The following is a 57,671-nucleotide window of genomic DNA, read 5'->3' on the forward strand; positions in this document are numbered from 1 at the left end:
CGGCCCGTGGCTGGTGACGAAGGATGAGGTCCCGGTCGAACGCGGCCTTCGCATGCGCGCCTGGATTAATGGCGACCTGGTGACCGACGGCAATAGCGGCGCGATGATGCACAGTTTCCCCGAGATTATCGCCTATGCATCGCAGGACGAGACGCGGCAGCCGGGCGAGTTCATCGGATCGGGCACGGTCGGGGGCGGATGCAGCCTGGAGCATGGCCGCTTCCTGAAACATGGCGATGTGCTGGAACTGGAGGTCGAAGGGCTGGGACGTCAGCGCAGCCGCATCGTGTTTCAGGACGGCGGCGCATGACCGAGCTGCAAGGGCGTATCGCGATCGTGACCGGCGCCAGCCGTGGGATCGGCGAAGCGACGGCGGAGCGGTTCGCTGCGGCGGGGGCGATGGTCATCGCAGCCGCGCGGACCATTGGCGACGAGACAAATCCCGAGCCTGATACGCTTTCCCATACGGTGGCTCAGATTCGTGCGCGTGGCAGCGAGGCGCATGCGCTGGCCGTCGATCTCGCCCGTCCGGAATCGCGCGCGGCGTTCATCGATGCGGTACTCAAGCGTTTCGGCCGGGTCGACATATTGATCAACAATGCCGGAATCGCGGGGCTTGGCGCGCGCAGCTGGGACATGCCCGACAAGCATTTTCGCCGCGTCTTCGAAGTCGATGTCTTCGCACCGCGCGATCTGATGATGCGCGTGATTCCGGGGATGATCGAACGCGGCTATGGCCGGATCGTCAATGTATCGTCGACCGTGGCCGATCGTGCCGCGCCCAATCCGGAAGGGCCGCCCTTTTTCGATTTCCATCGCAGGGCCGGTGTGTCGGCGTATTGCTCGGCCAAGAGCGCGCTCAATCTGTTCACCCGCGCTGTCGCGGCGGAGCTGCAGGGCAGCGGCGTATCGGCGAATATCGTGTCGCCGGTCAATTCGGTGATGACGCGCGGTACGCGCGAATTGATGGCAAAGGGCGTGGTCAAGGCCGAACGCGTGCGGACACCGGAGGATCCGGAGACGATGGCCGAGGCGATCCTGGCGCTTTGTGCCGCCGATCCGGCGACGACCAACGGGCTGACGACCTATAGCGGCCAGTATCTCGCCGCGATCGGCCGTGCGGTGCGGGGTCGCGATGGGGGAGTGTTCGACGCGGGCATCGCCACGGAATCGGTGCGGTACTGACGTGGCGATTCTCGATCATCTGACCATCGCCTCGGCGACGCCGCTCGAACTGATCGCCGCGGCCGCCGGGGCCGGCTTCGATGGTATCGGGCTGTTCCTGCATGGCATGCCCGAAATTGCGGGCATGGCTGATTTCGACCTGATCCACGACTTGAACGCGCGTCGTGCCTGTCGCGATGCGGCGGTAGGTACCGGGTGCGGCATTGCGATTGCCTATCCCTTCACCGTGTCCCGTACATCGCTGCCGGAGCATTTTCGGCAGTCGCTGGATGCCGCCGCCGAACTCGGCGCCCGTGCGGTCAATTTGCTGATCTTCGACCGCGAACCGGCGCGGCGCGGCGAAACCGTGGCCGGGATTTACCATGAGGCTCAAGTTCGCGGGCTGCAGGTCGGCGTCGAATTCTTCCCCGTGTCGGCGATCGCAAATTTCGCTGCGGCGGTCGCCCTGTGCGACGCGGTGCCTGGCCTCAAGGTCACCGTCGATCTGCTGCATCTGCATCGCGCCGGGGATAGCCCGACGAACGTCAATGCACATCGCGATCGCGTATTGATGGCGCAGATTTGCGATGCACCGCGAACCGCCCCTGCCGACCTGTTCGCCGAGGCAAGCTACGACCGGTTGCTTCCCGGCGATGGCGATCTGCAACCGGCGGCCCTGTTGGATGTGCTCGGCCCCGGCATGGAGTTCAGCATCGAGGCGCCCGTTCTGGATACGGCGCATTTACCGCATATCGAATGCGCACGACGAGCAAAGCAGGCGGCGGATCGGCTGCTCGAAGCCGCCGCGCTACGCCGGACCGAACCATGACCAAGACACCGGAGAGCCCAATGAGCGACCTTGTCGACCCCCATCCGCAAACTCATGTCTATGAAACCGAAGAGCCGGTTCGCTACGAGGTCGACGGCGCGGTCGCCCATATCGTCATGAACCGACCGACCTATCACAACGCCCAGAACAACCAGATGACTTACGCACTGGACGACGCGTTCCGGCGCGCGGTGGACGACGATGCGATCCGCGCGATCGTGCTGCGCGGCGAGGGCAAGCATTTCTCTGCCGGACACGATATCGGCACACCCGGCCGCGACCTCGGCGCGTCATGGGACCGACGGCATCTGGTGGCCGATCATGTCAACAAGCCGGCGGCGGAACTGCTCTACACGCGCGAGCATGAGGTTTATCTCGGGATGTGCCGACGCTGGCGCGACATCTCCAAACCGACCATCGCCGCGGTGCAGGGCGCATGCATTGCCGGCGGGCTGATGCTTGCCTGGGTGTGCGACCTGATCGTCGCGACCGATGACGCGTTTTTTCAGGATCCGGTCGGGCGGATGGGCATTCCAGGCGTGGAATATTTCGCGCACGGTTTCGAACTGCCACCGCGCGTCGCGAAGGAATTCATCCTGCTCGGGGAGCGCATGCCGGCGGCGCGCGCGTATAATTTCGGCATGGTCAATCGCCTGTCGACGCGCGACACACTGCTGGCGGACGTGAAGGCGATCGCCGACGAGCTCGCCGGCCGCGATCGGCTGGGTAACTGGCTGACCAAGCAGGCGCTCAATCATGTCGAGGATCTGCGCGGCAAGCGGACCGCGATGGACGCGGTGTTCCACATGCATCATTTCGCCCATGCGCAGAGCAATTTGGTCAACACCAATAATCTCGGCGGGATGGACGCGAAATCCATGGCCGCCGCCAACAAGCAGCAGGCAGAGAAGCCGTGAGCGATGCGCTCGCCACCCTGCTGACCGAGCGCCTGGGCTGCCACGCGCCGATCATCCAGACCGCGATGGGATGGGTGGCGGAGCCGCAATTGGTGATCGCCAGCTCCAACGCGGGGGCGTTTGGTTTTCTCGGGTGCGCGGTGATGACGCCGGACGAGGCGGCGACGAAGATCGCTGCGGTGCGCGGCGGCACTGACAAGGCATTCGGGGTCAATTTCCACAGCTTCCAACCAGGCGCGGACCGCATCGTCGATCTGATCCTGGCCAATAAGGATCAGGTTCGCGCGGTGAGTTTCGGGCGCGGACCGAATGCGAAGATGATCGGACGCTTCCGGGATGCCGGTATCCTGTGCATCCCGACGGTCGGCGCGGTGAAGCATGCGGTTAAGATGGCCGAACTCGGCGTCGATATGGTGACGGTGCAGGGTGGCGAAGGCGGCGGACATACCGGGTCGGTGCCGACCACGGTGCTGTTGCCGCAAGTGCTCGACGCGGTGCAGGTGCCGGTGATCGCGGCGGGTGGCTTTGCCGACGGGCGCGGGCTGGCGGCGGCGCTTGCCTATGGCGCGGTTGGGATCGCAATGGGCACGCGTTTCCTGCTGACTCGCGAAAGCCCGGTGCCGGAGGTAAGCAAGGGCGTGTATCTGAAGGCGGCGACCGACGATATCTATGTCACGACGCGCCTCGACGGCGTGCCGCAACGCATGGTCCGCACCGCGCTGATGGATCGGATCGAGCGGTCCGGCGGACTCGGCATGTGGCTGCGTGCATTCGAGGCCGGGCTGGCGATGAAGAGACAGACCGGCGCGTCATGGCGCGATATGCTTGCCTCGGCGCGCGGCATGACCGCGCATGGCGCGATGCCGCTACGTCAGGCGATGATGGCAGCGACGATGCCGACACTGATCCGCAAAGCGGTGGTCGAGGGCGATATCGCCAATGGTGTGATGGCGACCGGCGTGGTCGCCGGGCGGATCGATAACTTGCCGAGCTGCCAGGAACTGGTCGACGAAATCCTGCGCGACGCGCGCCAGCGCATCGCCGCGCTGGCCGGCAGCGCTTAAGACATTAGCGGAACGAAGGACCATCATGCGCGAAGCAGCTATCATCTCCACCGCCCGTACCGGTGTCGGCAAGGCCTATCGTGGCGCATTCAACGACACCGAGGCGCCGATGCTGTCGGCGCATGTCGTCAATGCCGCGATCGATCGCGCGGGGGTCGATCCGGCGCGGATCGACGATGTCTATCTCGGTGTCGGCAATCACTGGAACACGCAAAGCTATAATCTCGGCCGGCTGACGGTGCATGCGTCAGTGCTGCCCGACACGACCAGCGGCTTTACGATGGACCGCAAATGTTCGTCCGGACTGAACGCGGTCGCCTTTGCCGCACGCGCGATCATGACCGATGAGATCGACGTGGCGATCGCCGGGGGTATGGAAAGCATCTCGCTGACGCTCAACAAGCATGCGCCGGCATGGCGCAACCGCGCCGAATTGGTGAAACAGCATGACCCCCACGCCTATATGGCGATGATCGAGACGGCCGAAATCGTCGCCGAGCGCTATGGCGTGAGCCGCGAGGATCAGGACCGTTTCGCGGCACTCAGCCAGCAACGCGCCGCTGCGGCGCAGAGCGCCGGGCGGTTCGACGCGGAGATCGCCCCGATCACGGTCGATAAGGCGCTGTTCGACAAGGAAGGTAATGAAACCGGCAAGGAAGCGGTGACGCTGGCCCATGACGAGGGCGTGCGCGCGGGCACGACCTATGAGGCGCTGGCCGGGCTCAAGCCGGTGTTCAGGGATGGGCTGGTGGTCAAGGAAGGCCGCCACATCACCGCCGGCAATGCCAGTCAGCTGTCGGACGGCGCGTCGGCGCAGGTCGTGATGGACCTTGCCACCGCGCAGCGCGAAGGGTTGCCGGTGCTCGGCGTGTATCGCGGTTTCCAAGTGGCGGGCTGCGGGGCCGATGAAATGGGCATCGGTCCGGTCTTTGCCATCCCCAAGCTGCTGCGGCGCGCGGGTCTCAAGCTCGACGATATCGGCCTGTTCGAGATCAACGAGGCGTTCGCCAGCCAGGCGGTCTATTGCCAGCGCAAGCTCGGCATCGATCCCGACCGGCTTAACGTCGATGGCGGCGGTATCGCCATCGGCCATCCGTTCGGGATGACCGGAAGCCGGCTGGTCGGCCATGCGCTGATCGAGGGCAAGCGCCGCGGCGTCAAATATGTCGTGGTGTCGATGTGCGTTGCCGGGGGCATGGGTGCTGCCGGACTGTTCGAGGTCGCATGACCGAGGGCAATCATGACTGGCCGAAGACGATCGTGGCGGCGGCGGCGATCGCGGCCGAACGCTGGCCGTCGGCTCCGGCGCTGATCGAGCAGGGCCGCACGCTCAGCTTCGCCGAATTATGGGATGCAGCGCGCGCCGCGGCGTCGGCATTGCTCGCCCGCGGGATCATGCCGGGCGATCGCGTCGCGGTGTGGGCGCCCAACGTCGGCGAATGGATCTTCGCGGCACTCGGCGCGCATATCTGTGGCGCGGTGCTGATCCCGCTCAACACGCGTTACAAGGGCGAAGAGGCAGGCGAAATCCTGCGCCGCACACGCGCCGTGATGCTGTTCACCATGCGCGATTTTATCGGCACCGACTATCGCGCTTTACTCACCGGTCAGGTGCTGCCCAATCTGCGCGAGACGGTGACGCTCGAGGATTGGGATGCTTTCATCGCCTCGGGCCAGGGCGCCGCCGATCCGGCGGTCGACGCGGCGGTGGCGGCGCGCCATGGCGACGAATTGTCGGATATCATCTTCACCTCCGGCACCACCGGAGCGCCCAAGGGCGTGATGACCGCGCATGCTCAGGTTACGCGTATCTTCGGCGATTGGGCCATCCGGGTCGATTTGCGCGAGGGCGACCGGCACCTGATCGTCAATCCTTTCTCGCATACGTTCGGCTACAAGGCGGGCTGGGTCGCATGCCTGTTGCGCGGCGCGGCGATCGTGCCGCAGCCGGTGTTCGACGAAGCCGAGACCGCACGGCTGATCATGGCGCACAAGGTAAGCTTCATTCCGGGACCGCCGGCGATCTATCAGTCGCTGCTGCTCGCGCAAAAGGCATCGGCGGCGGCGGATTTTTCCTCGCTGCGCGTGGCCGTGACCGGTGGCGCGCCGGTACCCTCGGTCCTGGTCGAGCGGATGCGCGACGAACTCGGCATGCGCAATGTCGTCAATGGCTATGGCATGACGGAGCATGGCGCGATCACCATGACTCGGCAGGGCGACTCGCCCGACGTGATCGCCAATAGCTGCGGTTATCCGCTGCCCGGCGTCGAATTGCGCGTCGTCGATGATGATGGGCGCGACGTGACCTCCGGCATGGCGGGCGAGATCCTCGTGCGCAGCCACGCGGTGATGCGCGGTTATCTCGACGATCCGGCCGCGACTCGCGAAGCGGTCGATCCGGCCGGCTGGCTGCATACCGGCGACATCGGAGCGCTCGACGACAAGGGTTATCTGCGCATCACGGATCGCAAGAAGGACATGTTCATCTCGGGCGGGTTCAATTGCTATCCGGCCGAGATCGAAGCGCTGCTGTCGCGGCATCCGGCGGTCGAGATGGTCGCGGTGATCGGCGTGGCCGACGAACGCATGGGTGAGGTGGGCAAGGCGTTCATCGTGCTACGCCCCGGGACCGGGGCGACGCCCGACGAGATCCGCGGCTGGGCGCGAGACTTCATGTCGAACTACAAGGTGCCGCGGTCGATCGTGCTGGTCCCAACGCTGCCGCGCAATGCGAGCGGCAAGGTGATGCGCGCGGTCTTGCGGGAAGGCGAAGCCGGCTGATCAGCCAGGTGCAAGCCGATCGTGGAAACCAGGCGAACTGTCGACGCGCAGCCGGCTGAGGCGGCGATGCGCGATCAGCCAGCGGCTGCCGACCTTGCGGTAACGCTCATGATAATGGCCATAGCCGTGGAGGAACTCCTCGCGCGCGCCATCCCGCCACCAGAGGTGATCCTCCATCGGCCAGATCCCGGTCGCCTCGCTATCCGACACAAAGTCGATTTCCGGGCAATGAGCGTGGTGGACCGATGTGACCCGCGCGATGCCCCCGGTCATATAATGCTCGATCGCCGCGGCGATCGCTGTCGAACCAACGATCGGCGCGCCTATCGCCTGTCCGTCTATCGAGACGCTCGAAAAGGTTTCCGACACCGCATCGTCGGTATGAAGCGCGGCATAGCGATGCCACTCCCCGGTATCCATGTAGCGCAGGCGTCGAGCGAACAGCGTCCTGATCTCCTCGATCGCGAGCAGCTTCTCGATGTCGGTCATCACGGCTCCTGCGGGGCGTAACGAAGGCGCAGCGCCTTCTTGTCCGGTTTGCCCAGCCCGGTGCGCGGGATTGTCTCGACGACATGCACCGTCTTCGGTGCATGCAGCGCGCCTTTGCGGTCGCGGACCAGGCCGATAAGTGCATTGGCGTTGACCGATGAGCCTGCTCGCGCCACGACGATGGCGGTCACCGCCTCGCCCCATTTGGCATGCGGCACGCCGATCACCGCCACGTCCGCGATGCTTGCGTCGGAGGCGATGACGTCCTCGATCTCGCGCGGATAGACGTTGAAGCCGCCAGTGACGATCATGTCCTTCTTGCGATCGACGATGTGCAGGAACCCGTGCGGATCGCGGACCGCGACATCGCCGGTATGAAGCCAGCCCTGTTCGAACGCGGCGGCGGTCTCGTCCGGTTTACCGAGATAACCGGCCATCACCATCGGTCCGCGCACGCAAATTTCACCCGGCTCTCCGTCGGGCACAGGCGTCATCCGATCATCGAGCAGCGCGACATGGTTCCATGGTGTTGGCCGCCCGCATGCCGAGAGTCGCCCCGGGATTGCCGGATCATGATCGGCACGGCGCAGCAGCGAGATCGACATCGGCGCTTCGGCCTGACCGTAGAATTGAAAGAAGACCGGCCCGAACGCCTTGATCGCTTCGGCCAGTCGCGGCGCGCTGATCGCGGAGGCGCCGTAATAGATCAGCTCGAGGCTGGAGGTGTCGCGCCGCTGCCGGTCCGGGTGATCGAGCAAGGCGTAGATCATCGCCGGCACCAGCAAGGTTGCGGTAATGCGGTACCGTTCGATCGCCTCGAGCACCGCACCCGGCTCGAAACCCGGCATCACGACGATCGTGCCGCCCCTCAGCAGCACCGGCATCAGCGCCGAACCACCGGCATGGCTCAGTGGCGAACAGACCAGCTGGCGCAGATGCGCCGGCCATTCCCATTCGATCAGCATCACCTGCAGCATCGTCATGGTATAGCGGAGCGACCCCATGATCGCCTTTGGCTTGCCGGTGGTCCCGCCCGAATAGGTCAGGCGGACGATCGTATCCGGATCTGCCACCGGCGCGATCAGCGGCGCGTCGCTGTGCCGGGTCGCGGCGGCGATGAGGTCGTCGCCCGGACCCGGGCCGAGCGGGAGCAAGCGAAGCGCGTCCGACCGCTCACGCAGCGTCTGAGCGATCGTGCCGAACGGCCCGGGATCGAACACCAGCGCCGACAGCCCGGCGTCCGTGGTGACATAGTCGAGGTCGTCGATCGCGGCCAGCGGATGCATTGCGACCAGGCATAGATCAGTGAAGGCGATTGCCGCCTGGATGTAGAGTACTTCAACGCGATTCTTCGCAAGCAGCCCGACCCGAGCGCCAGGCGACAGGCCAAGCGCGTTGAACGCGGCGGCATAGCCGGCGACCGCGGACCGGAACGAGCGCGCGGTGACTGGCGCGGCGCCATCGACGAATTCGACCACGTGGCGGTCGAGATCGTGCGACAAGGCGTGCAGGATCAAGTCCGCCGGACCAGTGAAGCGATGTGGCGACACGATCACGCCGCGCTCAGTTCCGGAACATGGTGCCCGAGTTGGCGAAGTTGCGGCACTACTTGCCGGGCAATCGCCGCCGGCACCGCGACCGGCATCGCCAGCAATCGCTGCGCCATGCCCTTGGCATTGGGATCGAAACGCATGCCGGCGGTCTGCCCGCCGCCGAGCGCGTTCTCGACCGTCAGGTTGATACAGTGAAAGCCCGGCGCATCGAAGCGGCGCACCGGTGGCGGCGTGCCGTCGCTGCTGGTGCTGCGATACCAGTCGGCCACGCGCTGCTCGGTCAGCGCGGCTGAGATATAGGGAAGATAGGCCGGATCGCGCGCGATGATGCCAACGTTGAACATATTGGCCTTGTCGCCGCTTCGCCCCCAGGCAAGCGCGATCAGTGGAACCGGTTCGCTGGCATCGGTCGGCTCTTCGACGGGAAAGCGCGAGCGGATCAGCGTCGTCGGATCGAACCCGCCTTGGGTCGCGATGGCGGCGGATTCGACCGGTCGATCATCGACCTGCACGAACACGGGCACCGCCGCTTTCTCGAGCAGCACGCTGTGCAGCGCGAGAACCGGCGCGACGGTGGCCGGGCCCAGGCCGGTCGACCCCTGCGCCATCGTCGTCATCACGCTGCGCCCTTCATCGGCGATCAGCTCGGCGCCCGCCTGGTCGGGATGGCGCGCGACGATTCTGCACACCAGTTCCTGCGGAAAAGTGTCGTGCGAGGCCGGCGCGCCGATCACTTCGATGCGCACGTCGGAGAAATCGGGCAGGTTGCGGTCGCGCAGCATTGTGCGGCAGCGCCGGATCAGCGCGTCGCCCATGCGCTGTGCGCGTTCGGCGGCGTCCATTCCCATCACGGCGAACAACGCGGTCGCGCGCCAGCCATCATGGAACGTCGCCGATACCTTGTAGGTCGACGTGGGCGCGCGGCCGGTGACGCCGCTGACCTCGACCCGATCCGATCCGACGGCGCTGACTCGTGCGGTCGAGAAATCGCAGACCACATCGGGCACGATATAGGCCTCGACGTCCTGGACTTCGTAGATCAGCTGCTCGCTTACCGTGCCGACACTGACCATGCCGCCGGTTGCGGCCGGCTTGGTCAGTACGAAGCTGCCGTCCGCACCGCATTCTGCGATCGGGAAACCCGGCGTCGCCCAATCGGGCACCAGCCGCCAGTCGGTGAAGGTGCCGCCGGTCGCTTGCGCACCGCATTCGAGCAGGTGTCCGGCGGCGGTACCGCCCGCCAGCTGGTCATGGTCCGACGGTGTCCAGCCGAATTCGTGAATCAACGGGCCGAGCGTCAGCGCACTGTCGACGTTGCGCCCGGTGATGACGATATCGGCGCCGGCCGCCAGCGCCTGCGCAATGGGGAAGGCGCCAAGATAGGCATTGATACTGGTGATCCCGTCGGGCAGCGGCGCCCCGGAATAGAATTCCTTGAGATCGAGAGCGCGGAGTTCGTCGAGCCGGGGCCGGAGATCGTCGCCGGAAACGACCGCGATGCGAGGGGATCGCCCGATCGCGGCCGCTGCGCGCCGGATCGCATCCGCCTGTCCGTGCGGGTTTAGACCACCTGCATTAGTGACGACGCGAATGCCGCGGTCGAGGATCGTCGCGAGATGCGGTCCGAGATGGATGTCGAGCAAATGTTTCGAGAAACCCGATCCGGGTTCACGCGCTTCGTCGGCGGCGAGCCAAGCCATGATCCCTTCGGCGAGATATTCGAAGATCACATAGTCGAGCGGGCTATCGTCGGCGAGCAGCTGGGCGATACCCAGTGCGGAATCGTTGACGAAGCCGGAGCCGCACCCAATCCGAACAGTTTTTTTCGTCATGAGTGCGGCGCCGGGATTCTGATCGGTCAGAATTTGAAACTGGCGGCGACGCCGTAGCTGCGCGGACGGGCGTAGGCGGCCGCGGTCGCTGCATTGGTGACCGATGTGCCCATCGAATAGAGCGTGTTGGTCAGGTTCCGGCCGAACACCGAAAGGCGGAAATGATCGCCGTCGGGCGACCAGCCAAGCTGCGCGTTGATCAGCGAATAGGGCCGCTGGCGATAATCATTGTCCAACGTCCAGACAAAGCCGGAATTATAATAATAGTCGGCGCTGGCATCGACCTTACCCGCCCCGATCGCGGTTTCGTAGCGTATGCCGGCATTGCCCGTGAATTCCGGCGCGCGGATCATCGTCTTGCCGCTGGCATCACCAAGATACGTCGTGTTCCCGCCAGCCGGAAGTTCCCTGAAGAAAGGCACGAGATAATCAAACTTTTTGTACTTGGCGTGAGTGTAGGCGCCGGCCAGCCGTACGCGCAGTCCCTGGGCCAGACGGATCGAAAAATCGGCATCGAGGCCGTAGATTTCGGCATTCGCCGCGTTGAGCAAGGTTTGCAATCCAGCGGGGTTGCGCGTCGTTATCTGCAGATCTTGATAGTCGTAATAGAATGCAGAAAGGTTCAAGCTCGTCGGACCAGCGGCGAGCTTGTAGCCCACCTCATACGAGGTGATCGTTTCGGGCTCGACCGGGGGCGCATTGAAGGTCGCGGCGGGGAACAGGCCGCTCTTGAAGCCCTTCGAATAGGTCGCGTAGACGTTCGAATTGTCGTTGAGCGCATAGATGACCGACACGCGCGGTGTCCAGGCGTCCACGTTCAGACTGCGGAACGCAGTGAGCGGCGTGCCAGCGTTGCGGCGGGATAAGAAGGTACGGTTCTCCGTGCTGTAACGCACACCGGCCGTGACCTTGAGCCTGTCTGTCAGTGCGTAGGTACCTTCGCCGAAGATCGCATAAGCATCGACCTGCATATGCGCATTGTTGAGCAGCGTCGTGACGTTGGAATAGGTCGGATTGTCGACCGTATCGCCGTAATAGAAGCCACCGACGATCCACTGGAACGGGCTGGCGTTCGAGCTCGATGCGGTGACTTCCTCGGTGAAGTAATTGTCCTTGATCAGCGTATCGATTCGACTAGACGCGGCGACCACCCGATCCTGGTCGGTGATCGAGAAATTCTCGGTCTTGCGATAAGCTGTCAGCGACTTGACGGTGACGGCGCCGAAATCATGCATAATCGATAGGCTCACGCCGCCGCCCTTGGTGATCGCATAGGGATCGAAGGTAAGCGCCAGCTCGCGCGGGTCTTTCGGAATCAACGCGCCCGGTGTCGCCGAGTTCGAGATTGGGCGCAGCGAAACGGACGTCTCGTCGCGAATGCGGCCATAATCGCCGATCAGCATCACCTCGGTGTCGCTGTCGGGCGAGAAGAGCAGCTTGCCGCGGATGCTCTTGTCTTCATATTCGGCCAGCCGCGTGTCGCGCAAAACGTCGCGGGCGTAGCCGTGATCCTTGTGGTAATTGCCGGCAATATCGAAGCTGAGATTCTCGGTGATCGGCCCGCTGATGAAGCCGCCGATGCGGAAATCGTCGAAATTGGCGTAGCTAGCGGTGACACTGCCGCTAAACACGTCGCTCGGCCGCGTGGTCGTGACGAGTATCGCGCCGCCGGTGGCGTTGCGGCCGAACAGCGTGCCCTGTGGGCCCTTGAGCACTTGCACGGATTCGATGTTCGCCAGGTCGAACACCGCGAAATACTGGCCCGAGATATAGACCCCGTCGATATAGATCGCGACCGGTGATTCCGAATTGCCGCCGACCACGGTGTTGCCGACGCCGCGCACGGTCGCCTGCGCCGCGGCGCCGGTCGTGTTGATCGTCAGACCTGGTGCGAGCAGTGCCAGATCGCGCGAGCCGGAAACGCCGCTTTGCGTCAGCTGTTCGCCGGTGACGGCGGTAATCGAGATCGGGACGTCCTTCAACTTCTCCTCGCGACGCTGCGCGGTAACGACGATGTCGCCTTCCGCCCGCTCTTCCGCCGGCTCCGCGACCGGTTCGGCTGACGTGCTTGGCACCTGACTGTCGGTTGCCTGGGCCTCAGGCGCTTGGGTCACGGGGTTAGAATCCGCAGCCTGCGCCTGCTCGGCACTGCTGAAAAACAAGGCGGCGGCAAGTGCCGTCGTCGCTGCCAGACGAAAATGCGTCGAACGATCCATAACCTCTCCCCTAGGCTCATTACGAGCGCCGGCTTCGCCACATTCATGGTGGCAAATTACCGGACTTGTTGTGATTACCGGCTCAGGCGGGCCTCCATCATCCCCATTTGAGGTTATCGGGCGGCCAATTCGCTCGAATTTTCGCGGTCGAGCCAGCTTGCGGCCAGGCCGCCGGCACGCCTCAACGCTTGGTCGGCGCGGTCCAGCAATCCGGCCTGCGAACAAAAGCCATGGATCATGTCGCCACGCTCATCGAGTTCGACCGGCACGCCCGCTTCACGAAGCTTTGCGGCATAGGCGACGCCCTCGTCGCGCAACACGTCCCAGCCGGCCACCGCGATATAGGCCGGCGGCAGATGATCGACGCGCAATGCGCGCAGTGGCGAAGCGATCGGATTGTCACGGTCCGCGATATCGGGCGCGTATTGATCCCAGAACCAGCGCATATCGGCGGTCGAGATGATCCGGCCGGGATCACCCGTTTCGCGATATGAACCGGTAGTCAGATCATGATCGAGCACCGGGTAAAGCAGGACCTGGCCGGCGATCATCGTATCGCCGCGATCGGCGAGGAGCAACGCGGCGGCGGCGGCGAGATTGCCGCCCGCGCTGTCGCCGGCCACCACGATAGTGCCGGGTCCCTCCGACAATGCCGCGACCGCCGCGGCGATATCATCGACCGGCCCCGGGAAGGGCGTTTCCGGCGCCAGGCGATAATCGATCGACACGACGGGGCGGCCGCTCGACACCGCAAGCCAGCTTGCCAGCGGATCGAACAGGTCGGGCGCGCCGAGTACCCAGCCACCACCATGCGCATAGACGATCGTGCCGGCGCCTGAGACCTGAAGCGGCGTATAGCGCCGCGTGGCGATTGGTCCGCCTGGCCCTGCGATGTTGCCGTTCTCGATCGTTGCAATGCCCGGGTGCGGCCGTGGCGGCAATGCACGCAGCCGTGCATCGACATCGGCACGTGCCTCCTGCGGTGTCCCGGCGTTATAGGGTTTCTGGCCCGACGCGGCGATCGCCGCCAGCGTCGCGACAGCGACCGGGTGAAGCGGCGTGTCAGGCATCGCCACGATCGTCGAAGATACGCGACGCCTCAGCGGTGTCCAGGTCCTCGGCATGCTGGACGCCCAGTGCGACCCGCGCATCGGCCGGGGAAAGGTCAAGCACGCCCTCGAACCGCGCCATGAAGATCGGGGTCGAGTCGAGCCCGATACGAATGGCGCGCTGCATGATGTCGAGGACGGTCAAATAGATTTGCGGATAATGCAGGCCGGCACGGACCGGAAAGCGATAGCCGCCGAGGATATAGAATTTGGTCAACTCGCCGGCCAGTTCCGGCGACAAATGGCGATGGACGTTCGATAGCCGCACGAAATAGGGCATCAGTTCGCCCAGCGTGTTGAAGCCGCCGCCGGTTATCAGATGCTCGAAATCATGGATTTGCCCCATGCGAAAACGAATGAATTCGTATGGCGATTTGGGCTCGAGCGACGCGCGGCCGAGATTCACCTGAAAGCCGCGATTGACCAGGCAATCATGATAAATCCCCCCGATCGTGCCGGGCGCATATTTCTCGAAGAACGCGACACTGTGCGGGCCGATATAAGCCTCGTCGATCCAATCGCGGAACAACGGGTTGATCTCGCGTTCGCGCGCGATCAGCCGCTCGACTTCGTCGACATCGGTGAGCTGCGCCATGGCGGTGATCAGGCCGTCGGCGGTGTCGCCCTCATTGCCGCGGTCCGGGCCGTTACGGCGCAGGAAATGTGTCGCGACCCAGTCTCGCAGGCCGGCATGGTTGAGATATTTGGACGTGCTGGTCAGCACGCTGCTGCCGACCGGCACCGTTCCGACACGCTGCAGCAGATAGTCGAGATTATCCATCACTCGCTCCTCATACGCGACCCGTCGCCGAACCAAGTTGCGTGGCGAGCGCGCTGGGTACGGCAATCGGGAAATCTAGTAATTGCTGGCCGTTCCCCTTGCCCGGGGAATCGAACCGGATGTTGGCCGCCAGCCCGCCGCCCATTGTGCCGCGAACGACGAAATTGAGCGCGGTGAGGCCCGGTGCATATTGGCGTTCGACCGCGCGGGCGTGTCCTTCGACCAGATGGGCGTAGCGCGTCGCGATCGCGTTCGGCGTCAGTGAGGCGGCGAGATAGGGCAGGTAGTTCGGCTCGCGCGCAATCACCGCGAGATTGAACAGGTCGCCCTTGTCGCCGCTGCGCACCCAGGCAAGTGCGACCAGCGGCACCAATTCGGTCAGCGCCTCCCCTGGCGCAGGTGCCGGTGGATTGATCTGCGCAACGGCACCGGGATCGAAACCGCCGTCCAGCGCGATCGGGATGGTGTCGGTCTGACCATCGATGGTGACGGTGACCGTTGCCGCACTCTTTTCAATCAAAGTGCTGCGCAGATGCTGTATTTTGATAACCTGCTGGGTGAGTGGCATGGTGGCGCCCGCGACGACCATCAGCGACGCGGCCGCCTCCGCCATAAACAGCTCGACCGCCTCGCGGCGCTCGTGTTCGACAGCGAACCGCGCCACCGCCTCGCGCGTCTCGCTATGGCCGTCCAGACCATAAGCGGCACCGCCACCGATCGCTTCGTTTGCCGTGCGGCGCCATTCGCCCCAGTTGCGCTGACGCAGCATCTCGCCGGTACGCTCGATCAGCGCACCGCCGAGCTGCCGCCCACGCGCTGCCGCATGAGGGCCGATGATCGGAATCGCGTACACGCCGCGCCAGCCGGACTCATAAGTGAGGCAGGTCTTGTAGGTTACCGGCCGCGAGCGGCCTTTGGCACCGGATACCGACACGCGGTTGGCACCGACCGTGGCCAGCGTCACATTGCTGAAGTCGCAGGCGACGTCGGGTACCAGATAGGCGGCGACCTGTTCGACCTCGTAAAGCAATTGTTCGGCGACCGATCCGACCGAGACGATGCCGCCAGTGCCCGGTGGCTTGGCGATCACCGCCGTCCCGTCGGCCCGGCATTCGGCGATCGGATAACCGATATTCGCCCAGTCGGGCACGTCGCGCCAGTCAGTAAAAGTGCCCCCCGTTACCTGAGTGCTGCATTCGATCAGATGCCCGACTAGCGTGCCCGCGGCAAGCAGGTCGAAATCGTCTATGCCCCAGCCAAATTCATGGATCAGCGCACCCAGCGTGGTCGCGCTGTCGACGATGCGGCCAGTGATCACGATGTCCGCACCGCGATCGAGCGCGGCGGCGATCGGGAAGGCGCCGAGATAAGCGGTGAAGGCGAGTATTGGGTCGGCTTCGGCCAGGGCGTCGGCGATCCAGCCAAGGCCAAACATCTCGGCGCGTGCGGCGAGTGCGGGAAGTGAGGCGGTCAGATCGGCGCCGTCGACCACCGCGATTCGCACCGGCACGCCGAGTTCGGCCGCCTTGCGTTCGAGTGCTCGGGCGCAGCCATGCGGATTGACGCCGCCAGCATTGGCGATCAGCCGAATGCCACGTTCGCGGATGCGCGCCAGATGCGGCCCGGCGAGCATGTCGACAAAGGATTTTACGAAACCGGCTTCCGGATCGTCGAGCCGCTGCCGTGCCAGCCGCCCGACCACGGACTCGGCGAGGAGGTCGAAGACCATATAGTCGATATCGACATCGTCGCGCAGGAACTGCGCCACGCCCATCGCACTGTCGTTGACCGCTGCCGTTGCGCCGCCAATGCGGACGACCCGCTCCATCCAAGCTCCTCTCGCGCACCCCTTTTTTTCGGGAAAATCCGCATCATGGCAGTCGCGCCGCATGCCGAAACCAGCAACCCCCGTTCGGTGGTTGCCGGGCGAACGCCGTGCCATAGAGTTTTGTGGATAATCGCCGCCGGTCGCGCGGGCAGGAGAGTGGAATGCTGGCACAACCGGGCCCCGGAACCGAAAAAACCTCTTCGGCGGTGCAGCCGGGGGCATGGTTCGCACTGGCGTTGCTGACCGCGATGACGACCTTCAACCAGATCGACCGCCGCGTGGCATCGCTCGTCATCGAACCGCTGAAGCACGAATTCCTGCTCACCGACGCGCAGCTCGGCATGCTGACCGGGCTCGCTTTCGGCATGATCTACGCGTTGACCTCGATCCCGCTCGGGCTGCTTGCGGACCGGGTAAATCGCAGCAAGCTGCTCGCACTCGTCGTGGCGGTGTGGAGCGCGATGACCGCATTCGCTGGTTTTGCGACAAGCTATGCGCATTTGCTGCTGACCCGGGTCGGCGTGGGTGCCGCTGAATCGGGCGCGTCGCCGACCGCCACATCGATCATCACCGACCTGTTCCCGCGCGACAAACGCGCGACCGCAGTCGCCATTTATCAGACCGGCATCCCGATTGGATCGTTCCTGTGCTTCATCGTCGGCGCCTGGATTGTCGCGCATTATGGCTGGCGAGCGGCGTTCATGGCGGCGGGCCTGCCCGGCATCCCGCTGGCGATCCTGATCTATGTGTTTCTGAAGGAGCCCAAGCGCGGCTTCTACGATCAGAACGGGCCGGCCTATGACGGCGCGTGGCGCCAGCGCCTGTCCGACGCGATCGGCTTTATCGGTCGCGACAAGCGCGTGCTGTTGCTCATGGTCGGCGCGGCATTGCTGTCTGCGGCGAACACCGGCGTCACCGGCTGGTTCGTGCCTTTCCTGATGCGCGAACAGGGCATGTCGATTCAGAGCGCGGGCATGGTGATCGCCTTCGCGTCCGGCATCTGCGGCGGCATCGGGCTGATCTTCACTGGTGCGCTGACCGACCGGATCGCGAAGGGCGATCCCAATCGCATGCTGATCATGTGCGGCGTGATCGCGTTGCTGACGATGGTGCTGGCGGCATGCGCATTGCTTGCGCCGAGCGTCGCGCTGACCGTTGTCGCGATCTCCGCTTACAGCCTGGTCTGCTATTCCTTTCTCGGGATCAGCTATGGCGCGCTGCTTAACCTGACTCCGTCGGGTTTCCGGGGAACGGTGATTTCGATCGAAATGGTCATGGCGAATCTGTTCGGTTATGGCGGCGGCCCATTCGTCGTCGGCGTGCTGAGCGACGCCTATGGCGGCCCGCATTCGCTGAAATGGGCGATGCTGACGCTTAACCTCCTCTATCTCGCCGGGGGCGGATGCTTCCTGATCGCCGGCCGGCTGAACCGGAAGCGGGAATTGGCCGCAGGCTGACCGACGCTAGCGGTCGGCGCGGGAGAGCAAGTCGTGCGCTTCCGGCGAGCCGTCCAGCACACGGTTGGTCCGCTCGACGATACGCCACCCGTCCGGGGTCCGGGCGAGCGTCCAGTGGTTGATCGATGCGCGCAGCAGCGTGAATTGCTCGCCGGCATTGAGCGCCAGCATTGAATAACCGACCGCCTCGGCATGATCGCCATGGATGCTGACCTGCGCCGGTGCGGTCATATGCATCGACCCGCGCCGAACAAGGCCCTGATGCCGCTCGCCATGATAGATCCGGATCAGCGCGTCGCGGCCTTCCGCTCGTGCGACGCCACCCGGATCATAGGCGCCATCCTCGGTCCACAAGGCTGCGGTTTGCGGGCCGAGGCCGGCGTCCGCCAAGGGGCCGTAACTGGCGAGTAGGCGCTGAATGGCGAGTTCGTCCTCGACCCGCGCGAGCCGCTGGTCGAGCTTCGCAAGCCGGTCGTTCGTCGCCATCAAGTCAGCCTTTTCAAGTTTGCCCGGTCGAAGGGCAGGAAGGGATGGCCGTCGCGCAGCCGGGATATCCAGCCCGGATCGTTGAGCAGGGCGCGACCGACCGCGATCAGGTCGAATTCAGCGGCTTCGAGCCGTGCCAGGACCGCGTCGAGATTGTCATCCGCTTCCATTGGCCGCTCCACGCCGAGCGAATCGCGCGGCGTGCCCATGCCAATGCCACCGACCGTCATCGACGCGACCCCAGTCAGCCGCTTGGCCCAGCCGGCGAGGTTGAGTGACGAATCGGCAAAGGCCGGCTGGTCGAAATAGCGCTGGCTGGCGTCGAACAGGTCGACCCCGGCTTCGGCCACCGGACACAACAACGCCGCCAGCGCATCCGGCGTATCGGCCAGGCGCGCCAGATAGTCCTGCATCTTGAATTGCGAGAAGCGGAACAGGATCGGCCGTTGGGGCCCGATCGCGTCACGTATAGTTCGCACCACCGCGACGGCGAAGGCAGTCCTGCGCGATGCGTCGCCGCCCCAGATATCGTCGCGCCGGTTGGTTTCGTGCCACAGGAAGCTGTCGATCAGATAGCCGTGCGCGGCATGGATCGCTATGCCATCGAAACCCAACTCGATCGCGGCGCGTGCGGCGCGAGCGTAGGACTCGATGATATCGGCGATCTCGCCATCGCTCGCCGGCCGCGTGTCCGGCAGCATCCGTTCGACATAAGCGGGATCGAGCGAGACTGACCCACCGATCCGCCCCCACACGCCGGAGGGGCGAATACCGACGATTTCGGGCTCGGTGCTCGATGCCGGGTCGCGCATCGGGCCCTGGTGCCAGAGCTGCGGGACGATCAGCCCCCCGGCGCCATGCACTTGATCGACGACCTTACGCCAGCCGGCTTGTGCCGCATCGCCATGAAGCTGGGGCACCTCGGGAAAGTCGACTGCGGCGGCATGGTCGATCGCCACGCCCTCGGTCACGATCAGACCGACCCCGGCCGCAGCGCGGCGAGCATAATAGGCGGCGACATCGGCGCCGGGCACGCGGCCCGGGCTGAACTGCCGCGTCATCGGCGACATCACGATCCGATTCGGTACGGTCAGGCCGCCTAGCCGGAATGGCGTGAACAAGGCAGCGACGTCGGCCCGTGCCATCACGCCGGCCGCGCTCACGCCAGCCAGCCCCCATCGACCGCGATCATCGATCCGGTAACGAACGATCCCGCATCGCTTGCCAGCATCAGCGCCGGGCCGATAATCTCCGATGGATCCGCTACGCGCTTCTGCAGCGTGCCGGCCGCGCTCTTTTCCATCAGCGCCTCGCCGCCCGACGTAACCATACGCGTCGCCATCGGCCCGGGCGCGATCGCGTTGACGCGGATGTGGTCGGCGGAGAGCGCATTGGCGAGCGATCGGGTTATCTGCCAGAGCGCCGCCTTGGATGAGCTGTAGCCGATCTGCGACGCGGTGCCGAAGAACGCGCCGACGGTCAGGATATTGATGATCGATGCTCCGCCTGCGCGCGCGGCCGGGGATGCGGCAAGCAGCGGCCTGAGCGCCTTTGTGAGGAACAACGGCCCGCGCGCGTTGACCGCATAACTCTTCTCGAATAGCGCGGGCGTCGCCTCGTCGATGCCATAGGGCAGGGCGGCGCCGGCATTGTTGACGAGGATGTCGAGCTGGCCGCAGCGTGCGGTAATGGCATCGACCAGCGCGGCGATCGCATCCATGTCGCCGACATGCGCGGGGATCGCCAGCGCATCGCCGCCCGCTTGCCGGATGGATTCGGCGGCGGCTTCGCAATCATCGGCCTTGCGGCTGGAAATGACCACGCGTGCACCGGCGGCGGCGAAGCCGCGCGCCATCTCATAGCCGAGCCCGCGTGACGATCCGGTCACCAGCGCGGTGCGGCCACTCAGGTCGAACAATGCCTTGAGGTCGGGAAGCGCGATCATGCCTGGTCCTTCATTTCGCGTAGGAAAGTGCCGCGATCGATCTTCATCGTCGGGGTTCGCGGCAGTGGCGTCACCCGCACTGCGATATCGCGCGGTACTTTGTATCCGGCGAGGCGGGAGCGCGCGTAGCCGCGCAATTCATCGATATCGATCAGCTGTGCGTGGCGCGGCACGACCGTGGCGGCGATCCGCTCGCCAAGCCGCTCGTCGGGCCGGCCATAGGCGACCACCTCCGCGACCATCGGGTGCTCGCCAAGGACTCGCTCGACCTCCGCGCAATAGATATTCTCACCGCCCGAGATGACCATGTTCTTGCGCCGGTCGGCGAGATACAGGCGCCCATCGGCGTCGACCCAGCCATTGTCGCCGGTGCGCAGCCAGCCATTGGTGATCGTCTCGGCGGTCGCCTGGTCGTCGCCGATATAGCAACGCATCATGCCGATGCCGCGCATGCAGATCTCGGCATGCTCGCCGATCACCGCGTCCGATCCATCGTCGCGCACGATCCGCACCTCGACCGTCGGCAGCACATAGCCGACCGATTCCGGATGCTCAATATAATCGGAGCCGCAGATCGAGGATATCCACGCGGCGGATTCGGTCTGGCCATAGGTGTTGGACACCATCACCGTCGGCACCACGTCGCGCATCCGCTCGACCAGTTTCAGGTCAAGCGCGGCGGCCCCGTTCGACAGCACCATCAATGTGCCGAGATTGTGCGGCCCGACCTTTGGCGAGGCGAGCATGTCCGACAACATCGTCGGCACGAAGCCGAGCCGGGTAAGTGGTTCGCGCTCCATCAGGTCAAGCGCGACCTCGGCATTCCATCGGGTGAAGACAAACAGCGGGGCGCCATAATAAAGCCCGCGCAGGAACGGCATAATGCCGGAAAAGTGGAAAACCGGCGCGGCGATGATCGTCGCCGCCTTGGCCGATCCGCGTTCCACCGGAATCTCGCGGCCGAATTCCATCGCGAAGCGGCGGTCCTGGATCGCCCCGACCAGGCCGGCGATCCCCACCACATGCGCCATCGCGCCATCGTCGAGCCGCACCGCTTTCGGCCGGCCAGTCGTGCCGGAGGTGAAGAGCACGATCGCGGCATCGTCGGGCGCGCGCTCGACCGGGTCGAATGGCGCGTCGGGACCGTTGGCCAGCAGATCGGCAAGATCGCGGTCGCGTGCATCGCGGACGAGACTCGGCGCGCCCGAGACAATCATCCGCCAGTCGGCCGACGCCGGCTCTGCTTGCAATGCTGCGGCGCGATCGGCGTCTGCGATCACCAGTCGCGCCTTCACCTGGCTGATCGCATGGACCATTTCCTCCGGCGCGCAGCGCGTGTTGACCATCACCGCCGCTGCGCCGACCGCATGCACCGCCATGAAGCAGGCCATCCATTCGACGCCCGACGTCATCGCCAGCGCGACATAGTCGCCGCGCGTCACCCCGAACTCGTCGGCGAATACGCGCGCCAGCCGCCCGGCGAGAGCGAAGATCGTGTCGTAGCTGTACGATTGCTGTTCGGTTTGCAGCATGCGCCGCGCGCCGTGATTCTGGCCGGCGCGATAAATGCCGCTCAGGCTGTGCGGGATATTACGGAACATCTCACCGCGCGGGCCGGCAATTGTTTCGAACATTTCGCCCGGCGCAGTCAGGGCAAGCGCGACGGGGTCGATACAGCGGTAAATCATGGATCCTCCCGCGTCGCTTGCGGACGCCTCCGCCGTATAGACAAGCAAGCGCGGAACATCGACGCGACCGCCATTTGGTGACACGCATTACCTCCACGAAGCGGTATGATGGGACAAAATAAGGAGGGGCCGATGCCGATACCCAAGGGCCTGCGTGCGATCGACACGCATGTGAACATTCCCTGGAGCCAGCACGATGATGCGCGTTACGGCGCCTTTCGCGGGTTGCAGCGCGACCGCGAGAGTCTCGATAGTTTCACGATGCCCGCCCAATATATGTTTCGCGCCATCCCCGATCTGGGGGACGACTCGAGCACCTATGTCGGTCGCGTACTCAAGGCGATGGACAAACATGATGTCGCCGTCGCGCTGATCCCGGCGGGCGATGCTATCACTTATCCCGAAATCGTGCGCGACCATGCCGACCGCTTCGTGTTCCAGGCCGCGGTCGACCCCAATAAGGGGATGGACGAAATCCGCCGAATCCGCGGGATTCACGCCGAATACGGCCTCAAGGGGCTGAGCTATTTCGCCTCGGGCTCGATGCCGCAGGTGGCGATCAACGGGAAGGAGATGTACCCGTTCTACGCGCTGGCGTGCGAACTCGAACTGCCCTTCTTCCTCAATGTCGGCGTGCCAGGGCCGCGTATCCCGCTGGCCACTCAGAAAGTCGAACTGCTCGATGAAATCTGCTGGTTCTTTCCGGAACTGACCGTGGTCATGCGCCATGGCGGTGAGCCCTGGGAAGATATGGCGGTCAAGCTGATGCTGAAATATCCGAACCTCTATTATTCGACCAGTGCGTTCGCGCCGCGCCATTATCCCAAGGCGATCATCGATTATGCGAACACACGTGGCGCGGACAAGATCATCTATGCCGGCTATTTCGCCGCCGGCCTGTCGCTCGACCGGATCTTCGCCGAACTGCAGGACGTGCCGTTCAAGGACGAGGTGTGGCCCAAATTCCTGTCGGGCAACGCGGCGAAGATATTGAAGCTGCCGGTGCCCTGAACGCCGGCGGGTCAGTGCATGTACGAGCCGCCATTCACAAACAGCGTCTGCCCGGTGATGAAACGGGCGCGGGGTGAGAGTAGGAAAACGATCGCCTCGGCCACTTCCTCGGGTTCGGCCATTCGTCCCATCGGGGCGTCGGCCATACCCGCCGGGCGTCCGCCCGTTATGGCGGCGCGAGCTCGGACCGCCGGCGAGGCCGTCGCACCAGGGGCGACGGTGTTGACTCGAACCGCCGGCGCACCTTCGGCGGCGAGTGCGCGGCTCAGCGCCGTCACGCCGCCCTTGCTCGCGCTATAGGCGCTGAAGCCGGACATGCCGCGAAACGCCGCGCCGGACGCGACATTGACGATCGCACCGCCATGCGCGGCCAGCAATGGCAGCGCCGCGCGGCAGGTGCGGAACGTACCCGCCAGATTGATCTCGAGCACGTCGCTGAACAGCGCATCGTCGGTCTCGCCGAGCGCCGCTTGCGGGAAAATCCCCGCAACATTGGCCAGCATGTGCAGCGCACCGAAGCGCTCGATCGTCGCACGTAATCCGGCCTCGACCTGCTCGGTGTTACGCACGTCCATGCGCAGGGCGATCGCCTGGCCGCCCGACTGGATGATCCCCTCCGCTACAGCGTCGGCCTTGGGTGAGCGGTCGGCCAGTGCCACCGTGGCGCCATGCGCGCTGAGCAGACGGGCGGTCGCTTCGCCGATACCGCTCCCCGCGCCGGTGACGAGCGCGACCTGGCCGGTAAGCTCGCTCACGCCCCTTCCGGAAAATAGCGGCTGATCGTATCGATCGTGCAGGCCGGGCGTTCCGTGCCGTCGCGTTCGAGTGTCACCCGGATCGTCGCCTGGACCGCGCCCTTGATCTCCTCGATCGCGATAATCTCACCGCGTCCGCGCAGCCGGCTGCCGGCGGGCACCGGCGAGAGGAAGCGCATCCGGTCGGCGCCGACATTGACGCCCATCGACACGCCGCGCACCTCGATCATCTCGGGCAGGAAATGATTGACCAGGCTCATCGTCAGATAGCCGTGCGCGATCGTGCCGCCGAACGGGCCAGTCTTCGCGCGCTCGACATCGACATGGATCCATTGATGATCGCCGGTTGCGCGGGCGAACAGATCGATCATCTCCTGTGTGACGGTCAGCCATTCCGTCGGGCCAAGCACCGCGCCCGCCGCGTCGAACAGGGCCGCGGGCGCTGCAAAGACCCGCGCTTTCATGCGTGCTGGCTCGATACGGCAAGGATTTCGCCGGTCATGTAACTCGACAGGTCCGATGCGAGGAACAGGATGACGTTCGCCACCTCCCAGGGTTCGGCATAGCGCCCCAATGCTTCCCGCTTGGTGAGCTCTTCGAGCAGGCCCGGCGGCGTGACCTTGCCAAGCGCGGCGTGCATTGCCAGGCTTGGCGCGACTGCGTTGATGCGCACGCCATGCTCCGCCGCCTCAACCGCCGCACACCGGGTAAAGGCCATCACCCCCGCCTTCGCCGCGGCATAATGCGCCTGCAGTTTTTGCGCGCGCCAGCCGAGCACCGACGCATTGTTGACGATTACCCCGCTACCGCGCGCGTAGAGATGCGGCAGGATCGCGCGGGTCATACGAAACACGCTGGTCAGGCTGACATCGATCACGCTCGACCATTGCTGGTCGGTCATTTCGACGATCGACGCTGCCCCGCCCAGGCCGGCATTATTGACCAGGATGTCGATATGGCCGAGCCGGTCGATCGCGCCGGCGACTATCGCCTGTACCTGCGCCTCGTCGGTCACGTCGCACACCGCCACATCGGGTCGGGCATGGCCGGCGGCAGCGATGGCGTCGGCGGTTTCGTTCAGCCGCCGCTCGTGCGTGTCTGACAGGAACAGCCGTGCGCCCTCCTCCGCCGCGCGGCGCGCGGTCGCGCCACCGATGCCGCTGCCGGCGGCGGCGGTGATCAGCATCGTCTTTCCGGCCATCATGCCCGACGGAATTGGATAGGCGGGGGCGGTCATGGGTTCAGCCTTTCAGGTCGCCGCGCAGTTCGCGCGGGAGGCCGAGACCGCGCTCGGCAATCAGGTTACGCTGGATCTGGTTGGTGCCGCCATAGATCGTGTCGGCGCGTGCGTTGAGGAACAGGTCCGTCAGGATCGGCATGGCATAATCGCCGTCGGGCAAGGCGGGGGCGACTTGACCCGCCTGGCCGAGTACATCCATCGCGAGTTCGCCCAGCGACCGCCGCCAGCTTGCCCATTGGATCTTGTAGGTGATCGCGGCGCCCGTCCCGGCACCGCCCTCCTGATCAAGCATGCGGAGCGCGCCGAAGCGCATCAGGCGCAGTCCGATCTCGGCCTGGGCCAGCCTTTGCCGGATCAGCGGATCCTGCGCCGACCCGTTGGCCCGCGCCGCCGCGATCACCGCGTCGAGTTCGTTACGGAACGCCATTTGCTGGCCGAGCGTCGAGACGCCACGCTCGAAACCGAGCAGCGCCATGGCCACGTCCCAGCCTTCGCCCGGCGCGCCGAGAATGTCGCCCTGATCGGTCCGGGCGCCGTCCAGGAACAGTTCATTGAATTCCGCATCGCCGGTGATCTGGCGGATCGGGCGGATCGAGACGCCCGCCTGGTCAAGCGGGACGAGCAGGAAGGTTAGACCGTTGCGGCCGACGCTGCCCGGCTCCGACCGGGCCAAGATGAATGCCCAGCCGGAAAATTGCGCCAGGCTGGTCCACACCTTCTGCCCGTCGATGATCCATTCGCCGTTGTCGAGTTGCGCCCGGGTACGGACCGCGCCGAGGTCCGATCCGGCGCCTGGTTCCGAATAACCCTGGCACCAGATCGACCCGCCGGTGGCGATCGGTGGCAGGAAACGGGCCTTTTGCGCGGCGGTGCCATAAGCGATCACAGTCGGGCCGAGCAGTTCGACGCCGACATGATTGATCCGTGGCGGCCCGCCGGCGCCGGCATATTCTTCAGCGAAGATGACGCGTTCGGCCATCGTCGCGTCGCGACCGCCATATTCGGCCGGCCAGCCAATCACGCTCCACCGCGCTTCGCCAAGGCGTTTTTCCCATTCCAGCCGGCGTTCCGGCGCGCCGACCCTGCTGGTCAAACCGCGCACATCCGCGAACTCGCCGCAAAGCTCGCTACGTAGCCAGTCCGCCGCCTCGGTGCGAAACGCGCGCTCGCTATCGGTATAGCTTAGTCGCATGCGACCTCCAGCGGCATCAGGCGGGCGATCTGCTCGCGATGCCAGACCGGCGCGCCCATCAGCGACATATTGCCGCGTGCGCGTTTGAAGAACAGATGCGCGTCATGTTCCCAGGTAAATCCGATTCCGCCATGGAGCTGGATCGCGTGTCCGGCACAATCGGCATAGGTGTCGCACGCAAAGCTCTTGGCGGCGTGGCTGGCGAGACGCGCATCCGGGCCGCCCGCATCGATCTCGCCCGCCGCCCAATAGACAGCGGAGCGCGCCTGCTCGATCGCGACGAGCATATCGGCGAGGCGGTGCTTGACCGCCTGGAAACTACCGATCGTGCGGCCGAACTGGATGCGTTCCTTCACATGCGCGACAGTGCGATCGAGACAGGCCTGAGCGCCACCCAGCGAATCGGCGGCAATCGCGGTCCAGGCCAGCGGCTCGATGTCACACCAGTCGAGTGCGGGCAGTGGCGCCGCCTCGACATCGCTCAGCGTCACCAGCGCGAGCGGCCGTGTCTGGTCCAGCGTTGTCTGCGCGGTGATCGTGCAGCCGACAGCATCCGTCGGCACAAGGAAAGTCTGGTCGTCGGCACAAGCGACGATCAGGTCTGCCACATTGCCATGTGGAACGAAGGGAGTGCTGCCGGTCAGGCGGCCGTTTCGAATCTCGAACCCCTCGGTTGCGAAGGTCGCGATGGCGCTGCCTTCCGCCAGGCGCGGCAGCCATTCCGCGCCCTGCGTGTCGCTGCCGCCCAATGAAATCGCCTTCGTGGCAATGACCGTACTCGCGAGCCAGGGCACCGCGCCGAGATGTGCGCCGAGCGTCTCGCTGATGATCGCAGTCTCGACCGCGCCGAGCTCGGATCCGCCGAACGCCTCGGGAACGGCGAGCCCGGTCAGTCCGAGATCGCGCGCCATCGCCCGCCATAGCGGCCAGTCAACGCCCGATCCGTCTGCCATCGCCGTGCGCGTGCTCTCGCTGCTCACCGCTTCGGCGAGGAAAGCCTGCACGGCGTCGCGGACAGCGACCTGATCGTCTGAGAAAGCGAGACGCACGCGATCAGCTTCCCCACACCGCGCGCGGCGGGCGCTGTTCGCTGAGCAGGTCACGCACGGCATCGCCGACCTCAGCCGGAGTCCAGCGCGCGCCGCGATCGATGGTCGCGCCAAGTTGCCAGCCATCCTCGATCGTGATTCGCCCACCCTCCAGCTCGAACACACGACCGGTTACCCCGGCTGAATCTGGCGATCCGAGCCAGACGACGGTGGCGGCGATATTGGCGGGATGCTGCACGTCGAAACCGTCTTCGGTCGTCGCCATCTTGTCCGCAAACGCCTGTTCGGTCATTCGCGTGCGTGCCGATGGAGCAAGCGCGTTGGCGGTGATGCCATAGCGCCCGAGTTCGGCCGCCTGCACCAATGTCAGCGCTGCGATGCCGCCCTTGGCGGTCGAATAGGCCGCCTGGGCGATCGACCCTTGCAGGCCGGCGCCGCTGGTCGTGTTGATGATCCGCGCATCGACGGTCTCGCCGGCCTTTTGACGTGCGCGCCAATGATCGACGGCGTGACGCGTGACGCAGAAATGGCCGCGCAAATGGACGCGCATCGTCGCGTCCCATTCCTCCAGCGTGGCCGAAACGAACATCCGGTCGCGCACGATGCCCGCATTGTTGACCACCACGTCAAGCCGCCCGAACGCCTCGATCGCAGCGGCAACGATGCGGCCAGCGCCGTCCCAATCGGCGACATCGTCGCCATTGGCGATCGCTTCACCGCCCGCCGCTCTGATCTCTTCCACCACCTGCTGCGCGGGCGAAGCGTCGGTGCCCTCGCCGCCCAGCGTGGTGCCGATATCGTTGACCACCAGTTTCGCGCCCTCGGCGGCGAAGGCCAACGCATATTCGCGGCCCAGCCCGCGTCCGGCGCCAGTGACGATGACGACCCGGTTGTCGCAGATGCCCGTCATCGTCTTACAGCCGCTCGATGATGGTGACGTTGGCCAGGCCGCCGCCTTCGCACATCGTTTGCAGGCCATAGCGCCCACCGCGCCGTTCCAGCTCGTAGAGCAGCGTCGTCATCAGCTTCGCCCCGGTCGCGCCGAGCGGATGGCCGAGCGCGATCGCGCCGCCATTGACGTTGACGCGCGACATGTCCGCATCGAGTTCCTTCGCCCAGGCGAGCACGACGCTGGCGAAAGCTTCGTTGATCTCGATCAGGTCAATGTCCGACAGCTGCAGCCCGGCCGTTTTTAGCGCATGGCGTGTCGCCGGAATTGGTGCCGTCAGCATCATGATCGGGCTGTCGCCACGCACCGTCAGGTGGTGGATGCGCGCGCGCGGTTTCAGGCCATGGTCCTTCACCGCCTGTTCGCTGGCGATCAGCACGGCCGCGGCGCCATCGGCGATCTGGCTGGAGACACCCGCCGTCACGATCCCGCCCTCGCGGACTGGTCGCAGGCCGGCAAGTCCTTCGAGTGTGGTGCCGCGGCGGACCGTTTCGTCCGTCGCGAAATCGCCGACCGGGACGATCTCGGCGGCGAACCGACCGCTGTCGATCGCCGCTTCGGCGCGGCGGTTGCTCTCCGCGCCGAAGCGCTCCATGTCGGCGCGGCTGATGTCCCAGGTCTGCGCGATCTTTTCGGCGGCGTAGATCTGATTGACCTCTTCGTCGCCATAGCGTGCAGCCCAGCCTGGCGAGGTCGAGAAGGGCGTGTCGAAGCCGTAGGCCTGGCCCGCGTACATCGCGGCCGAGATCGGGATGGCGTTCATATTCTGCACGCCGCCGGCGATCACCAGATCCTGGGTACCGGACATCACCCCTTGCGCGGCGAAATGGATCGCCTGTTGCGATGATCCGCACTGACGGTCGATGGTCACGCCCGGAACGCCTTCCGGATAACCCGCGACCAGCCAGCAGCTACGTCCCATATTGCCCGCCTGCGGCCCGACCGCATCGACACAGCCCCACACCACATCATCGACCGCGTTTGGATCGATGCCGGTCCGATCGACGATTGCAGTAATCGGAATCGCGCCGAGATCGGCGGGGTGCCAGCCGGCAAGGCTGCCCTTTTTTCGCCCGGTCGGGGTGCGGATCGCATCGATAATATAGGCTTCGGCCATGGTTCTATTCTGCCAGAAAGGTGGTGGACGGGCCGATGTCGAAGCGATCGTCCAGAACGGCCTCCGCGACGCGACGTTCGTGAAAGGCGCGGTCGCCCCACGCGCCGGAAAGCGCCCAGGCGCGCTTCATCCAGAAATGCAGGTCGACTTCATAGGTATAGCCCATCGCGCCATGGACTTGGATCGCGGTCTCGGCCGCGAGCATCGCGGCATCGGTTGCGGCGAGCTTGGCATGGCTGACGTGCAGCACTGCGCGGGCATGATTCTGTTGCAGCGCATGGGCTGCGCGCAACACAAGCGGACGTGCGAACTCGATCTTGACCGCCACGGACGCGAGATGATGCTTGATCGCCTGGAATTTTCCGATCGGCTGACCGAACTGGCTCCGCTGATTGGCATAATCGGTGGCGAGCCCGAGCATGCGTTCGCCACCGCCGATCAACTGTGCCGCGCCGATCAGCGCGGCACGGTCGAGCAGCCCCTCGGTCGCGATACACTCGCCGGGCCCGAACAGAAGGCGTAGCGGATCGACGCTGTCGAGTGCGGTCGGGGATGAAGTCATCTCTCCACCGATGACGAGCCCCGCCTGATTCAGGTCCGCCACCCAAGGATTGACCGGATGGGCAAGCGCGACTTTCAGGGTACCCGCCGCGATCTCGGCCTGCTGTGTCGCGCGCAACAACGGCGCTGCGACCAACGCGGTGTCGGCAAGCGGTTCGGAAACATTGGCTCGGCCCAGCTCGATCGCGACGAGCACCGCTTCGACCAGGCCGAGGCCAAGGCCACCCTGTTCTGCCGGTACGAGGATACCGGTCAGGCCCATCGCCACTAGTCCGTCCCAGACTGCGGGACCGCGGCGATTGCCCGCGTCGAGCCGGCGCAGCACTTCGGGGCCATGCTCGGCGGTCAGATAGTCGCGCACCGCGTCGCGCAGTTCGATCTGGTCGGGGTTAAGGCGGAAATCCATCTCGCCCCCTATCGCGGCAGGCCGAGCAGGCGCTCGGCGACGATGTTGCGCTGGATTTCGTTCGACCCGGCATAAATTGGGCCGGAGAGCGAGAAGATATAACCCTCCAGCCAGGCATTGGGCTCGCCATCGGGCAGCGTACGCAGTTCGGCGGCCGCGCCGAGCAGACTCATCGCGGCACGATGCTGCGCGCGATCCATTTCCGACCAGAAAATCTTGTTGAGACTCGCTTCGGCGCCGATCTTGCCGCCCGCCATCACCTGGGCGGCGACGGCATAGGTGTTGAGCGCATAGGCCTCCGCATCCATCCAGGCCTGCAGCACCGCAGCGCTTGCAGCGGGCGACGCGCTGTCGCGATGCTTGCGGTACAGCTCGACCAGACGCTTCGCGGTCGCCTGGAAGCGGGCGGGCGAGCGCAGCATCAAGCCGCGTTCGAACCCGGCCGTGGCCATCGCGACGTTCCAGCCTTCGCCTTCGCCGGCGATGCGGTTCGCCACCGGCACGCGGACATTGTCGAAGAATATTTCGGCAAAGCCGGTCTCCCCGTGCAGCTGGCGGATCGGGCGCACCGTCACGCCAGGGGTGTCGAGCGGCAGCAGGATGAAGGACAGGCCATGGTGGCGGCTGCTGTCCGGATCGGTCCGGAACAGGCCGAAGCACCAGTCGGCAAAGGCGGCGCGGCTCGACCAGGTCTTCTGTCCGTTGACGACATAATCGTCGCCGTCGCGGATCGCGCGCGATCGGATCGCCGCCATGTCGGATCCGGCATCGGGTTCGGACCATGCTTGCGCCCAGATGACCTCGCCGCGCGCCATCGGCGTCAGGAAACGCGCCTTTTGTTCGTCGCTACCATATTCCATGATCGTCGGGCCGAGCAGGAAAATGCCATTCTGGTTGGCCCGCCCCGGTGCTCCGGCCGCCCAATATTCCTCCTCGAAGATCAGCCAGCGGATCAGGTCGAGACCGCGCCCGCCATAGGCTTCCGGCCAGGTGACCATGCCCCAGTTGCCCGATGCTAGCGCACGTTCCCAGGCGACATGCTGGTCGAAGCCCTTGCGCCCTTCGAGCGTCTCGAGCGGCGCCCGGGGCACATGCGCCGCCATCCACTCGCGCACCTCGGTGCGGAAGGATTGTTGTTCGGGCGTGTAGTCGAGGTTCATCAGAACTCGGCGGTCTTGCCGGTCTCCACAAAGGCGTCGCGCGCCTTTTGGGAATCGGCATGCATGTACATTTCCAGGGTGAAGCCCTGTTCCCAGCGGTAACCGCGATCGACGTCGCGCGGCTCAAGCCCGTTGAGCGCTTCCTTGGCCAGGACCAGCGCCTTGCGGCTCTTGGCGGCAATAATCGCGCAAAAGACACGCGCCTCTTCGACCAGTGCTTCGCGCGGGACGACCGTCTCGATCGCGCCGAGGCGATAGGCTTCGGCGGCGGATATCTTACCGCCGGTGAAGAAGGCCGCACGAACCTTGTGCAAGGGCAGCATGCGCGACAAATGGCTTGCCCCGCCCATCGCGCCGCGATCGACCTCGGGAAGCGAGAAATAGGCGTCCTCGCTGGCGATGATCGTGTCCGATGCGCCGCAAATGCCGATGCCACCGCCGATGACGAAACCATGCACGGCGGCGACCACGGGGATTTCACAGTCGCGGATCGCCTTGAAGGTCAGGTAATTACCTCGGTTGAGCAAGGTAATCCGCTCCGGGTTCGCCTGCATTTCCTTGATGTCGACGCCGCCGCAAAAGCCCCGGCCCTCGGCGCGGATCAGCAGCACGTTCACGTCCGCGCGGCGGCCGGTCTCGGCGATCAGCGTCGGCAGCGCATTCCAATCATTGCTGTCAAGCGCGTTGACTGGCGGGCGATCGATCACGATCTCGCCGATCCGGCCGGCAATGGTGACGGTGAAGCTCATTGCGCGGCCTCTCGCATTGCGGATGGATTGCCCTTCAGGATCCCGCCCCGGATATTGTGCGGATCGAGCCGGGCGATGATCGCCAGTTCATCCTCGTCGGGCAGGGGCGTGGTGGCGATCTCGGTCGCGGTTTCCAGTGCGAAGCCGGTCGCCGCGCGAACCTGGTCGAGTGTCACGCCCGGGTGGAGCGAGACTACCCGGACCGCATGATCCGTGCCGCCGAAATCCATCACGCAGAGGTCGGTGACGATCAGGCGCAGGTCGACATTGCCGAAGTTGGCGCCCGGCGTACGGCGCGCGGGATTATACCCGACACTCGACACCATATCGACTTCGCCATCGACGAACACGCGCGGCGAATGCGCCGGGATGAACATCGAATTGGGATGATGGATGCTGTTGCCCGGAAAACCGCGCGCGCCGAGCATCTGCACTTTGGGATGGTCATAGGTGCCGCCGAGGCAGGACAGGTTCGTCTGGCCGAACCGGTCTATCTGGGTCGGCGTGACCATTGCGTGGCGGCGCCCCGTCCAGACGGCGGCGTCGAAGAAGCGTGAGAAGGGCAGATAGCCGGTGCCGCGGCCATGGGCATAGTCACGCGGGCCGATCGGCACCGGTTCTTCGACCAGAAACGCCTCGCCATCGGTCATCAGCAATTCGGGCGTGTGGCTCGATTTGGCGAGACTGGCGGCGAGGCGCGGCACTGGGCCGACGCCGGTCGCGACGATCTCGCCCGCGCCGCGCCATGCCTCGGCACAAGCGACGATCAACAATTCGGCAAGGGTCGGGGTGCTCATGCGTTCATCCCCTCAGAAGATCGGCAGCGGCAGTGCCGCGACCCGGCTCTTGCCGCCGATGCGATCGAGATAGCCGGCCTCGTCGTCGCCGATCGTCTCGCTGACATAGCGGTCCCAACCGCCTTGCTCCCCAGCGCTGGCAACATAACCGCGCAGATGTTCCATGTCCCAGCCATAGTCGGGCGGCATCGATGTCGGATGCGCGCCACACGGCGCCGGAATCACGCCGGTTACGAACATGCGCTCGACGAAATTCGCCCGGGCAGCACCCGCGTCGCCGATTTCGATCCGGTCGACGACTTCTTCCGCCGAAACGAAGGTTTCCGTGGCCGCCCGGGCGAACCATTCATCATAATAGAAGTCCGGGCCGAATGCCTGAATATTGCCCCAGCGATCGGCGCGCTGGACATGGATCAGCGCCGCGTCGAGCTTGAGTGCCGGCATCGCAAGCAGCACCTCATGATCGCCATAAGGCGATGTCACGGTTTCAAACCCGCCATGTGTCATCACATCGGTGCCGAGGCCGACGCGGGTCGGCAGGAACGGCAGGCGCATCGCCGCCGCCTTCAGCCCCCATTGCAGCATGCCTTCGTCAAGTTCGAGAATGTCGAGGCTGCCGGCTTCCCGCGCCTTGCGGAAATAGGGCTCTAGCGGAATCGCGTCTAGCGAGACGAAACCGAAGATCAGCTTGCGCACCTTGCCCGCCGCGCACAGCATGCCGGCGTCGGGACCACCATAGGTGACGACCGTCAGATCCTCGAGATCGGACCGCAGGATTTCGCGCACGAGCGCCATCGGCTTGCGCCGCGGACCCCAGCCACCGATGCCGATGGTCATTCCGCTGCGAAGACGGCCTTTTAACTCGCGCAGATCGAGCGTCTTATCCATTCCTCCCCCACGGGCTTAACGCCCTCATCGAGTGGCTTTTGGGGGTGGAGTTTCGGGCATTTGGTCACAATCACCATTTGGGGAGCGACGGTGCGGCAATAATGACGATCAACTTCGCGATAACGAAAGGGATTGAGGATGACGGGCAAGGAGCGTCTGGTGGCGATCGTCACCGGCGGCACGCGCGGACTTGGCAGGGCGATCGCCGAACGGCTGCTGAGTGATGATTGGACGGTTATCGTCTGTGGGCGACATGAACCCGAGACGCCGGTCGCGGCCGGCGACAATGTCGCAACGGCGCTGGTCAGCGACGTGCGCGATCCGGAATCGGTGGCGCTGCTGATCGCCGAAACGATCGCGCGGTTCGGGCGGCTCGACTTGCTGGTCAACAATGCCGGCGGTGCGCCAGCGGCCAATATCGTCGATTCCTCGCCGCGCTTGATCGAGAAGATCATCGCGCTCAACTTGCTCGGCCCGATCTTCGTATCGCAGGCGGCTTACCCCCATCTGCGCGCGACGAACGGCTCGATCGTCAATATCGGCAGCATTTCGGGTCGCCGGGCATCGCCGGGCACGACCGCTTATGGCGCGGCGAAGGCGGGGTTGCTCAGCGCCACGACCAGCCTCGCCATGGAATGGGGACCCGAAGTCAGGGTCAACGCGATCGTCGTCGGGCTGGTCGAGGATCCCGATCAGGTGGACCATTATGGCGGCGCGGCGGCGGTTGCGCGGATCGGCGCGGGAATCCCGTTGCGCCGGATGGCGCGCGGCGCCGATCTCGCGGCGACGGTCGCGTGGCTTGCGTCATCCGAGGCTGGTTATGTCAGCGGCGCGTGCGTCGAATTGCACGGCGGCGGCGAACCGCCCGCCTTTCTGCATCTGGCACGCGACTGAAAGGGCAGCCTATGACGTACGATCTGCTGATCCGCGGTGGCACGATCGTCGACGGGAGCGGCGCGCCACCTTTTACCGGTGATGTCGCGGTATCCGCCGGACGCATTGTGGCGGTCGGCAAGGTCGACGGTTCGGCGGAGCGCGTCATCGACGCCACCGGGCTGCTCGTCACGCCCGGTTTTGTCGATATCCACACCCATTACGACGGTCAGGCGACCTGGGAAGCGCGGATGCAGCCTTCGTCGTGGCACGGGGTGACCACCGTGGTGATGGGAAATTGCGGCGTCGGCTTCGCGCCGTGCCGGCCGGGCGACCGATCGACGCTGGTGCGGCTGATGGAGGGCGTGGAGGACATTCCCTATCCCGTGCTGATGGACGGCCTGCCCTGGAACTGGGAGACTTTTGCAGACTATCTGGATTCGCTGGCGGAGCGGCGCTTCGATGTCGAGATCGGCGCGCAGCTGCCGCATGCACCGTTGCGCGTCTATGCGATGGGCGAACGCGCGGAACAGCGTCTGCCCGCTGACCGGCGCGAGATCGCGCTGATGCGCGCGCTGGCGTGCGAGGCGATCGAAGCGGGCGCGCTTGGCTTTTCGACATCGCGTACGATCATGCACCGCGCGGCCGACGGATCGCCGACGCCGACGCTGGCGGCGGAGGAGCGCGAGCTGATGGCGATCGCCATGGGCTTGTCCGACGCCGGGCGCGGCGTGCTGCAATTCGTGTCGGATTTCGACGATCCGCGCGCCGAATTCGCCATGATGCGGCGGCTCGTCGAAGCATCGGGGCGGCCGCTGTCCTTCTCGCTGGTGCAAAGCGCCTCGCGTCCGGACAATTGGAAAATTCTGCTCGCCGAATTGTCGCGTGCGGTGGATGACGGTTTGCCGATGCGCGCTCAGGTCTGCGGCCGCCCGGTGGGCATGATGCTCGGTTTCGAGCTGAGCCTGAACCCATTTCTCGAAACCAAAACCTATCGCGATGTCGCGGCGCTGCCGCTGCCCGATCGTGCCGCCGCGCTTGGCGATCCGGCGATCCGGCGATGCGCCGTCGCCTGCTCGCCGACGCGGTAGACGGCTCATCGCAATGGGCGCGCTATCTGGCCGATATCGAGCGCATGCTGATCCTCGATCCTGTCCCGGACTATGAAGCGCGGCCTGAACGCTCGATCGGGGCGATTGCACGGGCGCGAGGCATCTCGCCGGCCGAGGCCGCGCTGGACCATATGCTCAGCGAAGAGGGGCGTGGTGTGCTGTATCTGCCGTTCCTCAACTATGCCGACTATAATCTCGACGCCTGTCATCAGATGTTGACTCACCGCGACACAGTGAGCGGCCTGTCCGATGGCGGCGCGCATGTCGGCACGATCTGCGATGCGAGCTTTCCGACCTCAATGCTGACGCACTGGACGCGCGACCGCAGCCGTGGCCCCAAATTGTCGCTGGCCGAAGCGGTCGCGCTGCAGACGTCGAAGACGGCGGCGGCGGTCGGATTGACCGATCGTGGGCTGATCCGGCCTGGGCTTCGGGCCGATATGAACATCATCGATCATGCGGGGTTGGTGCTGCATGGCCCGGAGGTTGCCTATGATCTCCCCGCCGGCGGACGACGGCTGTTGCAGCGCGCGGAGGGGTACCGGCATAGTTTCGTCGGCGGGGTGGAGACCTATCGCGACGGTCAGGCGACGGGCATGCTGCCGGGCCGGTTGATCCGTTCGCCACAAATTGCGGCAGGACCGGTTGCGGTGGCGGCATACACGTAGGAAAATACGCGCAAAGACACGGCGCGCGCCCTTCCCTCCAAATGGGGATGGCAGAACAGGTCGCGGCGCGGGACAGGAGAGGCAGGATGAGGATGGCCACAAAAAGCCTTGAGCTGACAGATTCACTGTTGAAGCTGCTTTACGGCGGACCGCTTGAAACGGTGCCGTGGCGCGGCTTCCTCGCGGCGCTGACCGATCATATCGGATGCGACAATGCGGCGATTACGCTGCAGTTGAGCCGCAAGGGGCTCGCGCCGATGCTGATCTGGGGAAAGGACACCGCCGTGCGCGGCGATCTGGCCCGCGACATTGGCGGCCTCCATGCCGAAATGGGTCATATGGACCCGCTGCGCAACGCGCTCGACCGGTCGGGCGAAATCCTGCTGCTCGAGGAAGTGACCAGCCGCGAGGCGCTGCTCGAGGATAAATTCTACCAGACCGTGCTGCGCCCCTACGGCATCGAACAGGCGCTCGGCATGTATGTCCGCGAACCCGGCGGTCTGGAATGCAATATCGGCCTGACCAGCTCGGCCGAGGGCGTTCGCTTCGGCAAGGCGCACAAGGATTTCATGGCGCTGCTGCGGCCGCATTTCGTGCAGGCGCTGCAGCTGTTCGCGCGCATCTATCGCGACGAATCCGAAATCGAGGTGCTGACCGACGCGCTCGACCGCCTGACCATCGGCACCTTCATGATCGACGGCCGGGGCAAATTGCTCCGTTCCAACGGCGCCGCGCGCGCCCTGGTCGAACATGGCGAGGCGTTTCGCGTGATCGATGGCCGGCTGATCCTCAACGGTCGTTCGGACTCGGCGCGTTTTCGTCAGGTCATCGATCAGGCGCTCACCGCGCGGCTGGCCCATGACAAGGACGATTATGTCCGCGCCTTCCGCTGCATCGACAATGGCAATGAAGATCTCGGCATCCTCGTCCGGGCGATCCGGCGCGATCGCCAGTCGCCGGCCGATCTCGGCCCGGCGGTGGTGGTCTATGCGACCGATGCCGGCCGCACCGGGTCGTTCAAGCAGCTGATCGCGACTCTGTTCGATCTGTCGCCGTCCGAGGCCAATCTCGCGGCGTTGCTGACCGAGGGGCTGACTCTGGCCGAAGCCGCGCGCGAGGCCGGCCTGACCGAGAGCACGGTGCGCAGCTATTCGAAGAAGATCTTCGCCAAGCTCGGCGTCAGCCGCCAGACCGACCTGGTTCGCCTGATCCTGCGCAGCGTGGCGATGTTGGGATGAGCGATACGGCCGACGCTATCGCGGCGCACCTCGCCGCCCATGTCGGCCGGTCCTATGGACCTTACCGTGCATGGGATGCAGTCAACGCGCCGATGATCCGTCAATGGCGTGAGGCGATCTCGGCCGAAAACGACGATGCCGCCGCGGCAGCGGATATCGCGCCGCGCTCGATGATCAACGTGTGGATGATGCGCGGACTGGCCGACAAGCGGCCGGCGGACTCGGTATCGGACGATCCGTACGAACTCGTCGGCCTGTTGCGTGAGCAAGGGTATATCGGTGTCGTCGCGACCAGATGCACGCAGCAATATGGCCGCAACCTGCGCGCGGGCGAACGGGTCGAGAGCCAGGTGATCGTGGAATCGGTCAGCCCCAAAAAGGCCACTGCGCTCGGCGACGGCTATTTCATCACGCTGCACCATGCGTATTCGGTCGATGGCGAGCCGGTCGGTTCGATGGCCTTCACCACCTTGCATTACGCACCAAGGGTACAGGCCAAAAAGCCGTCACCGCCACAGCCGGGCATCAGCGACGATACGCGTTTCTTCTGGGAAGGCCTGAAGGCCAACCGCCTGCTCGCGCAACGCTGCGACGATTGCGGTACGCTGCGCCATCCGCCCGGACCTGTTTGCACCAAATGCCACTCCTTCGGCTGGAGCGCGGTCGAACTGAGCGGTCGCGGGACCCTGTATAGCTGGACCGTGGTCCATCATGCCGCGCATCCCGCGTTCGATTACCCCCATGCGATCGGCCTGGTCGATCTCGACGAAGGCCTGCGCATCGTCGCGCCGCTCGAACATGTCGCGCTGGACAGGCTGGCCGACGGGATGGCGTTGCAGGCCGCTTTCCACAATGTCGACGATGAGGATCGCCTGCCTGCGTTCCGGCCGGTCGCGGAGGCGGCCTGATGGACTATCGGATTTCCGACGAGCAGCGCGCGATCGCCGATCTCGCCGGTGACCTGTTTACCGGCAACGGCGACACGCCGCCGCCATGGTCGGTGCTGGAGGCGGCGGGGCTGCCGCAATTGCTGGTGCCCGAAGCGCTGGGCGGCGTCGGCCTGGGACAGGTCGATATGGCGCTGGTGCTGATCGAGCAGGGCAGGGGACTGGTCGCCACGCCGTTGTGGCGGCACGCGGTGGCCGCCCTGGTCTTGGCGCGCGCAGGGCGAACGCCGGCGCCCGGCGAGCGGCTGACGGTCGCGGTGGAAAGCGACGCGAGCGCTGAACGCACGGGCGATCGCTGGACGCTACGCGGCACCGCGCGGGCCGTATCGGGCGCCGGTGACGCCGCGAAGGCCGTCATTGTCGCACAAGCGGGTGATCGCGCCGGGCTTTTCGAAATCGACCTGAGCGACGCCGACGTCGCGCGCGTGGACGGAATATTGACTGATGGAGAGGCGGCCAGCGACCTCATCCTGACCAACGCGCCGGCACAGTTGCTCGACGTGGACGCTGGCTGGCTGCGGGCTCGTGCCGCCGCTTGCCTCGCCGCGCTAGCAGTTGGTGTGGCGCGCGGCGCGGTCGAGCGGACCGCCGCCTATGTCACCGCGCGCCATCAGTTCGACCGCCCGATCGGCAGCTTTCAGGCGGTGGCGCAGCGCATGGCCGATGCGTTCACCGACGTCGAGGTGGCGCAGACGCTGGCGATGGAACTCGCCTGGCGGATCGATGCCGGCGCGGATCTCGGCAACAGCGTCGAGGTCACGACCTATTGGGCCAATCAGTGCAGCCACCGTGTGGCGCATGCCGCAATGCACTTGCATGGCGGCATCGGCGCCGACACCAGCTATCCGATTCATCGGGTGCTGTTGATGAGCCGCGCGCTGGAACTGATGTTGGGCGGTTCGCGGCAGCAGATCGCGCGGATCGGCGAAAGGCTGGCGGCATGATCGACCTGTTCGTTGCCGGAACACCGCTGCCGCCCGTCGATATCCCGGTCACCACGCGGTCGATCGTCGCCTCGGCGCTGGCGACGCGTGACTATCAGGATGTGCACCATGATCTGCCGCGCGCGCGCGAACTCGGCACGCCTGATGTGTTCATGAACATCCTGACCTCGAACGGCTATGTCGAACGCTATGTCGACCGCTGGCGCGATCCCGCAAGCGAGATCGAATCGATCGAACTCAAGCTCGGCACTTCCAATTTCCCCGGCGATGTCATGCAGATGACTGGCCAGGTCGAAACCGTCGATGGCCATCGCGCGACCTTGTCGATCACCGGCGGCAATGCGCGCGGTGCCCATGTCATCGCGACCGTCACCGTCCGGCGGGTCGCGGCATGACATCGAATGCCCTTTCCGGCGCGGCGGCGATCGTCGGCATCGGCGCGACCGAGTTTTCGAAAGCTTCGGGCCGGACCGAGATCCGCCTTGCGCTGGAGGCGGCTCTCGCTGCGCTCGCCGATGCGGGAATCGCGCCCGAAGAAGTCGACGGCATCAGCACTTATACGATGGACAACAATCCGGAGGCGGACGTGCATCGCCTGCTCGGTGGCCGCGCGCTGCGCTTCTTCTCGCGCATCGATTATGGCGGCGGGGCGGCCTGCGCGCCGGTGATGCAGGCGGCGATGGCGGTCGCGTCGGGCGCCGCCGAAGTGGTGCTGTGCTACCGCGCGATGAACGAGCGGTCCTGGTATCGCTTCGGCCAGGCCGGCGGCGTCGCGCCGTCCGCACTATACAAATCCACGCATTACAGCTGGTATTCGCCCGCGGGACTGCTCACCCCCGCGTCGCAAGTGGCGATCGCGGCGCGGCGCTACATGATCGATTTCGGCGCGACGAGCGAAGATTTCGGCCGCGTGTCGGTGGCGGCGCGCGATTTCGCGGCGACCAACCCGGCGGCCTTTTTCTACGGCAAGCCGATCACGCTTGAGGACCATCAGACTTCGCGCATGATCGCCGATCCGTTGCGGCTGCTCGATTGCTGCCAGGAAAGCGACGGCGCGGTGGCGCTGATCGTCACGTCGCTCGATCGCGCCCGGCAATTGGGCGGGCGCCCGGCGGTGATCCGCGCGGCGGCGCAAGGCAGCGGGCCGGAACAACATCTGATGACCAGCTATTATCGCGACAGTATCTCGGAACTGCCCGAGATGAAGCTGGTCGCCGACCAGATGTATGCGATGAGCGGGCTGGCGCCCGCGGATATCCAGACCGCGATCATCTACGATCATTTCACGCCCTATGTCCTGCCGCAGCTCGAGGCGTGCGGTTTCTGCGCGCGCGGCGAGGCCAGGGAATTCATACGCTCGGGCGCACACGCACGGGGCGGCCGCTTGCCGATCAACCCGCATGGCGGCCAGCTTGGCGAAGCTTATGTGCACGGCATGAACGGTATCGCCGAAGCGGTGCGGCAAATCCGCGGCACGTCGGTCAACCAGCAACCAGGGGTCGAACATGTGCTTGTCACCGCGGGCGCCGGGGTGCCGACCAGCGGCCTGATCCTGGGGCGGGACTGACCATGCATATCGCACTGACCGCCGATCAGGAGCGCGTTCGCGCCGCGACGCGCGTCTATTTCCAGGGCCTGCTCGGCGACGGCAAGCGCGCCGCCTATGACGCGGAGGTCGCGACCGGCGTCGAGGCCGGACCGGAATATCGCCGCCTGATCCGTCAGATGGGCAAGGATGGCTGGCTCGCCGTCGGCTGGCCGGTGGAATTTGGCGGGCGTGGCTATGGTCCGGTCGAACAACTGATTTTCCTCGAAGAGACGCAGCGGGCAAGGGCCCCTTATCCCTTTGTCACGCTGTCGACGGTCGGCCCGGCGCTGATGGCGCATGGCAGCGATGCGCAGAAACGGCGCTTTCTGCCCGGCATCGCCGCTGGCGAGATCCATTTCGCGATCGGCTATACCGAACCCGGTTCGGGCACCGATCTCGCCAGCCTGCGCTCGACCGCGGTGCGGCGGGTGGATGGCGGCTTCACCGTCAATGGCCAGAAAATCTATACCAGCCATGCCGAGGGTGCCGATTTCATCTGGTTTGCCGCGCGCACCGATCCGGATCGGCCGCGCCACAAGGGGCTGTCGATCCTGATCGTCGATACCAGTCGTCCGGGTTTTTCCGCGACGCCGATCCATACCGTTGGCGGGATGCGCACCAACGCGACCTTCTACGATGATGTCGTGGTCGATGAGGATATGCTGGTCGGTGAATGGAATGGCGGCTGGAAACTGATCACCTCGCAATTGAACCATGAACGGATCGGCCTCGCCGCGCGCAACGCGATCGGTGAAGCTCTGTTCGATCGGGTCCTGGCCTGGGCGCGCACGCCGGCGGGCAATCGCCGGCCGATCGACGATCCGACGATTCAGGCGCTGCTCGGCGAATGCGAGGCGCGGCTGCACGCGGTGCGCAGCTATAATTACCGGCTGGCGTCGGAAATGGCGCATGCCGAACCGTCCGCCGCGCTCGCATCTTCGGCCAAGATCTTCGGCACCGACACGATGATCGAAGTCTGCCGGCTGCTGCTCGAAGTGCTCGGCATGGGCGGCCTGTATCGGTCCGGCAGCCCGGCGGCGCTGATCGGCGGCGATGTCGAGCAATATTACCGCAAGTGCCAGATCAATACCTTTGGCGGGGGAACGGCGGAAGTGTTGCGCGACATCGTCGCCCAGCACGGCCTCGGCACACCGCGGGTGGTGCGGTGATGGTGGACAAATGGGATCGCGCGCTCGGGCCGCTTGACGATGCGGACCTGCAGGCGATCTTCGATCGCCGCCTGCCGATCGTGGCGCGGCATGTGCCGTCGAGCGACTTTACGTTCGCCGATCTGATCGAACAGCGTGCCGCCGAACGTGGCGATGCGGTGTTCCTGATCGATGGCGATCGCCGCCGTTCATGGGCCGAGGTCGAAGCGGAAAGCCGGCGCATTGCCCATGCGGTGCGCGAATTGGGTCTGGCGCGCGGCGATGTCTGCGCGATCATGCTTCAGAACCGGATTGAATATGTCACCGTGATGCTCGGGCTGGTGCGCGCTGGCGTGGTCGCAGCGTTACTCAACACGAGCATCGGCGGCGCGGCGCTTGGGCACGCGATCCGTGAAACCGGCGCACGCGCACTGATCATGGGCAGCGAGTGCCAGTCGAGCTTTACCGGCATCGCGGCCGATTTGCCGCGCTGGATCGTGCGTGACGGCGATGCGGCACCGTCCGATGGTCAGGTCGATCTGCTCGCCCGGGCGGATACCATCGGCGACCGGCCGATCCCGGCCGGCTGGCGGGCGGGCATCGTTGGTGAGGATACCGCCCTGTTCATCTTCACCTCGGGCACCACTGGCCTGCCCAAGGCGGCGATCCTCAGCCATATGCGCTGGCTGATGGGCGGCGACATCAAAGTCGCGATGATGGAGCTGGATGAGCGCGATATGTTCTACTGCTTCCTGCCGATGTTCCATGGCGCGGTGATCATGTCCTTGTTCGCGGCGGCGGTCGCGGCGGGCGGGCCGCTGGTGATCCGCCGCCGCTTCAGCGCAAGCCGCTTCTGGGACGATGTGCGCGAACATGGTGTGACCACCTGCCAATATGTCGGGGAGATATGCCGCTATCTGATGAACCGCCCGCCGCGTGACGACGATCGCGATCACACGCTGCGCGCGATCACCGGCACGGGAATGAGTCCCGAATTATGGGGCCCGTTCCAGCGGCGCTTCGGCGTGCCGCAAATCTATGAAGGCTGGGGTGCGACGGAATGCAACACCTCGCTGGTCAATTACGAGAATGTGCCGGGCGCGGTCGGCCGGGTGATCGACTGGGCGCGCACCAATCTGCGCATCGTGCGTTTCGATGTGGAGACGGAAACGCATCCGCGTGATGCCGATGGTCATTTAATCCTGTGCGCGCCGGGTGAAGCGGGTGAGGCGATTGCGAAGATCACCCGCTCGCCCAGGACCGGCGGCGGGCGGTTCGAAGGCTATACATCGGCCACCGCGACCGAGCGCAAGATTCTGCGCAACGTGTTTGTGTCCGGCGACGAATATTGGAGCTCGGGCGACCTGCTACGCTGCGAGCCGTCGGGCCAATGCTATTTCGTCGACCGGATCGGCGATACCTTTCGCTGGAAGAGCGAGAATGTCTCGACTCAGGAGGTTTCCGACCTGCTTGGCGATCTGCCCGGGCTGGAGATGATCGTGGTGTACGGCGTGAAGGTGCCCGGCGCGGAAGGCCGCGCAGGAATGGCGGCGCTGATCATGCAGGCCGGCGCGGTATTCGATCCGGAGGCTTTCTATACGCTCGCCACCACCCGGCTGGCCACGTTCGCGGTGCCGCTTTTCGTGCGGGTGTGGCGCGACCCCGATTTCACCGCCAGCTACAAGCTGCGCAAGGTCGATCTGCAGCGTGAGGGATATGATCCCGCTCAGGTGGATGACCCGCTGTTCGTCATCGATCACGACCGCCATCGCTATGTGCCGATCACCCCCGCTGCGGTCGCCCGCGCGACCGGCGTCACAGTGGCGGCATGACCGGCACGACAATATTCAGTTCAAAGGCTTCAGGAGGCTGTCATGGTTGAAGCACGCTCACATCTGCCGATCCCGTTCGGCTGGTTCGCGATCGGCATCTCGGACGATTTCGCGTCCGGCACCGTGCATACGCTGAACTATTTCGACACTCAGTTCGTGCTGTGGCGCGGAGAGGATGGAGCCTTGCGCGCGCTCGATCCCTATTGCCCGCATCTTGGCGCGCATCTCGGCCATGGCGGTGAAGTCGTCGGCAACGACTTGCAATGCCCGTTCCATCACTGGACCTTCGATGGCCTGGGGATCGTCACCGGCATCCCCTATTCGCCCTCGGTCCCGCCGCTGTTGAAGCGCGCCTGTGGGCGCGGCTGGCGGGTCGAGGAGCAGCACGGCGTCGTCTATACCTGGTTCCACCCTGACAAGGCGCCGCCGCTCTGGGATCTGGCGACGGCCGAGGAACTGGACGGCGGTGACTGGGAGCGGATCGACGGCCGCAGCTGGCGCATCGGCGTCCATGTACAGGAGATTACCGAGAACGGCATCGACTATGCCCATTTCCGCGCCGTGCACGGCACCAAGTCGCCGCCCGAGCCGACCTGGGAGATCAAGGGTTATCAGCGCAACAGCCGCGTCACCACCAAGATGGAAACGCCACGCGGCCTGGTCGATGGCACGATCGTGGTGCGTAATACCGGCCCCGGCCAATCCTATATCCGCTTCCACGGCATTTCCGAACTGCTGGTGATCAACCTGCCCACCCCGATCGACCGCGGAGCGACGCTGCTGCGTGAGGAATTCTATGTGCCCAAGGGGCTGGACGGCAGCCCGCGCCGGGCGGCGCTGGGCGTCGCGCGCAACATCATGTTCCAGGTCGAACAGGACATGCCGATATGGGAGAACAAGCGCTTCGAACCGCGCCCGATCCTGGTGCGCGGCGATGGCCCGATCCTCGATTACCGCAAGCAATATGCGCAATATTATGCCGAGCCCGTGGACGCATGATCGACTGAAATCGCATCCCGCCGGGATGCCTCAGACGTTGCGAACGACCGTAATTGTTCGCAACGTCGTGCGACCTAAACCGTCTCCGTTCCTCTATTCCGCGGCCTGTGCCGTTTGCTGCGCGCGAAAATGCGGGATCACCTCGGTGCCGATCAGTTCGATCGTCTCCATGATCCGCTCGTGCGGCACGCCGCCCATTTGCGACAGGAACAGGATCTCGTCCGCGCCGGCGTCGAGCAGGCGCTGGACATAGGCGATGCAATCCTCCGGCGTACCATAGGCGTCCTTCACTTCCTCGAAATAGCCATGGTTGGTGTGGAGCGAGATTTTGTCCTCGCCGATCACGGCGAACTTTTCCTGCTCGAGTTGTTTCAGCGCGGCGAGATGTTCGTCCGCGTCGAGATCATAGGCGGTCGGCTTGGGCAATCCCTGATACCAGTGCGCAAGCGCCTCGGCGAAGAAACGCTGGCCGCGCAGGCCGACCCGGCGCGCCAGGTCGCGATCGCGCGAGACGATCGTCGGGCACAGCGCGGCAAGGTGCTGGATCGGGCGGAAACCGACCTGATCCTCCGGTTTGCGGCTGTTCCACGCCTCGCGGTAGACGCGGCTCTTCTCGGCAATATCCTCGGGACCGCCAAAGCCCATCACCAGCGCGCCGATGCCGCGCGATCCGGCCATGCGCAGCGAATCCGGGCGCGTCGTCGCCATGTAGATCGGTGGATGCGGTGTCTGCAGCGGCTTGGGGTGGATCGGGCGCGACGGGATGTCGATGAATTCGCCATGATGCTCGATCTCGTCCTGCGTCATGATCTTGGGGATCAGGTACATCGCCTCGTCGATGATCGGCTGAAGCTCGGCAAGGTCATAGCCGAACGCGCCGGCTTCCTGCTGACTGCCGCCCTTGCCGACACCGAAATGAACGCGCCCGCCCGACAGGATATCGAGCATCGCGATCCGCTCTGCGACTTTGATCGGATGATTCATGTTGGGCATCAGGCAGACCACGCCATGCCCGATGCCGATCCGCTTGGTGCGCGCCGCGACAAAGGCGAGGAAAGTCTCCGGCGTGCTCATATGCGCATATTGGGTTAGCCCGGTATGCTCGACCGCCCAGATATTGTCGAAGCCGAACCGATCGAGTGCTTCCGCCTGGTCGACCATCTCGAGCAAGGTGCGACGCTCTTCCTCGGGTGTCGGATTGGCGACTTGCGCTTCATAGATCATCGAGAATTTCATCGCGCTCTCCATCATGATTGACTGCACCCTAGGGTGCCGATGGGGGCGAAAAAATCGCTATTATTGGACCATAGTATTCGCAAAATTAGATAGCTTGTCGTCGAGGAAGCGGGCGAGCCGGCCCGGCAATTCTCCGTCGGGATCGGTGCGCCACACCAGCGAAAGCTGCATCGCCATATCGAAATCTACCGGCTGGATGAACGCGACATCGGGGGGGGCATGGCCACGCAACGACGCGGGCACGAACCCGATTCCCATTGCGCGATTGACCACTGCCATGGTCACGTCGGAGGTCGGCGTCTCCATTACGATGCGCGGCGCATAGCCGCGCCGTTCGCACGCGGCGAGTAGCCGGTCGTAAAGCCGCGGGTTCTTCTTGTGCGATGCCCAGATGATCGGTTCCTGGCCCAGATCGGCAAGCCGGATCGATTTGCGCCCGGCGAGCGGATGATCGGTGTGAATCGCGAGCAGATACGGATCGAGCATCAGCGGCCGCGCCGCGAAACGCAAGCGCGGAGAGGTGAGCGCGGCGGCGACGTCCTCCTCCGGCGCATGATAGAGGAAGCCGATATCGATACCGCCGCTTTCGAGTTCCGCGCGCTGCTCTTCCGACACCAGAGGACGGAGTTGCACGGCGATGTCCGGATGGGCCGTCCCGAAGGCCTCGAGCGCGCCGAGCATGCCTGGCTGACGCGTCACGATCTCCGCAAAGCCGACCGTGATGCTGCCGACGGTGCCGCCGGAGATGGCCTGAATCCGCGCATGCGCGCGGCCCGCGGCATCGAGAATCGCCTGTGCTTCCTCCAGCAGCGCGGCGCCGGCCGGGAGCAGGCGCATGCCGCGTGCTTCACGCGCGAACAGCGGTGTGCCGCCCAGTTCCTGCTCGAGCAGCCGGATGCGCCGCGAGATCGCCGATTGCGCGGTGTTGAGCCGGCCCGCGGCGGCAAGCAGCGACCCCGCTTCCGCCACGGCGAGGAAATAGGGCAAGTGCCGGAGGATCGCCGCGGTCGGCCGTGTCGTCACATGTCGCGCTCCCTGTGGCGCGCCATCATATCAGTGCCAGCTGCTTCCGCCATCCGCCGTCAGCACCGCGCCAGTGGTGAAGCTGGATTGATCGCTGGTCAGGAACAGCGCCATCGCGGCGATTTCCTCCGGCGTGCCCGCGCGGTTCATCGCCAGCCGAGCCAGCGTCACGTCGCGCCGCGCCGGATCCTCGACATAAAGCGCGTCGGTCATCGGCGTGGCGATGAAGCCCGGGCACAGCGCGTTGGCGCGGATATCCGGTGCCAGTTCGGCGGCGAGGACCTTGGTGAAGGCGATCAGCCCGCCCTTCGACGCGGCATAGGCGGACATGGTGGCGTTGGGACGAAGGCCGCCGAGCGAAGCGATGTTGACGATCGTGCCGCCCCCCGCGCTGCGCAGATGGGGAATGGCGAAGCGGCACAGCTGTGCAGGGGCAAGCAGGTTCACATCGTTGATCCGGCGCCACATCGCTTCGTCGGTATCCTCGATCGGCGCTGTGCGCAGGATGCCGGCTGCGTTGACCACGCCGTCGATCCCGCCAAGCGCATCGGCGAGCGAGTCCATCGCGACTTTCAGCGCGGGGATGTCGGTGATGTCCAGCGCCTGTCGCGCATCGCCGATATCGGCGAGCCCACCGGCGTTGAGATCGATCGCACCGATCCGCGCACCTTCGCGCGCAAAGCGTTCGGCGACTGCCCGGCCCATGCCGGATGCCGCGCCGGTGACGATGATCCTGCGACCATGAAGCTGGCCGGCGGTCGATTGACCCATGATCCTCTCCTTTTCCCAGCCATTGTCGGCTAACTCCACGGTCCACACGCTCCCCAATTGGGGATGCGCGCTGCGCGGGTCGCATGTCACACCGCCGGACAAAGCGAGGGAGAGGCGGCATGAACCGCGTAAGAGCATGAACGTCGATTATGACGAGGACGTTCGCGCCCTGATGGATCACGCGCGTAAACTGCTCGATGCGCGCGGCGCAATCGATGCGGCGCGGCGCGTGTTGGAGACGGCAGGCGACACGCATGCGACGGGGCTGTGGCGGGAACTCGGCGCACAGGGCTGGTGTGGCGTGGCGATCGATGACGCGCACGGCGGGCTTGGGATGGCCAGCGTGGCGCTGGCCGGTCTGGCCGAGGAACTTGGCCGGTCGCTCGCACCGGTGCCGTTCGCGTCGTCCATCTATGGCTTCGCCCAAGCCATCGCGCTCGCCGGCAGCGAGACTCAGCGCGCCGCGTTGTTGCCTGAAATCGCCAGCGGCGCGCTGATCGGCACGCTCGCCTTCACTGAAGGTCCTGGCACCCCCTTTGCCGCGCCGCCGACCGCGCGGGTGGAGCGCGGTCGCCTGCACGGCACCAAGCAGCCCGTGACCGATGGCGCTATCGCTGATTGGGCGGTGGTGCTGGCCGCCACCGCGGACGGGCCGGGCCTGTTCGTCGTCGGCCTCAACGACCCCGGCGTGACGCGCCGGTCAGTCTCGACGCTGGACCCGACCCGGCCCGCCGCCCGGCTCGACTTTGCCGATGTCCCGGTCGAGCCGGTCGGCCGCACCGGCGATGGCGTCGCGCTCGCGGCGCAAATCCTTACGCGCTACGCCGTCCCGCTGGCGTTCGAAGCGATCGGCGGCGCCGACGCGTGCCTCGAAATGGCGGTCGCTTATACCAGGACTCGCTTCGCATTCGGCCGGCCGGTCGCCGGCTATCAGGCGGTCAAGCACCGGCTCGCCGACATTTACGTGAAGAACGAGATGGCACGCTCCAATGCCTATTACGCGGCATGGGCTGCCGATCATGATCCTGCCGTGTTCGAATCCGCCACGGCGGCGGCGCGCATCGCGGCGTGCGAGGCCTATTGGTTCGCGGCGAAGGAGTTGATCCAGCTGCATGGCGGAATCGGCTTCACTTGGGAGATGGACTGCCACCTCTTCTATCGCCGCGCACGGCATCTGAGCACCGCCGCCGGAGCGCCCGACTGGTGGCGCGCGCGACTGGCCGATCAGTTGCGACAGGTGGCGGCATGACCTTCGACGACACGCCCGAACAGGCCGCCTATCGCGCGACGGCACGCACCTGGATCGCCGATCATATGCCCGCGCCGATAGACGCGGCCGATGCCCCGATCGGCTCGACCGAACATCTCGAACATATGCGGTTGTGGCAGCGCGCCAAGGCGGAGCATGGCTATGCCTGTATCGCCTGGCCGGCCGCCATCGGTGGGGGCGGCGGCACGCCGATCCAGCAAGCGATCTTCGACCAGGAGGAGGCACGTGCGGGCCTCTCGTCGAACTATTTCATGACCGGCTTGAAGATCTGCCTGCCGCCGCTGCTGAAACATGGTAGCGATGCGCAGCGCGCGCGCTTCATCGCCCCCGCGGTGCGCGGCGACGAGATCTGGTGCCAGCTCTTTTCCGAACCGAGCAATGGGTCGGATCTGGCGGCGGCGCGGACCCGTGCGGTGCGTGTTGGCGATGGCTGGCGGATCGACGGGCAGAAGGTGTGGAACAGCAACGCCGATCGTTCCGATTTCGGCCTGCTGCTTGCGCGTACCGATCCCGATCTGGTCAAGCATGCCGGCCTGACCATGTTCTGGATCGATATGCGCGCACCCGGCGTTGATGTACGCCCACTGCGTCAGATGAATGGCGGCGCTGAGTTCAACGAAGTCTATCTCGACGGCGTGATGCTGCGCGACGATCAGCGCGTGGGTGATATCGGCGAGGGCTGGGCGGTCGCGCTCACCACGCTGGCGAACGAGCGTGCCGCGCTCGGCGGGGGGACTGGGCCGACCTGGCGCGACTTGCTCGCGTTGGCACGGCTGGTGCCGTCGGGCGATAGCGTGCTCGCCGACGATCCGGTGTTCGGCCAGCAGCTCGCCGGCTTCTATACCGAAGCGGAATCCTTTCGCCTGCTCGGCCTGCGCATGCTCAGCAAATTGTCGCGCGGCGAACAGCCGGGGCCGGAGGCTTCGGCGGCGAAACTGGTCTGGTCCAACCATGTCCAGGCCTTGTCGGCGGCGGCGGTCGAACTGACCGGCGATTATGGCATGATCGACGATCCCGCGCTGGCGCCGCTGGCGGCGGCGTTCCAGGCGCGGCTGATGTGGGCGCCGGGCCTTCGCATCGGCGGCGGCACTGACGAGATACTGCGCAACATCATTGCTGAGCGGGTGCTTGGCCTTCCCGCCGATGCGCGTGCCGACAAGGGCATGGCGTTCCGTGACATCCCGCAGGGGACGCGCTGACCGCATAAGATATGCAACAATAAGGGTGTCCTATATCTCCCCGTTCGGCGAATCGATTCAAGCGCCGGTCGACCCTCGCTATCGCGGCAATGCGGTGGTTCGTCGTGTCGCCCGGCAAGGCATGTGGAAAATCAGTAGAGGATCACCGATCGCACCGCCTCGCCGCTGCGCATCATATCGAACCCATGGTTGATCTGATCAGGGCTCAGGCGATGCGAGACGAGCGGTTCCAGGTCGTAATCGCCTGTCAAATACATATCGACGAAGCGCGCGACGTCCTGCCGCTTGGCGCCGCCCATCAGCGATCCGGTCCAGCGCCGGCCGGTGAGCAGCGACATGGGTTGCGCGGCCAGTTGCGCGCCCGCGGGCATGATGCCGACACAGACCGCGACGCCCCAGGCGGGATGCGACGCCTCCAGCGCTTGCCGCGCCAGATCTGGGATGCCGACGCATTCGAAGGTGAAATCGGCGCCGGCGCCGGTCAGCGCCTGAATTCGCGCGATCGCGTCTTCCTCCGCCGGATCGATGAAGTCGGTTGCGCCGAGCACGCGTGCGACGGCCTCCTTGGCCGGATTGCGATCGACTGCGATAATCCGCCCCGCGCCCGCGATCCGCGCGCCTTGAATGACGCTGAGGCCGACGCCGCCCGTACCGAACACCGCGACCGACGATCCGGGCGTCACCTTCGCGGTGATCAATGCCGCGCCGATTCCGGTGGTCACGCCGCAGCCGATACAACAAATATGGTCGGGCCGCGCCGCCTGCTCGACCTTGCTCAGCATATCGGCCATCACCACGGTCTTTTCGGCGAAAGTGCCGAGGCCCGCGAACGCCTTGACCGGCTGCCCGTCGAGCAGGAACGGCGCATGACCCCGCTGGATGCGCGCGCCGAATTCCACGCAGAGATTGGTCCGCCCGGACAGGCAGAATGCGCATTTGCCGCAATCGGGGATCAGGAAAGGGACGACATGATCGCCGATCGCGAAATCGTCCACGCCCTCGCCGAGTGCGATCACTTCGCCATAACCCTCATGGCCGAGCACGACGGGGAATTGCGAATGGGATTGGCCATCGAGCACATGGAGATCGGAATGGCACAGGCCGGTGGCGATCAGCCGGATCATCACCTGGCCCGGGCCGGGATCGATCAGCTCCACGTCGCGCAGCTCCATCGGCTGATGGGGCGCGAACGCGATCGCGGCGCGTGTGGTGACTGGCATGATGATCCTCTCCGGCTGTTACCGGCCGCCATGATCGCCGCGCAGCGGCCTCGGCTGAAGTCCCCAAACGGGGGTGATGCACGTGCCGCTCGCATGCGAATTTAGCGCCGATAAGAACGGAGAGGAGGGCGCGGGGATCTGCCTGCCGGTTTGCCGGCGGTGGGGAATCGCGTCGAACAGAATATGGCATTACCGACCGCTGAAGAACTGGATTTCGATCCGCTTGCGCTGAAGCAGAAATACATCGCCGAGCGCGACAAGCGCCTGCGCGCCGAGGGGAGTGCGCAATATCGGCAAGTCGCTGGCGACTTCGCCCATTTCGTCGATGATCCGCACGCGCCTGAGGGCTTTTCGCGGCCGGCGCGTGAGATCGATGTCGAAGTCGCGGTGATTGGTGGCGGTTTTGGCGGCCTGATCGCGGCGGCGAAGCTGCGCGAGGCGGGCGTCGAGACGCTTTGCGTGATCGAGAAGGGCGCCGATTTCGGCGGTACCTGGTACTGGAATCGCTATCCGGGCGCCGCGTGCGACGTCGAAAGCTATGTGTATCTGCCGTTACTCGAGGAACTGGGATATATGCCCAGCGAGAAATATGCGCGCGGGCCGGAAATCCTCGATTATGCGAAATCGATCGCGCGGCGGCACGACCTCTACGACGACGCGCTGCTCCAGACCCAGGTGACGCGCGCCGACTGGGACGACGATGCCCGCCGCTGGATCGTCTCGACCGATCGCGGCGACCGCGTCCGCGCGCGGTTCGTGGTTGCCGCCAACGGGCCACTCAATCGGCCCAAGCTGCCCGGCATCTCCGGCATCGAGAATTTTCGCGGTCACATGTTCCACACCAGCCGCTGGGATTATGCCTATACCGGTGGATCGCCCGATGGCAGCCTGACCGGGCTGGCCGACAAGGCGGTGGGCATTATCGGTACCGGCGCGACCGCGATCCAGTGCATTCCGCATCTCGGGCGGGACGCCGGCGAGCTTTATGTCTTTCAGCGCACGCCGTCATCGATCGATTATCGCGGCAACCGGCCGACCGACCCGGATTGGGCGGCCTCGCTGAAACCTGGCTGGCACCGCGAGCGGCGCGACAATTTCAACCTGCTCGTCTCGGGCGGTCAGGCGGAGGTCGATCTGGTCGGCGATGGCTGGACCGACATCATGCGTAACTTCAGCATGATGGCGGTGAAGGCGGCAAGCAGCGGCGGCGCGGATCAGGCCGCGCTGGTCCAGCTCGCCGATTTCCGCAAAATGGAATCGATCCGCGCGCGGGTGGACGAACATGTTGCGGATCCGGCGGTCGCCGAGGCGCTGAAGCCCTGGTACAACCAGTTCTGCAAGCGGCCCTGTTTTCACGACGATTATTTGCCGACCTTCAACCGGCCCAATGTCCATCTGATCGATACCGGCGGGCGTGGGGTCGAGCGGATCACCGCTGACGGCGTGGTTGTCGGCGACACCGAACACAGGCTCGATTGCCTGATCTTCGCCACCGGGTTCGAAGTCGGCACCAGCCATGCGCGACGGGCGGGTTATGAAATTTGCGGGCGTGACGGCGCGACGCTCAGCGATCGCTGGGAGAGCGAGATGACGACGCTCCACGGCTTCCTCACGCCCGACTTTCCCAACCTGTTCGTCTTCTCGCTCGATCAGTCGGTTGTCGCGGTAAACTTCACCCATATCCTGACCGAGCAGGCCGAACATGTCGCCTATATCATCGGCCGCTGCCGGCGGGAGGGGGTCGCTATGGTCGAGGCCAATCGCGACGCGGCGGCGGCTTGGGCGCGCATGGTAAAGGACAGCGCGCGCGACCCGACCTATTCGCGCGAATGCACCCCCGGCTATTATAATAATGAAGGGCAGACCGGCGGCTTCACCTCACGCACTTTCGGACAGGGCCCCGTCGCCTTCTACCGGCTACTCGCCGACTGGCGCGAGGCCGGCGACATGGCCGGGATCGATCGCACGCCGATCGACTGGACGCTGTAGCCGCCCGGCAATTCTCAGAACCAGGCCCGCACGCCAATCACGACGCTGGTCGCCCCGGCATTCTCCCCCGCAAGCCGCGCATAGCGCGCCGTGTCGCCGATGCGGCGATCCCAGGACGCGCCGATATAGGGCGCGAATTCGCGCGTGACCTCATAGCGCAAGCGCAGACCGAGCTCGACATCGCTCAGGCCCGCGCCGGTGCCGGTCTCCGGCACATCCTGCGCGGCGAAATTCAGCTCGGCCCTTGGCTGCAGGACCAGCCGCTGAGTGATGCGCTGGTCATAATAACCCTCGACCCGGGCAAGCAGATCGCCCTTGTCGGACAGGAACAACGCCCCCTCGACCTCGAACCAATAGGTGGCGAGCCCCTCGAGCCCGATCGTCGCATAGGTGCGCGACGGGTTGGGCATGATGTCGTGCCGCACACCCGCCTGAAGGTTGAAATAGGGACCGATCGCGCGGCTGTAGAGTGCCTGGACCTCGGCGTCCTCGACGCCCTCGCCAAAGCTGCCTGAGCCTTCCGACTTCACCACCAGCCGGTTGATGTCGCCGCCGAACCAGCCTTCGCCGTCCCAGCGAAATCCGTCACGGCCGTCGCGCACCTGATATTCCGCCAGGTTGAACATCACTTGCGAGAAAGTGCTGCCGCCATGTTCGCGGCGCAATTGCCGGCGCGAGGCGGCCATATTCTCGCTGCCCCAAACGGTATCGGCATAATTGGCCTCCGATGCGGCCGGTGACGGGGCGTCGCCCGCCGACAGCGCCGTGCCGCTCGCGCTATGGACGGGCATGTCCGGGCTCGCGGCCGGCATGCCCGGCATGACATGGCCGGCGTGCGGATCCTCGACCGGGGCTGGCTGCGGCATTGGCATCGACGGCATATCCGGGTTCGCTCCGGGTGCCGGCGCGACGGCCCTCGCCGAGGCAGGACGCTTCGCCGCCGGCCTGGCTTTGGGCTTGGGTTTCGCTTTTGCCGCTGGTTTCGCCGGCATCGTCATGCCAGGCATCGAATGATCCATGGTCTGCGCGCGCACCGGCGCGGCAAGCATGATCAGCGACGCGCCGGCGAGAAGGAGCAGCGTCTTCATGCAGCCTCGCCCAGACGCGGACGGACCGTCACGACCTGCATCATGCCGGCATGCATGTGGTAGAGCATGTGGCAGTGAAACGCCCAGTCGCCGACTGCGTCGGCGGTGACGTCGAAGGTCACCTTGCCGCCCGGCTGGACCTGCACCGTATGCTTGCGCGGCGCATGGTCGCCATGACCGATGACGAGCTCGAAGAAATGGCCGTGCAGATGGATCGGGTGACCCATCATCGTGTCGTTGACAAGGGTGACGCGGACCCGTTCATTTTCGAGGAACGGGATCGGGTCCTTCACCTCGCTGAGCTTCTCGCCGTCGAACGCCCACATATAACGTTCCATATTGCCGGTGAGGTGGATTTCCATCGCGCGGTCGGGCGCCCGCACGTCCGGATTGCGATCTATCGCCATCAGGTCGCGATAGACCAGCACCTTGTGCCCGACATCCTGCAGCCCCTGGCCGGGTTCGCCGGTGCGATCGATCGGCATGGGCGAGATGGTCTGAACCGTCGGACTCTTCCTGACCGTCGGCGCATTGGAAAAATCGCGCATCGAGTGGCTCATGCCGCTGGCGCCATGATTCATGCCGGCCATGCCGCCGGCCGCTGTCGCACCCTGATCCATCGGCACGGCTGGCGCCGGCGTACAATGGCCCATCGCCGCATGTTCCGGCGGACAGTCTGCGCCGCCGACCGGTGCTGCGCCCATATCGCCCATGCCCATATCCTTCATCGTCGCGAGCGGACGCTTGCGCAGCGGCGGCACCTCGGCGATCATGCCCTCGCGCGGCGCCAGTGTGGCGCGCGCCATGCCTGAGCGGTCGATCGCTTCGCCGACCAACGTATAGGCGCGGTCCTCGACGGGCTCGACGATCACGTCATAGGTTTCAGCGATCGCGATCTGGAATTCGTCGACGGTGACCGGGCGTACCGGCTGGCCGTCGGCCTGGACGATGGTGAGCCTCAGCCCCGGGATGCGTATGTTGAAAGTGGTCATGGCCGACGCATTGACGAAGCGCAGCCGCACGCGTTCGCCGGGCCGGAACAAGGCGGTCCAATTGTCGTGCGGGCCATGGCCGTTGATCAGATAGCTGTAGGTCGCGCCGGTGACGTCGGAGATGTCGGTCGGATCCATCCGCATCCCGCCCCATATCAGCCGGTCCTTGAGCGGCTGGTCCTCGCCCTTGATCAGATCGACAAGCGTCTGTTTCTGATAGTTGAAATAGCCGCCCTGCTGCTTGAGCTTCTTGAAGATCATGTGCGGGTGAAGCGGGCTGTGGTCCGACAGCACGATGACATGTTCGCGGTCCGAACGGATCGGATCCACGCCGGCCGGGTCGATCACGATCGGGCCATAATGACCGATCTGCTCCTGCAGCCCGGAATGGCTGTGATACCAATAGGTGCCCGATTGCCGGACCGGGAATTCATAGACGAAGGTCGAATGCGGCTTGATGCCGGGAAAGCTGACCCCGGGCACACCGTCCATCTGGAACGGGACGAGCAGGCCATGCCAGTGGATCGAACTGTCCTCGTCGAGATCGTTGGTGACCGACAGGCGAACCGTCGTGCCTTCCTTCAGCCGCACCAGTGGCGCGGGGACGGTGCCGTTGATGCCGATCGCATGGCTTTGTCGGCCATCGACGGTCATCATCTGATGCGCGATGCGCAGCGAGATATCGGTGCCCGCCACCGTCGGCAGCGTTGCCGCGATGCCCGCCGACACTGGTTGAGCCCAGGCGGGAAACCAGGCGGACAGTCCGGCGGTCAGGGCCGCGCCGCCGCCGGCCAGCGCCGCGCCGCGCAGCAGCGTGCGGCGATCGATCATGGATAGAGTCATTGTCTTGGTGATCGTCCCGTAGGTGATGGCGGTTACGCAGTGGAATACGCCGCCCGGCCGCTAATCCCTCAACATTTTCTCCAGTTTCGCCCGTGCCCGGTATACGCGCATCTCGACCGCCTTTTCGCTGATACCGAGGATCTGGGCGGTTTCCGCCTGCGACAATTCGTCGATCGTGCGCAGGACGAGCGGCTCTTTCAGCGAGGCTGGGAGGCCGGCGATCGCGCGCATGGCGTGCGCCAGCGCCTGCTTGTCGGCCAGCATGGCGTCGGCCGGCGCGGCGCTGTCGGCGACCTGCTGCGCATCACTGAGCGGTGCGGCAAAGGTCAGGAACCGCCGCACGGCGCGGCGCCGCGCCCAGTCATGGCATTTGTTGATTGCAATCCGCGCGACCCAGACGCGAAACGGCCGGGCCCGGTCATAGCGCGCCAGTGCCGCAAAGGCCGCAATGAAGCTGTTCTGCGTCACGTCGAGCGCCTCGTCGGCATTGCCGATCTGGCCGCGCACGATGCGGTAGACGGTATCGCGGTGGCGGCGCATCAGCTCGCCATAGGCCGACTGGCGCCCGGCCAGCGCGAGCGCGGCCAGTTCACCGTCCGAGCAGCCGGCGAGATCGCCGATCACCTGTCCTTGGCCGTCAGCGCCCCCACCACGGCTTGGTCGAATTTGACGGCCTGG

General features: G+C 65.3%; 54 protein-coding genes (2 of these 54 cut by a window edge). 23 read left to right on the forward strand and 31 right to left on the reverse strand.

Annotated features, from left to right (window positions below):
• The 7 genes in view from G4G27_RS23525 to G4G27_RS23555 are tightly spaced (at most 25 nt apart) and all read left to right on the forward strand, a layout consistent with a single transcriptional unit that may run on beyond the window.
• Positions 1–310 carry the final stretch of a fumarylacetoacetate hydrolase family protein gene (locus tag G4G27_RS23525; protein ID WP_183110870.1) on the forward strand. It extends 632 nt beyond the left edge of the window, so the window shows 310 of its 942 coding nt (coding positions 633–942); its start codon lies off the left edge, out of view; the stop codon is at positions 308–310.
• The gene (locus tag G4G27_RS23530) at positions 307–1,185 is read left to right on the forward strand and encodes an SDR family oxidoreductase (RefSeq protein ID WP_183110871.1); all 879 of its coding nucleotides are present in this window, start codon (positions 307–309) and stop codon (positions 1,183–1,185) included. Before G4G27_RS23525 ends, G4G27_RS23530 begins: the two co-directional genes overlap by 4 nt.
• 1 nt (position 1,186) lies before the next feature.
• Positions 1,187–1,993, forward strand: a complete 807-nt coding sequence (locus G4G27_RS23535) for a TIM barrel protein (protein ID WP_183110872.1) — start codon at positions 1,187–1,189, stop codon at positions 1,991–1,993.
• Between the two features lie 20 nt (positions 1,994–2,013).
• On the forward strand, positions 2,014–2,910 hold the full coding sequence (locus tag G4G27_RS23540; protein WP_183110873.1) for an enoyl-CoA hydratase: 897 nt from the start codon (positions 2,014–2,016) through the stop codon (positions 2,908–2,910).
• On the forward strand, positions 2,907–3,974 hold the full coding sequence (locus tag G4G27_RS23545; protein WP_183110874.1) for a nitronate monooxygenase: 1,068 nt from the start codon (positions 2,907–2,909) through the stop codon (positions 3,972–3,974). The genes G4G27_RS23540 and G4G27_RS23545 overlap by 4 nt, the downstream gene beginning before the upstream one ends.
• A gap of 25 nt (positions 3,975–3,999) precedes the next feature.
• Positions 4,000–5,202 (forward strand): acetyl-CoA C-acyltransferase, encoded by a 1,203-nt coding sequence (locus G4G27_RS23550; RefSeq protein WP_183110875.1) that lies wholly within the window; start codon positions 4,000–4,002, stop codon positions 5,200–5,202.
• Positions 5,199–6,755, forward strand: a complete 1,557-nt coding sequence (locus tag G4G27_RS23555; protein WP_183110876.1) for a FadD3 family acyl-CoA ligase — start codon at positions 5,199–5,201, stop codon at positions 6,753–6,755. The genes G4G27_RS23550 and G4G27_RS23555 overlap by 4 nt, the downstream gene beginning before the upstream one ends.
• On the opposite strand, the gene G4G27_RS23560 is transcribed toward G4G27_RS23555, so the two are convergent.
• From G4G27_RS23560 to G4G27_RS23590, 7 genes are all read right to left on the reverse strand, one after another.
• Positions 6,756–7,244, reverse strand: a complete 489-nt coding sequence (locus tag G4G27_RS23560; protein WP_183110877.1) for a nuclear transport factor 2 family protein — start codon at positions 7,242–7,244, stop codon at positions 6,756–6,758.
• Positions 7,244–8,800: an AMP-binding protein gene (locus G4G27_RS23565; protein WP_202049631.1), complete on the reverse strand. Its 1,557-nt coding sequence runs from the start codon at positions 8,798–8,800 to the stop codon at positions 7,244–7,246. Before G4G27_RS23565 ends, G4G27_RS23560 begins: the two co-directional genes overlap by 1 nt.
• A complete protein-coding gene (locus G4G27_RS23570) occupies positions 8,797–10,629 on the reverse strand; it encodes an acyclic terpene utilization AtuA family protein (RefSeq protein WP_183110878.1) in 1,833 nt (610 codons plus the stop codon). The genes G4G27_RS23565 and G4G27_RS23570 overlap by 4 nt, the downstream gene beginning before the upstream one ends.
• A gap of 26 nt (positions 10,630–10,655) precedes the next feature.
• Complete coding sequence (locus G4G27_RS23575) at positions 10,656–12,845, reverse strand: TonB-dependent receptor (protein WP_183110879.1); 2,190 nt, start codon at positions 12,843–12,845, stop codon at positions 10,656–10,658.
• Positions 12,846–12,958: 113 nt separating this feature from the next.
• Positions 12,959–13,915, reverse strand: a complete 957-nt coding sequence (locus G4G27_RS23580; protein WP_183110880.1) for an alpha/beta hydrolase — start codon at positions 13,913–13,915, stop codon at positions 12,959–12,961.
• Positions 13,908–14,735 carry a hypothetical protein gene (locus G4G27_RS23585; RefSeq protein ID WP_183110881.1) on the reverse strand — a complete coding sequence of 276 codons (828 nt, stop codon included), beginning with the start codon at positions 14,733–14,735 and terminating at the stop codon, positions 13,908–13,910. Before G4G27_RS23585 ends, G4G27_RS23580 begins: the two co-directional genes overlap by 8 nt.
• A 10-nt stretch (positions 14,736–14,745) precedes the next feature.
• Positions 14,746–16,563 (reverse strand): acyclic terpene utilization AtuA family protein, encoded by a 1,818-nt coding sequence (locus G4G27_RS23590; RefSeq protein WP_183110882.1) that lies wholly within the window; start codon positions 16,561–16,563, stop codon positions 14,746–14,748.
• Between the two features lie 161 nt (positions 16,564–16,724).
• On the opposite strand from G4G27_RS23590, the gene G4G27_RS23595 reads away from it, so the two are divergent.
• Positions 16,725–18,020 carry an MFS transporter gene (locus G4G27_RS23595; RefSeq protein WP_183110883.1) on the forward strand — a complete coding sequence of 432 codons (1,296 nt, stop codon included), beginning with the start codon at positions 16,725–16,727 and terminating at the stop codon, positions 18,018–18,020.
• Positions 18,021–18,026: 6 nt separating this feature from the next.
• Here the strand turns inward: G4G27_RS23595 and G4G27_RS23600 are convergent, their stop codons facing one another.
• Genes G4G27_RS23600 through G4G27_RS23615 form a run of 4 tightly spaced genes read right to left on the reverse strand, consistent with a single transcriptional unit; the run spans position 18,027 to position 22,139 of the window.
• Positions 18,027–18,506, reverse strand: coding sequence for a nuclear transport factor 2 family protein (locus G4G27_RS23600; RefSeq protein ID WP_183110884.1), 480 nt, complete (start codon positions 18,504–18,506; stop codon positions 18,027–18,029).
• On the reverse strand, positions 18,506–19,669 hold the full coding sequence (locus G4G27_RS23605; RefSeq protein ID WP_345940662.1) for a 12-oxophytodienoate reductase: 1,164 nt from the start codon (positions 19,667–19,669) through the stop codon (positions 18,506–18,508). Before G4G27_RS23605 ends, G4G27_RS23600 begins: the two co-directional genes overlap by 1 nt.
• Entirely contained in the window at positions 19,666–20,451 is a 786-nt protein-coding gene (locus G4G27_RS23610) for an SDR family oxidoreductase (protein ID WP_202049632.1), read from the reverse strand. Before G4G27_RS23610 ends, G4G27_RS23605 begins: the two co-directional genes overlap by 4 nt.
• Positions 20,448–22,139 carry a class I adenylate-forming enzyme family protein gene (locus G4G27_RS23615; RefSeq protein WP_183110885.1) on the reverse strand — a complete coding sequence of 564 codons (1,692 nt, stop codon included), beginning with the start codon at positions 22,137–22,139 and terminating at the stop codon, positions 20,448–20,450. The genes G4G27_RS23610 and G4G27_RS23615 overlap by 4 nt, the downstream gene beginning before the upstream one ends.
• 132 nt (positions 22,140–22,271) lie before the next feature.
• On the opposite strand from G4G27_RS23615, the gene G4G27_RS23620 reads away from it, so the two are divergent.
• Positions 22,272–23,150, forward strand: a complete 879-nt coding sequence (locus G4G27_RS23620; RefSeq protein WP_183110886.1) for an amidohydrolase family protein — start codon at positions 22,272–22,274, stop codon at positions 23,148–23,150.
• Positions 23,151–23,161: 11 nt separating this feature from the next.
• Here G4G27_RS23620 and G4G27_RS23625 read toward each other — a convergent pair whose 3' ends face one another.
• From G4G27_RS23625 to G4G27_RS23680, 12 genes are read right to left on the reverse strand one after another with little or no spacing between them, the layout of a single operon-like run.
• Positions 23,162–23,905, reverse strand: a complete 744-nt coding sequence (locus tag G4G27_RS23625) for an SDR family NAD(P)-dependent oxidoreductase (protein ID WP_183110887.1) — start codon at positions 23,903–23,905, stop codon at positions 23,162–23,164.
• Complete coding sequence (locus G4G27_RS23630; protein WP_183110889.1) at positions 23,902–24,369, reverse strand: MaoC family dehydratase; 468 nt, start codon at positions 24,367–24,369, stop codon at positions 23,902–23,904. Before G4G27_RS23630 ends, G4G27_RS23625 begins: the two co-directional genes overlap by 4 nt.
• Entirely contained in the window at positions 24,366–25,142 is a 777-nt protein-coding gene (locus G4G27_RS23635; RefSeq protein ID WP_183110891.1) for an SDR family oxidoreductase, read from the reverse strand. The genes G4G27_RS23630 and G4G27_RS23635 overlap by 4 nt, the downstream gene beginning before the upstream one ends.
• Positions 25,143–25,146: 4 nt before the next feature.
• Entirely contained in the window at positions 25,147–26,337 is a 1,191-nt protein-coding gene (locus G4G27_RS23640) for an acyl-CoA dehydrogenase family protein (RefSeq protein WP_183110893.1), read from the reverse strand.
• Positions 26,328–27,386, reverse strand: a complete 1,059-nt coding sequence (locus G4G27_RS23645; RefSeq protein WP_183110895.1) for an acyl-CoA dehydrogenase family protein — start codon at positions 27,384–27,386, stop codon at positions 26,328–26,330. The genes G4G27_RS23640 and G4G27_RS23645 overlap by 10 nt, the downstream gene beginning before the upstream one ends.
• Before the next feature lie 4 nt (positions 27,387–27,390).
• On the reverse strand, positions 27,391–28,296 hold the full coding sequence (locus tag G4G27_RS23650) for an SDR family oxidoreductase (protein ID WP_183110897.1): 906 nt from the start codon (positions 28,294–28,296) through the stop codon (positions 27,391–27,393).
• Positions 28,297–28,300: 4 nt separating this feature from the next.
• Positions 28,301–29,452 (reverse strand): acetyl-CoA C-acetyltransferase, encoded by a 1,152-nt coding sequence (locus G4G27_RS23655; protein WP_183110899.1) that lies wholly within the window; start codon positions 29,450–29,452, stop codon positions 28,301–28,303.
• A gap of 4 nt (positions 29,453–29,456) precedes the next feature.
• The gene (locus tag G4G27_RS23660) at positions 29,457–30,419 is read right to left on the reverse strand and encodes an acyl-CoA dehydrogenase family protein (RefSeq protein ID WP_183110901.1); all 963 of its coding nucleotides are present in this window, start codon (positions 30,417–30,419) and stop codon (positions 29,457–29,459) included.
• Between the two features lie 8 nt (positions 30,420–30,427).
• On the reverse strand, positions 30,428–31,579 hold the full coding sequence (locus tag G4G27_RS23665; RefSeq protein ID WP_183110902.1) for an acyl-CoA dehydrogenase family protein: 1,152 nt from the start codon (positions 31,577–31,579) through the stop codon (positions 30,428–30,430).
• Positions 31,579–32,328, reverse strand: a complete 750-nt coding sequence (locus G4G27_RS23670; RefSeq protein ID WP_183110904.1) for an enoyl-CoA hydratase family protein — start codon at positions 32,326–32,328, stop codon at positions 31,579–31,581. The genes G4G27_RS23665 and G4G27_RS23670 overlap by 1 nt, the downstream gene beginning before the upstream one ends.
• Positions 32,325–33,125, reverse strand: coding sequence for a ketoacid CoA transferase (locus tag G4G27_RS23675; protein ID WP_183110906.1), 801 nt, complete (start codon positions 33,123–33,125; stop codon positions 32,325–32,327). The genes G4G27_RS23670 and G4G27_RS23675 overlap by 4 nt, the downstream gene beginning before the upstream one ends.
• 12 nt (positions 33,126–33,137) lie before the next feature.
• Complete coding sequence (locus G4G27_RS23680) at positions 33,138–34,013, reverse strand: CoA transferase subunit A (RefSeq protein ID WP_183110907.1); 876 nt, start codon at positions 34,011–34,013, stop codon at positions 33,138–33,140.
• Between the two features lie 138 nt (positions 34,014–34,151).
• On the opposite strand from G4G27_RS23680, the gene G4G27_RS23685 reads away from it, so the two are divergent.
• The 11 genes from G4G27_RS23685 (at position 34,152) to G4G27_RS23730 (ending at position 45,362) form a co-directional block, all read left to right on the forward strand.
• Entirely contained in the window at positions 34,152–34,907 is a 756-nt protein-coding gene (locus G4G27_RS23685; RefSeq protein ID WP_183110908.1) for an SDR family oxidoreductase, read from the forward strand.
• Positions 34,908–34,918: 11 nt separating this feature from the next.
• Positions 34,919–35,977, forward strand: coding sequence for an amidohydrolase family protein (locus tag G4G27_RS24385; RefSeq protein WP_267134678.1), 1,059 nt, complete (start codon positions 34,919–34,921; stop codon positions 35,975–35,977).
• Entirely contained in the window at positions 35,947–36,666 is a 720-nt protein-coding gene (locus tag G4G27_RS24390) for an amidohydrolase family protein (protein WP_267134679.1), read from the forward strand. Before G4G27_RS24385 ends, G4G27_RS24390 begins: the two co-directional genes overlap by 31 nt.
• Before the next feature lie 86 nt (positions 36,667–36,752).
• Positions 36,753–37,904 (forward strand): LuxR C-terminal-related transcriptional regulator, encoded by a 1,152-nt coding sequence (locus G4G27_RS23695; protein ID WP_183110909.1) that lies wholly within the window; start codon positions 36,753–36,755, stop codon positions 37,902–37,904.
• On the forward strand, positions 37,901–38,812 hold the full coding sequence (locus G4G27_RS23700) for a Zn-ribbon domain-containing OB-fold protein (RefSeq protein WP_183110910.1): 912 nt from the start codon (positions 37,901–37,903) through the stop codon (positions 38,810–38,812). Before G4G27_RS23695 ends, G4G27_RS23700 begins: the two co-directional genes overlap by 4 nt.
• Positions 38,812–39,795, forward strand: a complete 984-nt coding sequence (locus G4G27_RS23705; RefSeq protein WP_183110911.1) for an acyl-CoA dehydrogenase family protein — start codon at positions 38,812–38,814, stop codon at positions 39,793–39,795. The genes G4G27_RS23700 and G4G27_RS23705 overlap by 1 nt, the downstream gene beginning before the upstream one ends.
• Entirely contained in the window at positions 39,792–40,190 is a 399-nt protein-coding gene (locus G4G27_RS23710; RefSeq protein ID WP_183110912.1) for an acyl dehydratase, read from the forward strand. The genes G4G27_RS23705 and G4G27_RS23710 overlap by 4 nt, the downstream gene beginning before the upstream one ends.
• Positions 40,187–41,362, forward strand: coding sequence for a lipid-transfer protein (locus tag G4G27_RS23715; RefSeq protein ID WP_183110913.1), 1,176 nt, complete (start codon positions 40,187–40,189; stop codon positions 41,360–41,362). Before G4G27_RS23710 ends, G4G27_RS23715 begins: the two co-directional genes overlap by 4 nt.
• Before the next feature lie 2 nt (positions 41,363–41,364).
• A complete protein-coding gene (locus tag G4G27_RS23720) occupies positions 41,365–42,552 on the forward strand; it encodes an acyl-CoA dehydrogenase family protein (protein ID WP_183110914.1) in 1,188 nt (395 codons plus the stop codon).
• On the forward strand, positions 42,552–44,363 hold the full coding sequence (locus tag G4G27_RS23725; protein ID WP_183114000.1) for a long-chain-acyl-CoA synthetase: 1,812 nt from the start codon (positions 42,552–42,554) through the stop codon (positions 44,361–44,363). Before G4G27_RS23720 ends, G4G27_RS23725 begins: the two co-directional genes overlap by 1 nt.
• Positions 44,364–44,405: 42 nt before the next feature.
• Positions 44,406–45,362 carry a Rieske 2Fe-2S domain-containing protein gene (locus G4G27_RS23730; RefSeq protein WP_183110921.1) on the forward strand — a complete coding sequence of 319 codons (957 nt, stop codon included), beginning with the start codon at positions 44,406–44,408 and terminating at the stop codon, positions 45,360–45,362.
• A gap of 93 nt (positions 45,363–45,455) precedes the next feature.
• On the opposite strand, the gene G4G27_RS23735 is transcribed toward G4G27_RS23730, so the two are convergent.
• Genes G4G27_RS23735 through G4G27_RS23745 form a run of 3 tightly spaced genes read right to left on the reverse strand, consistent with a single transcriptional unit; the run spans position 45,456 to position 48,392 of the window.
• Entirely contained in the window at positions 45,456–46,598 is a 1,143-nt protein-coding gene (locus G4G27_RS23735; protein ID WP_183110923.1) for an LLM class flavin-dependent oxidoreductase, read from the reverse strand.
• A 60-nt stretch (positions 46,599–46,658) separates the two neighbouring features.
• Entirely contained in the window at positions 46,659–47,621 is a 963-nt protein-coding gene (locus G4G27_RS23740; protein WP_183110925.1) for a LysR family transcriptional regulator, read from the reverse strand.
• 30 nt (positions 47,622–47,651) lie between these two features.
• On the reverse strand, positions 47,652–48,392 hold the full coding sequence (locus tag G4G27_RS23745; protein ID WP_183110927.1) for an SDR family oxidoreductase: 741 nt from the start codon (positions 48,390–48,392) through the stop codon (positions 47,652–47,654).
• A gap of 136 nt (positions 48,393–48,528) precedes the next feature.
• Between G4G27_RS23745 and G4G27_RS23750 the strand changes: the two genes are divergently transcribed.
• Both G4G27_RS23750 and G4G27_RS23755 read left to right on the forward strand, forming a co-directional pair.
• Positions 48,529–49,641, forward strand: a complete 1,113-nt coding sequence (locus G4G27_RS23750; protein ID WP_183110928.1) for an acyl-CoA dehydrogenase family protein — start codon at positions 48,529–48,531, stop codon at positions 49,639–49,641.
• Positions 49,638–50,861 carry an acyl-CoA dehydrogenase family protein gene (locus tag G4G27_RS23755; RefSeq protein WP_183110930.1) on the forward strand — a complete coding sequence of 408 codons (1,224 nt, stop codon included), beginning with the start codon at positions 49,638–49,640 and terminating at the stop codon, positions 50,859–50,861. Before G4G27_RS23750 ends, G4G27_RS23755 begins: the two co-directional genes overlap by 4 nt.
• A gap of 131 nt (positions 50,862–50,992) precedes the next feature.
• Here the strand turns inward: G4G27_RS23755 and G4G27_RS23760 are convergent, their stop codons facing one another.
• A complete protein-coding gene (locus G4G27_RS23760; RefSeq protein WP_183110932.1) occupies positions 50,993–52,081 on the reverse strand; it encodes a zinc-binding dehydrogenase in 1,089 nt (362 codons plus the stop codon).
• A gap of 183 nt (positions 52,082–52,264) precedes the next feature.
• On the opposite strand from G4G27_RS23760, the gene G4G27_RS23765 reads away from it, so the two are divergent.
• A complete protein-coding gene (locus G4G27_RS23765; RefSeq protein ID WP_183110933.1) occupies positions 52,265–54,070 on the forward strand; it encodes an NAD(P)/FAD-dependent oxidoreductase in 1,806 nt (601 codons plus the stop codon).
• Between the two features lie 14 nt (positions 54,071–54,084).
• On the opposite strand, the gene G4G27_RS23770 is transcribed toward G4G27_RS23765, so the two are convergent.
• The 4 genes from G4G27_RS23770 to G4G27_RS23785 all read right to left on the reverse strand — a co-directional run.
• On the reverse strand, positions 54,085–55,158 hold the full coding sequence (locus tag G4G27_RS23770) for a copper resistance protein B (RefSeq protein ID WP_183110935.1): 1,074 nt from the start codon (positions 55,156–55,158) through the stop codon (positions 54,085–54,087).
• Positions 55,155–56,981: a copper resistance system multicopper oxidase gene (locus G4G27_RS23775; RefSeq protein WP_244624483.1), complete on the reverse strand. Its 1,827-nt coding sequence runs from the start codon at positions 56,979–56,981 to the stop codon at positions 55,155–55,157. Before G4G27_RS23775 ends, G4G27_RS23770 begins: the two co-directional genes overlap by 4 nt.
• 72 nt (positions 56,982–57,053) lie before the next feature.
• Positions 57,054–57,617, reverse strand: coding sequence for an RNA polymerase sigma factor (locus G4G27_RS23780; RefSeq protein WP_244624484.1), 564 nt, complete (start codon positions 57,615–57,617; stop codon positions 57,054–57,056).
• Positions 57,614–57,671, reverse strand: partial view of a periplasmic heavy metal sensor gene (locus G4G27_RS23785; RefSeq protein WP_183110939.1) — the 3' portion only. It continues 383 nt past the right edge of the window; 58 of the gene's 441 nt are visible here — the last part of the coding sequence; its start codon lies off the right edge, out of view; the stop codon is at positions 57,614–57,616. The genes G4G27_RS23780 and G4G27_RS23785 overlap by 4 nt, the downstream gene beginning before the upstream one ends.

It is taken from the genome of Sphingomonas sp. So64.6b, assembly GCF_014171475.1.
In the GTDB taxonomy this organism is placed as follows: domain Bacteria; phylum Pseudomonadota; class Alphaproteobacteria; order Sphingomonadales; family Sphingomonadaceae; genus Sphingomonas; species Sphingomonas alpina_A.

Coding starts and splice junctions, on each gene's coding strand:
- G4G27_RS23530 (WP_183110871.1), top strand. CDS start 307: ATGACCGAGCTGCAAGGGCGTATCGCGATCGTGACCGGCGCCAGCCGT.
- G4G27_RS23540 (WP_183110873.1), top strand. CDS start 2,014: ATGAGCGACCTTGTCGACCCCCATCCGCAAACTCATGTCTATGAAACC.
- G4G27_RS23550 (WP_183110875.1), top strand. CDS start 4,000: ATGCGCGAAGCAGCTATCATCTCCACCGCCCGTACCGGTGTCGGCAAG.
- G4G27_RS23555 (WP_183110876.1), top strand. CDS start 5,199: ATGACCGAGGGCAATCATGACTGGCCGAAGACGATCGTGGCGGCGGCG.
- G4G27_RS23560 (WP_183110877.1), bottom strand. CDS start 7,244: ATGACCGACATCGAGAAGCTGCTCGCGATCGAGGAGATCAGGACGCTG.
- G4G27_RS23570 (WP_183110878.1), bottom strand. CDS start 10,629: ATGACGAAAAAAACTGTTCGGATTGGGTGCGGCTCCGGCTTCGTCAAC.
- G4G27_RS23575 (WP_183110879.1), bottom strand. CDS start 12,845: ATGGATCGTTCGACGCATTTTCGTCTGGCAGCGACGACGGCACTTGCC.
- G4G27_RS23580 (WP_183110880.1), bottom strand. CDS start 13,915: ATGCCTGACACGCCGCTTCACCCGGTCGCTGTCGCGACGCTGGCGGCG.
- G4G27_RS23585 (WP_183110881.1), bottom strand. CDS start 14,735: ATGGATAATCTCGACTATCTGCTGCAGCGTGTCGGAACGGTGCCGGTC.
- G4G27_RS23590 (WP_183110882.1), bottom strand. CDS start 16,563: ATGGAGCGGGTCGTCCGCATTGGCGGCGCAACGGCAGCGGTCAACGAC.
- G4G27_RS23595 (WP_183110883.1), top strand. CDS start 16,725: ATGCTGGCACAACCGGGCCCCGGAACCGAAAAAACCTCTTCGGCGGTG.
- G4G27_RS23600 (WP_183110884.1), bottom strand. CDS start 18,506: ATGGCGACGAACGACCGGCTTGCGAAGCTCGACCAGCGGCTCGCGCGG.
- G4G27_RS23610 (WP_202049632.1), bottom strand. CDS start 20,451: ATGATCGCGCTTCCCGACCTCAAGGCATTGTTCGACCTGAGTGGCCGC.
- G4G27_RS23615 (WP_183110885.1), bottom strand. CDS start 22,139: ATGATTTACCGCTGTATCGACCCCGTCGCGCTTGCCCTGACTGCGCCG.
- G4G27_RS23620 (WP_183110886.1), top strand. CDS start 22,272: ATGCCGATACCCAAGGGCCTGCGTGCGATCGACACGCATGTGAACATT.
- G4G27_RS23630 (WP_183110889.1), bottom strand. CDS start 24,369: ATGAAAGCGCGGGTCTTTGCAGCGCCCGCGGCCCTGTTCGACGCGGCG.
- G4G27_RS23635 (WP_183110891.1), bottom strand. CDS start 25,142: ATGACCGCCCCCGCCTATCCAATTCCGTCGGGCATGATGGCCGGAAAG.
- G4G27_RS23640 (WP_183110893.1), bottom strand. CDS start 26,337: ATGCGACTAAGCTATACCGATAGCGAGCGCGCGTTTCGCACCGAGGCG.
- G4G27_RS23650 (WP_183110897.1), bottom strand. CDS start 28,296: ATGACGGGCATCTGCGACAACCGGGTCGTCATCGTCACTGGCGCCGGA.
- G4G27_RS23655 (WP_183110899.1), bottom strand. CDS start 29,452: ATGGCCGAAGCCTATATTATCGATGCGATCCGCACCCCGACCGGGCGA.
- G4G27_RS23660 (WP_183110901.1), bottom strand. CDS start 30,419: ATGGATTTCCGCCTTAACCCCGACCAGATCGAACTGCGCGACGCGGTG.
- G4G27_RS23665 (WP_183110902.1), bottom strand. CDS start 31,579: ATGAACCTCGACTACACGCCCGAACAACAATCCTTCCGCACCGAGGTG.
- G4G27_RS23670 (WP_183110904.1), bottom strand. CDS start 32,328: ATGAGCTTCACCGTCACCATTGCCGGCCGGATCGGCGAGATCGTGATC.
- G4G27_RS23675 (WP_183110906.1), bottom strand. CDS start 33,125: ATGAGCACCCCGACCCTTGCCGAATTGTTGATCGTCGCTTGTGCCGAG.
- G4G27_RS23680 (WP_183110907.1), bottom strand. CDS start 34,013: ATGGATAAGACGCTCGATCTGCGCGAGTTAAAAGGCCGTCTTCGCAGC.
- G4G27_RS23685 (WP_183110908.1), top strand. CDS start 34,152: ATGACGGGCAAGGAGCGTCTGGTGGCGATCGTCACCGGCGGCACGCGC.
- G4G27_RS24385 (WP_267134678.1), top strand. CDS start 34,919: ATGACGTACGATCTGCTGATCCGCGGTGGCACGATCGTCGACGGGAGC.
- G4G27_RS24390 (WP_267134679.1), top strand. CDS start 35,947: ATGCGCCGTCGCCTGCTCGCCGACGCGGTAGACGGCTCATCGCAATGG.
- G4G27_RS23695 (WP_183110909.1), top strand. CDS start 36,753: ATGAGGATGGCCACAAAAAGCCTTGAGCTGACAGATTCACTGTTGAAG.
- G4G27_RS23700 (WP_183110910.1), top strand. CDS start 37,901: ATGAGCGATACGGCCGACGCTATCGCGGCGCACCTCGCCGCCCATGTC.
- G4G27_RS23705 (WP_183110911.1), top strand. CDS start 38,812: ATGGACTATCGGATTTCCGACGAGCAGCGCGCGATCGCCGATCTCGCC.
- G4G27_RS23710 (WP_183110912.1), top strand. CDS start 39,792: ATGATCGACCTGTTCGTTGCCGGAACACCGCTGCCGCCCGTCGATATC.
- G4G27_RS23715 (WP_183110913.1), top strand. CDS start 40,187: ATGACATCGAATGCCCTTTCCGGCGCGGCGGCGATCGTCGGCATCGGC.
- G4G27_RS23720 (WP_183110914.1), top strand. CDS start 41,365: ATGCATATCGCACTGACCGCCGATCAGGAGCGCGTTCGCGCCGCGACG.
- G4G27_RS23725 (WP_183114000.1), top strand. CDS start 42,552: ATGGTGGACAAATGGGATCGCGCGCTCGGGCCGCTTGACGATGCGGAC.
- G4G27_RS23730 (WP_183110921.1), top strand. CDS start 44,406: ATGGTTGAAGCACGCTCACATCTGCCGATCCCGTTCGGCTGGTTCGCG.
- G4G27_RS23735 (WP_183110923.1), bottom strand. CDS start 46,598: ATGAAATTCTCGATGATCTATGAAGCGCAAGTCGCCAATCCGACACCC.
- G4G27_RS23745 (WP_183110927.1), bottom strand. CDS start 48,392: ATGGGTCAATCGACCGCCGGCCAGCTTCATGGTCGCAGGATCATCGTC.
- G4G27_RS23750 (WP_183110928.1), top strand. CDS start 48,529: ATGAACGTCGATTATGACGAGGACGTTCGCGCCCTGATGGATCACGCG.
- G4G27_RS23755 (WP_183110930.1), top strand. CDS start 49,638: ATGACCTTCGACGACACGCCCGAACAGGCCGCCTATCGCGCGACGGCA.
- G4G27_RS23760 (WP_183110932.1), bottom strand. CDS start 52,081: ATGCCAGTCACCACACGCGCCGCGATCGCGTTCGCGCCCCATCAGCCG.
- G4G27_RS23765 (WP_183110933.1), top strand. CDS start 52,265: ATGGCATTACCGACCGCTGAAGAACTGGATTTCGATCCGCTTGCGCTG.
- G4G27_RS23770 (WP_183110935.1), bottom strand. CDS start 55,158: ATGAAGACGCTGCTCCTTCTCGCCGGCGCGTCGCTGATCATGCTTGCC.
- G4G27_RS23775 (WP_244624483.1), bottom strand. CDS start 56,981: ATGATCGATCGCCGCACGCTGCTGCGCGGCGCGGCGCTGGCCGGCGGC.